The following is a 47,651-nucleotide window of genomic DNA, read 5'->3' as shown; positions in this document are numbered from 1 at the left end:
AGCCAAGAGCCAAGAGCCAAGAGCCAAGAGCCAAGAGCCAAGAGCCAAGAGCCAAGAGCCAAAAACGAAGACGCCGCACCCCTGGGTGCGGCGTCTTCGTTTCCGGCCATGGAATCAGGCTGTAGCAAGCGTCGACATTCAGGGTGAGCGGACTACTCGCCGCGTTCGAGCCGGTCGATGAGTTCGTCGAGTTCGGTTTCATCCATGTGCGGTTCGCCCGGGATGCGGTGGGAGCCATCCGCCCAGGCGCCCAGGTCGATCAGCTTGCAGCGCTTGGAACAGAACGGCCGATAGGCGTTTTCGGTCGTCCAGGCAACCGATTGCTGGCACTGGGGGCAGGGGACGGTCAGCCCCTTGCCGGCGCCCTTGTCGTTGCTTGGGTCGTTGGATCGAGTCATAGAGAGATATCGTGTCGGTGGCTAACGTGTCGGGGCGAGGGTGTCGAAGGAGCGTCATCCCGCTGAAGAGCGCAATTGGCGGTACTTGGCATCCAGCCCAGCGACCTGATCGAGCAGGTGTCGTCGAGTGCCTCCATTGTCGATGACGTCGTCGGCGGCTGCAAGGCGGCGCTCCCGGGAGCTCTGCGCCGACAGGATGGACTCCACCTGGCGCCTGTCGACGCCATCCCGCGCCAGGGTGCGCTCGATCTGGACTTCCCTGGGAACGTCCACCACCAGAATCCGGTCGACCAGTTCGTGCTGGCTGGATTCGATCAGCAGCGGCGACACCAGCAGGCAGTAGGGCGCGCCAGCGGCGCGCAGCCTCGCCAGGTGGGCCCGCAGTCGCTGGCGAATACGCGGATGCGTTTCCCCTTCCAGCCAGTGGCGCTCGGCTTCATCGTCGAAGATCCGGGCGCGCAGCGCGCGGCGGTCGAGCGTGCCATCCCGCTGGAGGATCGTTTTGCCGTAGCGCTCGACGATGGCCGCCAGCGCGGGTTCGCCTGGCATCACGACCTCTCTGGCGACATGGTCGGCGTCTATCCAGCCGATGCCGAGAGCGCCGAAGGCGTCGGCGACGGCGCTCTTGCCGGAGCCGATGCCGCCGGTGAGCCCCACCACCATGGTGTCGTGCGCGTTGGCCGTCAGGGTCATCCCCAGCCTCCCAGCAGCAGGTTGCGGTAGACCGCCAGCAACGGTTCGCCGACCAGCAGCGCGATCCACCCGGCGAGAGCGATATAGGGGCCGAAGGGCATCGCCTGGTTCCGCTCTTGTCGTCGCATGGCGATCAATGTCATGCCGGCGATCGCGCCGACCCCGGCCGACAGCAGCAGCAGCAGCGGCAGGCTTTGCCAGCCGAGCCAGGCACCGAGGGCCGCCATCAGCTTGAAGTCGCCATAGCCCATGCCCTCCTTGCCGGTGGTCAGCTTGAACAGCCAGTAGACCGACCACAGCGAGAGATAGCCGGCGATGGCTCCCAGCACGGCGCTCTCCAGCATCAGCGGTGCGAACAGCCATTGATAGAGCAGGCCGGCCCACAGCAGCGGCAGGGTCAACGCGTCCGGCAGCAGTTGGGTGCGCCAGTCGATGACCGCCCCCGCCAGCAGCGTCAGGCAGGCACCGATCAGCCACAGGCTCTGCCAACTGATGCCGTGCAGTGCGATGACCGCCACCGCCAGTATCGCCGAGGCCAGCTCCACCAGCGGATACTGCGCGCTGATCGATGTGCCGCACGCCGCGCAACGCCCCCGGCGCTTGAACCAGCCGACCAATGGCAGATTGTCGTGCCAGGCGATGAAATGCCCGCAACCGGGGCAGTGCGAGCGTGGCGTTGCCAGATTATAGCGGGGAGTGGCCTCCGCGGGTTGCTCCAGTGCCTCCAGCGCTTCCGCGCGCCAGCGGCGCATCAGCATGACCGGCAGACGCACGATGACCACGTTGAGGAAGCTACCCAGCGTCGCGCCGAGCACGAAAGCCAACGGCCAGGTAAGCAAAGGAGGAAGATCTAACAACGGATACTCCACGAACATCGAATAAATAGTCAGCGCTAAGGGTAACGTACCCATAGGTCGACCGCTTTCAACAACGGCTGGTCGAGCGCAGCCCGTTCGTAACTAAATTGCGGAGCCCATCTGGAAGATGGGCAGATACATCGACACGACCAGCCCGCCCACCAGCGTGCCCAGCACCACCAGGATGAAAGGTTCCAGCAGCGACGTCAGCGCGTCGACCTGGTTGTCGACCTCTTCCTCGTAGAACTCCGCCACCTTGTCGAGCATGGTGTCCAGCTCACCGGCTTCCTCGCCGATGCTCACCATCTGGACCGCCATGAGTGGGAAGACGTTGGTGCGACGCATGGCGAAGTTGAGCTGCTGCCCTGTCCCCACGTCCTCGCGAATACTGGCGATGGCTCGCTGATGAACGCGGTTGCCGGTGGCTCCGGCGGCGGTGTCCAGCGCTTCCACCAGCGGGATGCCGGCATTGAACGTGGTCGCCAGGGTGCGCGAGAAGCGGGCGATCGATCCCTTGTCGACGATATTGCCGAGCACCGGCAGCTTGAGTATCAGCTGGTGGGCGCGATAGGCGAAGGCGGGTGATCGTCTCATGGCCTGGCGCAGGCAGAAAACGAGCGCCGCTGCGGCGAGAATGGCCTGCCACCAGTAGGCCTGGGTCAATTCGGACAGCTGCACGGTGAACTGGGTAAAGGCCGGCAGCTCGGCGCCGAAACCATTGAAGAGACTCTGGAACTGGGGGACGACCTTGACCAGCAGCAGTGCGGTAACGCCGATGCCGACCAGGATGACCGCGGCCGGATAGTAGAGCGCCTTCTTGATCCGATTCTTGAGCGTCTCGACCTTCTCGCGATAACTGGCCACCCGCTCGAGCATCTTGTCCAGTGCGCCCGACTGCTCGCCGGCGGCGACCATGTTGACGAACATGCGGTCGAAGCGGGAAGGGTGCCTGGCCAGCGCCTCCGAGAAACTGGAGCCGGCGCTGATGTCGTTGGCCAGCGTCTCCACCAGGTTGCGCATCGCGGGATTCTTGAGCGTCTCGGCGACCACCTTGCAGCCCTGGAGCAGCGGTACGCCGGCCCGGATCATGGTCGCCAGCTGACGGGAAAAAAGCGTGATGTCGCGGGACGCGATACGCCCCAACCCGAACAGACCGGTCTTGCGGGTGATGCGCTTGACGATGATCTTCTGGCGCGTCAGTTCCTTGCGGACCTCGTCGATATCGGTGGCGATGAGCTCGCCGGCCACGGTCTCCCCGCGCAGGTTCTTGCCGCGCCACTGCCAGCGGTGCATCACCACCCGGCGGGGCGCCTTGGGGGCCTTCACCGGCCTGGTTCGCTTGAGGGTCGTCGCCATGATCGCGTCCTGTCTGGTAGGCCGGGCGTCAGTCGGTGCCTTTAGTCCGTAGTTACGCGGTTGATCTCTTCGAGGCTGGTCAGGCCCTGAAGCACCTTGTCGAGCCCGCTCTGGCGCAGTCCCGCATGGCCGGCGTCCCGCGCCGCGCGGGCCAGTTCGAGCGCGTGGCTGTCCGCCATGATCATCTGGCTCATCGCCTCGTTGACCGGGACCACCTCGTAGATCCCGATACGGCCCTTGTAGCCCAGCGTGCAGTGGTCGCACCCCACCGCGCGGTAGAGCGTGGCACCCGCCAGCCTGTCGGCGGAGACGCCCTCCTGGCGCAGCACCTCGGCGGGGATCTCCGCCGGTACCTTGCAGCGCGGGCATAGCAGCCGCGCCAGGCGCTGGGCGATGATCAGCGACACCGAGCTGGCGATATTGAAGCTGGCGACGCCCATGTTGCGCAGGCGGGTCAGCGTCTCGGCGGCCGAGTTGGTGTGCAGGGTCGAGAGCACCAGATGGCCGGTCTGGGCGGCCTTGATCGCGATCTCGGCGGTCTCCAGGTCGCGAATCTCGCCGACCATCACCACGTCCGGGTCCTGGCGCAGGAAGGCGCGCAGGGCGCTGGCGAAGTCGAGCCCGACCCGCGGCTGCACGTTGACCTGGTTGACGCCGGGCACCTTGAGCTCCACCGGGTCTTCCGCGGTCGAGATGTTGCGCTCCTCGGTATTGAGCAGGTTGATACCGGTGTAGAGCGTCACCGTCTTGCCGCTGCCGGTGGGGCCGGTGACCAGGATCATGCCCTGGGGCTCGGCCAGCGCGGCCTCGAACAGCCGACGCTGGGCGGGCGCGAAGCCCAGCGCGTCGATGCCGAAGCTGGCGGTCTCGGCATCCAGCAGACGCAGCACGACCTTCTCGCCGAAAACGGTGGGCAGCGTGTTGACGCGGAAGTCCATGGCGCGCTTGGCATCCAGGCGGATCTTCATTGCGCCATCCTGGGGCAGGCGGCGTTCGGAAATATCCAGGCGCGCCATCACCTTGAGCCGGGCGGCGAGACGGGTGCGCAGGTTGAGCGGCGGCCGGGCGATCTCGATCAGCATGCCGTCGACCCGAAAGCGGATCCGGTAGCTCGACTCGTAGGGCTCGAAGTGGATATCGGACGCGCCGCGATGGATGGCGTCGCGCAGGATCTTGTTGACGAAGCGCACCACCGGCTCGTCGTCGTCGCCGCCCTTGTCGAAGGCGGCGGCCTCGTTTTCCAGATCGGCTTCGCTGGTATCCAGCGTCAGTGACTCGCTGGCCTCCCCCAGCGCTTCCAGCATGCCGGAGGCCTCCTGGCGCTGGTAGCGCTTGGCCAGGGCGCGTTCCAGCTGATCGAACGGCACCAGCACGCCCTCGATCGCCAGCCCAGTGGTGAACTGCAGCTCGTCCAGGCTGGCCAGCGTGGCGGGAAAGGCGATCGCCACGGTCAGCCGGCGGTCGTCGCGGGCCAGCGGCAGCACCTGAGAGCGGCGCATGACCTTGTCCGCCACCGGTTCGATGACGGGTAGCTGATCCCAGTCGATCTGCTTCAGGTCCAGGAACGGCAAGCCGTACTCGTGGGCTGCCAGCACCCCGGCCTGGCGGGCGTCGATCCTGCCTTCTCTCACCAGGAATTCCAGCAGCGTCAACTGCCTCTCGGCGGCTTCGCGGAACGCCTGCTCGCAAGCCTCCGCGCTGATCAGTCCCTGCTCGATGAAGCGCTGGGCGAGTCCGCTTTGCGCGCGGGATGGCATGGCTTCCGACATCAGAAGGCGCCCCTTGGATGACGACGTGAGCAGCGAAATCGAACGGCCAGCGAGTGGTTGGTCGATCGACGACGACCGGCATCGTGAGAGCCCCTGTGGAGCGGGATTCACTACCGGGATGACCCAGCTATCGGCGTAGCGCCATTTTTCTTTAAGTATTCTTCGCCAGCTGCCGATAAACCGCCTGCAGTGTCACCAATAGTAACTTTGCGTATCTTCGTGTGTGGGGGCGGACAGCCGCGGGCGGTCATGAAGGGCCCAAGACTCGAAACCGCGAGCGCGGTACGCAAGGCAAGGGGGCGTCCGGTGGGCGGCGCGAGTGGCACCAGTCCCAACGGCTCAACATTGGCAAGGCAGGGAACCATGATGCAGAAGAACCCGAAAGCACCAACCCGCCGGCAGGGTGGCTTCACCCTGATCGAGCTCATGATCGTCGTCGCGATTATCGGCATCCTCGCCGCCATCGCGATCCCGCAGTATCAGAATTACATCGCGAGATCGCAATTTGCCGAAGCACATACGTTGCTTGGTGGGGCTAGAGTGGCTGTTCAATCACTAGTGGATCAAGGGCGTACCACGGGTGACACATCAGCGGAGGGTAATAATAACCCTTACGATGTCGATAACCTTGGGATTGGGGCGGAAGGGCAATACGGCGCTATAACTGCTGTAGTAGGTCCGGCCACAGCTGGTTCGGATGCCAAGATTACCTACACGTTTGGTTCCGCTCCGCCTGATGCCGATGGTAACACTGGTGATGTAGATGTCAGTGCTGACCTGAACGAAGGCACTGTTACTTACACCTATTCCGATAGTGGCGGTTCGTGGGGTTGGGAGTGCACGACAAATGTTCCACAGAAGTATGTTTCGAATTGCGAACAGGAATAGATCCTCTAGGCCGGCACCCGCCGGCCTTGCTTTTTATTCTCTTCTCTCTTCTCTCTTCTCTCTTCCAGCTTAAAGCTCACGGCTTAAAGCTCACGGCTTACAGCTTACAGCTCAATAAAGCGCCTTCTCCTCCCCCACGACCTCCCGCAACACCTCAAGAAACAGCCGGTCGGCCTCCGAATGCTCGCTCGGGTCTTCCGGGATATGCACGCTGGTGGTATCCGAGATCTCGTTGGCGATGGTCGCCCAGGCCTTGGGGTCGTTGCTGCCATCCGAGTGACGCTTGGCGATGGCCAGCGAATTCTCGAGAATGCCGGGCTCCTGCAGCAGCTTCTTGATGAAGGCGCGCAGCTCCTGGATGACGCGGTTTTTCTGCATTTCCGAGGCGGAACTCATGGATGACTCTCCTGTGGTGGGCGGCGAGGGCGTGTCCGGACTCGGCGTGCCGCCAAGCCTTCGCGCTCATGCGCTCTGATGGCGCCACCATAGCATATCTCGTCGCACCGCCAGAGCCCGCGGGGCGCGCTGAAAGAGAGGCGGATGCCACTCTGGGCGAGCGCTTTCCACTGGCGGCCTTTCACTCCACGGTGAGCGCTTGCGAAGCCGAGCCGTCGACGAGAAAAGCGGGTAAAGCCGTGTCTTGCGTCTCGCGATGGCCTATCATCGCCGCGATTTATTCGCCGCGGCGGGGTGAGGCCTCCCGCGGGCGGAGAGATCGGGCTCGAGTGGACGGAACCGGGAGGAAGTCTTGCAAGACGCCAAGCCGATTTTCAAGATTCTGGCGCTGCTGTTGATCGTTTTGGCGCTGTTCATGTTGCCGCCGGTGATCCTGTTGGGGCTCGAAAACGATCCCGACCTGTGGGCGTTTCTCAAGTCGATGGCGGTGGTCGCGGTGGTCTCGGGTTCGCTGCTGGCCTGGACGTGGCAGACGGCGGTCGAGTTAAAGACGCGCCACATGTTCATCCTCACCACCTCGAGCTGGGCAGTGATCAGCGCCTTCGCCAGCCTGCCGCTGGTGCTGGGAGCTCCGCAATTGTCGTTCACTGATGCGGTATTCGAGTCGGTTTCCGCCATCACCACCACCGGCTCCACCGTGCTCTCCGGCATCGATGACCTGTCCGACGGCCTCAAACTGTGGCGCGGGTTGATGCAGTGGCTGGGCGGGATCGGGATCATCGTGATGGCGATCGCGATTCTGCCGTTCCTGAAGGTCGGTGGCATGCGCCTGTTCCAGACCGAGTCCTCCGACTGGTCGGACAAGGTGCTGCCCCGGGCCGGCGGTATCGCCAAGGCGTCCACGATCATCTATCTCGGGCTCACGCTGGCGGCGATCCTGAGCTATCGCCTGGCGGGCATGGGCACGCTGGACGCCATCGTCCACGCCATGAGCTCGGTCTCCACCGGTGGCTTCGCCAACTACGACGCCTCGTTCGGCATCTATCACGATCGCCCGCTGATCCTGTGGCTGGGCTGTCTGTTCATGCTGGGCGGGGCGTTGCCGTTCGTGCTCTACATCAGGCTGCTGCGCGACAGTCGCGGCGCGCTGTGGCAGGACCAGCAGGTGCGGGGGCTCGTCGGTCTGCTGCTGGTGGTGATCGCGACGCTGACGCTCTATCGGATCCTGGCCTTCTCCGACGCGCCCTTCCAGGCACTGACGGATGTCGCTTTCAACGTGATCTCGGTGGTGACGACCACCGGCTACGCCAGCGCCGACTACACCCAGTGGGGGCCGCTGGCGGTCACCACGTTCTTCTTCATCACCTTCGTCGGCGGTTGCAGCGGGTCGACCAGCGGCGGCATGAAGATCTTCCGGTTCCAGATCGGGGGGCTGCTGCTGGCCAACCAGCTGCGCTACCTGGTGCATCCCAGTGGCGTGTTCGCCCAGCGCTACAACGGCCGGCCACTCAACGACGAGGTCGTGCGCGCGGTCATCGCCTTCTCGTTCTTCTTCTTTCTCACCGTGGCGGTGCTGGCGCTGGCACTGGCCGCGCTGGGCCTCGACATGGTGACCGCGATCACCGGGGCGGCCACCGCCCTGGCCAATGTCGGGCCGGGGCTGGGGAACACCATCGGACCCGCCGGCAACTTCGCCTCGCTGCCGGATGCGGCCAAGTGGCTGCTGTCCCTCGGCATGCTGATGGGGCGCCTCGAGATTCTCACGGTGCTGGTGCTGATGACGCCGTTCTTCTGGCGCAAGTAGCGGTGTGGCGGAGTGTCATCCGCTGCGCCGGCCGGTCGGGGCGAGGCGACGCTTGAGGCGTGGCAGCAGCCGGCGCTTCCAGGTGCGTTGCAGGCTTCTCATCCAGGCCGGCTTGCGCCGCAGCCGTGCTTCCCGCGGTGTCAGCGCCTCGCCGGTCAGGCGGGTCTTGAACTTGAGTCCGCCGGCGATATCGCTGCGCTGCAGGGGGCGCAGCAGGAACCGGAGCAGTCGACCGCCTGGCAGGTAGAGCGCCGCGGCAAAATCGATCAGCACCACGCGACCCCGGCTCATGATGATATTGGAGCCGCGCACGTCGTTGTGGACGATCGAGCTGCGGTGGAGTGAGGCGAGCGCAGCCATCAATTGGGCGAAGGCGATCGGGTTGGTGAGATCCGCCGCTTCGCTCAGCAGCTCGCCGGGCACGTACTCCAGCAGCAGCGCCAGCTTGCCGGCCTGACCGATCACCTTGGGCGCATGGGGCCAATGGCGAAGGCGTTCCAGAATCCGTGCCTCGTGGTGCAGCAGCAGGCGCGCCGGAATCGCCAGCCAGCTGCCGGCATAGCGGCTGTAGTCCTTGCGGATCACCGGTCGGCCCGCGTGAATGTCAAGATAGACATCGGCCTTGAGCAGCCCGGTGCCGTGCTGGAGGGTGGTGGGCGTGAACGGCGTTGGTGCCGAAAGCGGTAGCGCTTTTGGAGGCGGCATGGCCGAGCCGGCAGCGTCGGACGCCTTGGCGGGTGACACGGTAGCGGGGTCGAGAGGAGCGTTCATGGTCAGGAATGTGAATACGCTAATTAGCTGGCTAATTTTAAGCGTATTTTAAGGAAATTTTACCGCTCGCGCCAGTGGCTGGTCGGTACCGGCAACCGTGCCGCCGGCAAAAGACGGGTTCGAGTGGACCGGAGGCGGGCAAGCCGTCTCCGGTCCAGGAGTCGCCATTGGCGGATGGCGGCGGGGTGAGGAGGGGTGGTCCCGGTCGATGCCGGGACGATCTGACGTCGGCGCCGACGGCTCAGGCGTCGTGACGCTGGGGCTTGCCGGCCCGATTCAGGATCGGGTTGGCATATTGCAGCAGCCACCAGCGTTGCAGCGGTTCGGGGACGGCCGCCAGCTGGTTTCGGAACTGCTCGCGATCTTCGGGAGTCACGCCGCTCAGATCCACCAGTTCCGGGGCCAACCCGGTTTCGGCCAGTGCAAGCTGATGGCTGGGGAAGGTCGGATAGTTCTCCAGCACCTGCCGGTCGATTTCGTCGGCGACCTCGTCGGCGGTGCCGAACTCGGCCGACAATGGCGTGCCGAACACCAGCTTGACCCGGCCCTTGTTGCCGGTGATGCCGGAGACGATGGAGAAGATGTCCTCGAACTCCACCTTCCTGTAGGTGCCGTCGGTCTCCTTGGCATGCAACTCGCGGGCCTTGTTGACCGCGCAGGGGTCGTACTCGTAGCTGATCGAGACGGGAACGATCTTGAGCTCGCGCACCGCGCTGCCGATGTCGCTGTCGCCCTCTTCCAGACGGCGTGCCATGCAGAGCATCTTGACGATGGCGCTATCGGTTCGATCGACGCCATCCTTGGCCCGCCCTTCGCGCTGGGCCAGCCACACCGAGTGGTTGTCGTCGGTGATCGAGTGGCGGATATAGCCCGAGAGCGACTGATAGGCTGCCAGCATCGCCCGCTTGCCCTTGATAGAGCGCGGCACGATGAAGCTCTTGTTGAGCCGCATCAGGTCGGTGACGAAGGGTTTCTGCAGCAGATTGTCGCCGATGGCGATGCGAACGGTGTCGTGGCCCGCGAGATAGAGCGCGTAGTTGACGAAGGCCGGGTCGAGGGCGATATCCCGATGGTTGCCGATGAACAGGTAGGCCTGCCCCGTATCCAGTCGCTCCAGGCCCTCGACATCGAATCCGTGGGTCGTGCGGCTGATCATGTGCGCCATGTAGTCGGCGATGCGCAACTGGAAGTCGCGCACGGTGGTCACGCCGCGCATCTCGCGCTGCAGCCGGAAGCTGGCGAGCATCCGCGCCAGCGGCGGGGCGAAGCGGGCCAGCCGTGGCAGGCGGTAGCGAGTGATCGCGTCCAGTAGCTCGCTGTCATGAGCGAGACGGGCCAGCACGGCCTCGACCTCTTCGTCGTGGTAGGGGCGAATGTCGGCGAACCGGTCGAGGTCGATCGCCGCCTCGGCGCTGTGCGGGTTGGCGGTCACGCCACCACTGCCGGTTCCGGTGTTGTTGTCGGTATCGGGATGAAGCGTCATGGCGTCGGTGCTGCCGGATCGGCTTCGCCGCCCAGCCATTCGATCAGTTGGTCGACGAAAGTCGCCAGCGTTTGCGACATCAGCGCGAAGTCCGTTTCCAGAGAGACGATCGGGTCGTCGCCGTCGTCACTCTGACTGGCTTCGTCCAGCAGGGCGTCGTCGAACTTGAGAGATTTGAGCGCCAGGTCGTCGTGCAGCATGGCACGAAGCTGTCCTTCGCTGCCGAGGCTGAGCTGGCTGGCCTGACGGCCGTTCTCGAGCAGCGACTGGATCTCTTCGCTATCGAGGTCGACCTGGCGCGCGCGCAATACGCCTTCGTCCTCGGCCGCGCGCAGCTCCACCTGGTCACCAAGCATCAGGCTGGCGGGGCGGCTGGCGGGGTCGCTCAGCCACTGGGTCATGCCGCGAGACGGCGGCGTCTTCGTCGCCAATGGCGTCACCTTCAACGAGCCGAGCGTCTGGCGCAGCAGGTCCAGCACCTCCTCGGCGCGCTTGCGACTGGAGGCGTTGATGCCGATCAGGCGCTTGCGGGTATCCCACCACAACTCGACGCGCTGGGTGCGGGTGAAGGCCTGGGGCAGCAGCTCCTCCATGACCTGTTCCTTGAGCAACTGGCGCTCGCGTCGCGATAGCGGCTGGCCCTCGGCCTGCTCGCGCGCCTCGCTGCGCTCAGCGACCTCGTCGTTGACCACCGCCGCCGGCAGCAGGCGCTCCTGGCGCAGCATCGACAGCAGTCGATGCCCCTGGATCTCGTGGGCGCGCTGATCGCCGCGACGGCCCGCCGGTGCACTCCACCCAACCCGGCGCGCCTCGCGCGGGGAGACGGGGCGAAACGCGAATTCTGCCAGTGCGGTTTCCAGGTCCTCCAGGGAGAGAACCTCGACGTCATGGCAGCGATACAGATGACAGTGCTTGAACCACATGCGCCCGCTCCGTTTGAAAGGAGGCATATTATGTCGAAACGACCCAGGCGTTACCACCGAGGTTGGTCGTCGATGTTTGCGCGACTGTTTCAAACGGGCGTATGTTTTGAAGCTGCGAGCGACAGACGATCGGGAAGAGAGCTGGCGTCAGCGCCGTCTTGCCGTCGCGGCATCGACAACAGTCATCACGGAGGTTTGCATGGATTCACGTATCACGGTAACCGAGGTTCGCGTCCGGGGCTTTCATCTCGACGGCTACGGCCACGTCAACCATGCCCGCTATCTCGAGTTCCTCGAGGAGGGGCGCTGGGCCTACGTCGATGCCCATCCGGAGTTCGCCGACGGACTGGCTCGGGGCGTGGCGCTGGTCGCGGTCAATCTCAATATCGATTATCGCCGCGCAGCCGTCATGAACGATGACCTCAAGGTCGAAACCTGCCTGATCCGAGTCGGTGGGCGCAGCGGTGTGGTCGGGCATCGGATAACGCATATCGGCAGCGGTGAGCTGGTGGCGGCCGCCACGCTGACATTCGTGCTGCTCGACCAGCGCAGCGGCCAGGTGGTTCCGATGGAGGGGGAGTGGGCGGAGCGATTGGGACCGCTGGTGGTCGATGCGCCAGAAGGGAAGTAGAAAAGCCGTCCAAAGCACGTCAACGCCTGCCTTTAAAGCCCCTGAAATGGTATGATCCCGTGATTGTGCGGCCAAGCCACTTGGCCGCCTTGTCGGGGCTTTATTAACGCTGCCACGGCCGGACGCCGGTCGTGGCAGCGGTGCAAAGGATTTGACGACCCATGGGTGATATCGCCAGAGAAATTCTGCCAGTCAACATCGAGGATGAGCTCAAGCAGTCCTATCTGGACTATGCGATGAGCGTCATTATCGGGCGCGCGCTTCCCGACGTCCGCGATGGCTTGAAGCCGGTCCACCGTCGCGTGCTCTACGCGATGCACGAACTCGGCAACGACTGGAACAAGCCATACAAGAAGTCGGCGCGTGTCGTCGGCGACGTGATCGGTAAATATCACCCCCACGGCGACAGTGCGGTCTACGACACCATCGTGCGCATGGCGCAGCATTTCTCGATGCGCCATGTGCTGGTCGACGGCCAGGGCAACTTCGGTTCCATCGATGGCGACAATGCCGCGGCGATGCGTTACACCGAGGTGCGCATGGCGCGCCTCTCCCACGAGTTGCTGGCGGATCTCGAGAAGGACACCGTCGACTGGGTCGACAACTACGACGGCACCGAACGGATCCCCGAAGTGCTGCCGACCAAGGTGCCGAACCTGCTGATCAACGGCGCTTCCGGTATCGCGGTCGGCATGGCGACGAACATCCCGCCGCACAACATGGTCGAGGTGATCAACGGCTGCCTGGCGTTGATCGAGGATTACACCCTGACGGTCGATGACCTGATGGAGTACATCCCCGGGCCCGATTTCCCCACCGCCGGCATCATCAACGGCCGTGCCGGCATTCTCGAGGCGTATCGCACCGGTCGTGGCCGCATCTACGTGCGTGCCAAGCATACCGTCGAGTTCGACAAGAAGAGCGGCCGCGACCACATCGTCATTACCGAGCTGCCCTATCAGGTCAACAAGGCGCGGCTGATCGAGAAGATCGCCGAGCTGGTCAAGGAGAAGCGGGTCGAGGGCATCGCGGAGCTGCGCGACGAGTCCGACAAGGAAGGGTTGCGCGTGGTCATCGAGATCAAGCGCGGCGAATCGGGCGATGTCGTCGTCAACAACCTGTTCGCGCACACTCAGCTCGAGAACGTGTTCGGGATCAACATCGTCGCGCTGGACGACGGCCAGCCCAAGACGCTCAACCTCAAGCAGCTGCTCGAAGCCTTCGTCCGCCACCGGCGTGAAGTCGTCACTCGCCGCACGCTGTACGAACTTCGCAAGGCTCGCGAGCGCGGCCATCTGCTCGAAGGCCTGACCGTCGCGATCTCCAACATCGATGAAGTGATCGAGCTGATCAAGGCGTCGCCCAATGCCGCCGAGGCCAAGGACAAGCTGCTCGCTCGCGACTGGCAGCCAGGCCAGGTCACCGGCATGCTCGAGCGCGCCGGGGCGACCTCGTGCAAGCCGGAGGATCTCGAGGAGGGCTACGGGCTGTCCGACGACAGCGCCATGTACCGGCTGTCTCCGGCCCAGGCCCAGGCGATCCTCGAGCTGCGTCTGCACCGCCTGACCGGGCTCGAGACCGAGAAGCTGCTCGACGAATACCTGAGCATTCTCGAGAAGATCGCCGAGCTCAACCACATTCTGGCCTCGCCGGATCGCCTGCTCGAGGTCATCCGTGAAGAGCTGGAGGCGATCCGCGATCAGTACGGCAACGAGCGCAAGACGGAGATTCACACCAGTCGTCTCGATCTCTCCATGGAAGACCTGATCGCCGAGGAGGACATGGTGGTCACGCTCTCCCGTGGCGGCTATGCCAAGACCCAGCCGATCACCGACTACCAGGCGCAGAAGCGGGGCGGGCGCGGCAAGTCGGCGACCAGCATGAAGGACGAGGACGTCATCGAGCACCTGGTGGTGGCCTCGACCCACGACACCATGCTGCTGTTCTCCAACCGCGGTAAGGTGTACTGGCTCAAGACCTACGAAATGCCCAACGCCAGCCGCGGCTCGCGGGGCAAGCCGCTGGTCAACATGCTGCCGCTGGACGCCGGCGAGTCGATCAACGCCATTCTGCCGGTGCGGGACTACAACCCGGACAGCTACATCTTCTTCGCCACCGCCAGCGGCACGGTCAAGCGCACCTCGCTGGACCAGTTCTCCCGGCCGCGCAGCGTGGGGCTGATCGCCATCGACATCGATGAGGGCGATCGGCTGGTCGGCGCCGCGATCACTTCCGGTTCGGACCACGTCATGCTGCTGTCGTCCAACGGCAAGGCGATCCGCTTCGAGGAGGGCAATGTCCGCGCGATGGGCCGTACCGCACGCGGCGTTCGCGGCATGCGCCTGCTCGATGGCGCCGAGGTGATCAGTCTGATCATCCCCCAGAGCCAGACCATCGATGCCGACGCGGACGCCGAAGCCGACGATCAGGCCGATGCCGAGAATGACGGCAGCAATGGCAACGACGAGCAGATCTATATCCTGACCGCGTCGGAGAACGGCTACGGCAAGCGCACCCGGCTCGAGGAGTTCCCGATCCGCGGGCGCGGCGGCCAGGGCGTGATCGCGATGCAGACCACGGCGCGCAACGGCTCGCTGGTGGCGGCGATGCAGGTGCGCTCGAGCGACGAGATGATGCTGATCACCGATCGCGGCACGCTGGTCCGCACCCGGGTTGCCGAAGTCTCGATCAGCTCCCGCAACACCCAGGGCGTGACGCTGATCCGCACGGGTGACGACGAGCGCCTGGTCAAGACGGTGCGTGTCGACGAGCCCCAAGAGGACGAACTGGCCGAGGGTGAGCTGGCCGAAGACGTCGTCGACGAAAACGGCAAGGCCGAGAACGCCGATGCGAATGTCGACGGGAAGGTCGATGACGCTTCCGGCGACGAATCGAATGACGGCAAGTCGGAAGACGAGTGAGCGGGGTCCGCTCCGGGCGATCGTGCCCGGAGCGGTCGACAGTAGCGCTTTCGGCAGTGGTTGGTTGTCGGCGATGGCCGTTTTCGGCTGCCACTGTGGTCAGCAATGATTCAGATCCAGGAATTCAGGCAATGACACGTCTGCACAACTTCTGTGCTGGTCCGGCGGCGATGCCGTCCGCCGTTTTGGAGCGCGCTCGCGAGGAGATGCTCGACTACCGAGGACAGGGTCTTTCGGTGATGGAGATGAGCCACCGCAGCCCGACGTTCGAGGCGATCGCGGCCCAGGCCGAACGGGATCTGCGCGACCTGCTGGCGATCCCCGACAACTACCGCGTGCTGTTCATGCAGGGCGGCGCCACCCTGCAGTTCGCCTGCGTGCCGCTCAATCTGCTGGGGCAGGGCGGTACCCCCAACTATCTGGATACCGGGATCTGGTCCACCAAGGCGATCAAGGAGGCGAATCATCTCGCCGGCGCTCACGTGGCGGGCTCGACGCAGGGCAATGGTTACGTCCATGTGCCGCGCCCGGACGAGATCGCGCTCTCGACCGATGCAGCCTACCTGCACTACTGCCACAACGAGACCATCGGTGGCCTGGCATACGATTACGTGCCAGAGGTGGACGTGCCGCTGGTCTGCGATATGTCATCGTCGATCCTCTCCGCACCGCTTGACGTCAGCCGGTATGGGGTCATCTACGCCGGGGCCCAGAAAAACATCGGACCCGCCGGGATCACCGTCGTCATCGTTCGTGACGATCTGCTGGAACGCGCCTTGCCGCAGGCACCGTCGCTGCTGGGCTGGAAGGTGTATGCCGACAACGACTCGATGATCAATACGCCCCCGACCTATGCCTGGTATCTGGCTGGCCTGGTGTTCCAGTGGCTCAAGCAGGACGTTGGCGGCCTGGCCGAGATGGAGGCGATCAACCGGCGCAAGTGCGAAGCGCTCTACGCGACGATCGACGCCAGCGATTTCTACGCCAATCCCATCGATCCGGCCAACCGCTCGATCATGAACGTGCCATTCACCCTGGCCGACGAGGCGCTGAATTCGACGTTCCTGAAGGAGGCGGAGTCGGAAGGGCTGCTGAATCTCAAGGGGCATCGCAGCGTCGGCGGCATGCGGGCCAGCCTCTACAACGCCGTCAGCGAAGCCGACGTACAGGCGTTGATCACTTTCATGCGGGATTTCGAGCGCCGCCGCGGTTGATGAGCGGAGCTTCACCCAACGACATCACCCTACAGTCATCAGGAAACGGTCATGAGTGACTCCTCGAATTCGCCGCTGGACCTGGCTGCGCTTCGACAGCGCATCGACACCATCGACAGCGAACTGATGCGCCTGATCAGCGAGCGTGCCGAGTGCGCCGCCCAGGTGGCCCATGTCAAGACCGCGGACGACCCCGATGCCGTCTTCTATCGCCCGGAGCGCGAGGCGCAGGTGCTGCGCCGGGTGATGGAGGAAAACCCCGGCCCGCTTCACCGCGAGGAGATGGCCAGGCTCTTCCGCGAGATCATGTCCGCCTGCCTGGCGCTGGAAAAGCCGATCAAGGTGGCGTACCTGGGGCCGGAAGGCACATTCACCCAGCAGGCGGCGCTCAAGCATTTCGGCCACAGCGCCATCAGCTTGCCGATGGCGGCCATCGACGAAGTGTTCCGTGAGGTGGAGGCGGGCGCGGTCAACTACGGTGTGGTGCCGGTGGAGAATTCCACCGAGGGTGTCGTCAACAACACGCTGGACTCGTTCATGGATTCCGGCCTGCACATCAGTGGGGAGGTGGTGCTGCGTATCCACCACCATCTGCTGATGTCGAGCATCACGCGGCAGGACAAGATATCGCGGATCTACTCGCATCCACAGTCCTTCGCCCAGTGCCGCAAATGGCTGGATGCCCACTACCCTCATGCCGAGCGCGTCGCGGTCTCTTCCAACGCCGAGGCGGCGCGACTGGTCAAGACCGAATGGCACAGCGCGGCGATCGCCGGCGACATGGCGGCTCAGCTCTACGGGCTCGACCACGTCGCGGAGAAGATCGAGGACCGCCCCGACAACTCCACGCGATTCTTGATCATCGGCAACGAGTCGGTGCCGCCGTCGGGTACCGACAAGACCTCGGTGGTGGTCGCCATGCGCAACGAGCCCGGTGCGCTGCACGCGCTGCTCGAACCGTTCCATCGCCACCATGTCGACATGACCCGTCTCGAGACCCGCCCGTCGCGCACCGGTGCGTGGAACTACGTCTTCTTCATCGACTTCAAGGGGCATGTCGACCAGCCCGGGATCGCGAGTGTGCTTGAGGAGGTGCGTGGCCGCGCGCAGGACATGAAAGTGCTGGGTTCCTACCCGGTGGGCGTGCTTTAAGATGCGGGTGAGTGACACATCGCCGGTGGATCCCACGGTGCTGATCGTGGGGCTGGGAATGATCGGCGGCTCGCTGGCCGCCGCGCTCAAGTCCGGCGGCTATGGTGGGCGGATACTGGCCTGCGACCCCAACCTCGAGGAGATCGACACCGGCCTCGAGATGGGCGTGATCGACGACGGGGGCAGCGATCTCGCGGCGCTGGTCGCCCAGAGTGGCCTCGTCGTGGTAGCGGTGCCGGTCCTGGCCATGGGGCGGGTTTTCGAGCAACTGGCCCCGGTCCTCGGCGATCGCGTGCTGACCGATGTCGGGAGTACCAAGCGCCGCGTTTGCGAGGCGGCGAGGGAAGCCTTCGGTCGTCTGCCGGTCAATTTCGTTCCGGGCCATCCCATTGCCGGTTCCGAGAAAAGCGGCGTGGCCGCGGCCAACCCGGCGCTCTACCGTCATCACAAGGTCATCCTGACGCCGGAGGCTGACACCACGCTGGCAGCCATCGCCACGGTACGGGCGCTATGGCAACGCTGCGGGGCGGAAGTGCTCGAGATGCCGGTGGACCGGCACGATCAGGTGCTGGCGCGGACCAGCCATCTGCCGCACCTGCTGGCGTTCTCGCTGGTCGACACGCTGGCCCGCCAGGACGAGCGGCTGGAGATATTCCGCTACGCCGCCGGCGGGTTTCGGGATTTCACCCGGATCGCCGGTAGCGATCCGGTGATGTGGCGCGATATCTTCACCGCCAACCGCGATGCGCTGCTGGGTGCGCTGGATGATTTCGAGACCGGCCTGGCGCGATTGCGGGCGGCCGTCGAGCAGGGCGACAGCGACGCCATGCTGGGCACGTTCGATCGCGCCAGTCACGCCAGGTACTATTTTGAAACGCTGTTGAATCAGACGAGTTATCAGACCATGGAAGCACGACAGGTTCAGTACCGGGTGTCGCCCGGCGGTTCGGTCAACGGCCGGATTCGCGTTCCCGGCGACAAGTCCATCTCTCACCGCTCGATCATGCTCGGCGCACTGGCCAATGGCGTCACCGAGGTCAAGGGCTTCCTCGAGGGGGAGGATAGCCTGGCGACGCTACAGGCGTTCCGCGACATGGGTGTCGCCATCGAGGGGCCGCACCAGGGGCGGGTGACGATCCATGGCGTGGGCCTGCACGGGCTGAAAAAGCCGGCCGGTCCGATCTACGTGGGGAACTCCGGCACTGCCATGCGGCTCTTTGCCGGCCTGCTGGCGGGACAGGCCTTCGACACCGAGTTGACCGGAGACGCCTCGCTGACCAAGCGCCCCATGGCACGGGTTGCCGACCCGCTGCGGCTGATGGGGGCGAGGATCGACACCGCGGAAGGTGGGCGACCGCCGCTGCGGATCCACGGTGGCCAGTCGCTGAAAGGCATCCACTACGACATGCCGATGGCCAGCGCCCAGGTCAAGTCCTGCCTGTTGCTGGCGGGGCTCTACGCCGAGGGCGAGACCCGCGTGCGCGAGCCGGCCCCCACCCGGGACCATACCGAGCGCATGCTCAACGGCTTCGGCTACAAGGTCGATCGCGCTGGCGACCTGGCGACATTGCAGGGTGGCGGGGCGTTGACCAGTGCGCCGATCGACGTGCCGTCCGATATCTCCTCCGCCACTTTCTTCCTGGTGGCGGCAGCGATCACGCCGGGTTCCGATCTGGTGCTCGAGCACGTCGGCGTCAACCCGACCCGCATCGGCGTGATCAACATTCTCAAGCTGATGGGCGCCGATCTGCGCCTGGAAAATCCGCGCGAAGTCGGCGGCGAGCCGGTGGCCGATCTGCACATTCGTTATGCACCGCTCAAGGGTATCGACATTCCCGTCGATCAGGTGCCGCTGGCGATCGACGAGTTTCCGGCACTGTTCGTTGCCGCGGCCAACGCCGAGGGCACGACCCGTCTGCGCGGGGCCGAGGAGCTGCGGGTCAAGGAGTCCGACCGCATCCAGGCGATGGCCGATGGCCTCGAGATTCTGGGCGTCGAGACCACCGTCTACGATGACGGTATCGATGTGGTCGGTAGTGTCAGCGAGGGCCCGAATTATCAGGGCGGGCAGGTGGACAGTCTCGGTGACCACCGCATCGCCATGGCCTTCACCGTCGCCGCCTTGCGGGCCGGCGGACCGATAGCGATCGACGACTGCGCCAACGTGGCGACGTCGTTCCCCGGTTTCGTCGCGCTGGCCAACAAGGTGGGACTCGAGCTGACGGAGGTATCGGCATGACGACAGTGGCGCCGGTTCTGACCATCGACGGCCCGGGCGGGGCCGGGAAAGGGACGATCAGCCGCATGATCGCCGAGCACATGGGCTGGCACCTGCTGGACTCCGGTGCCCTCTATCGCCTGACGGCGCTGTCGGCGATGCGCAATGGCGTGGCGGTCGACGATGCCGAGGCGCTCTCCGTGCAGGCCCAGGAGCTCGACGTGGTGTTCGCCGTCGAGGATGGGGCAATGCAGATCCTGCTGGAAGGCGACGACGTGACCACGGCGATTCGCAGTGAAAGCGTCGGCAACGCGGCGTCCCAGGTAGCGGCGCTGCCGCCGGTTCGCGCCGCGCTGCTCCAGCGTCAGCGCGATTTCTGCAAGACGCCGGGGCTGGTCGCCGATGGACGTGACATGGGGACCGTGGTCTTCCCCGATGCACCGCTCAAGATCTATCTCACCGCCTCCGCCGAGGAGCGGGCGCGTCGACGCCTGCTGCAATTGCAGCAGGCGGGCGAAGATGCTAGACTCTCGACCCTTTTGGAAGAAATCCAAGCGCGCGACGCGCGCGATATGCAGCGCTCGGTGGCCCCGCTCAAGCCCGCTGAAGATGCGGTCGAGCTGGACACCACGCAGCTGGATATACCGGAAGTCGTGGAGCGTATCGAAACGCTGCTCGCCGAACGAAAGCTGGCCTGAGACCCACCGGTTTCAGGTCGGTTCTCCGGCAGAAGCCGACGACGCACTTCCGCTCCCGGGGCCCCTGGCAAGATGTCATGACGTGCAACGACCCGACTGAAAAGTCGCTGCAGGTCGAACCAGCGCCAACATCCCCAGGGATATGTCGATAAGGCCCGTGCTCGCTGGTGGTACGGAGGAAGACGGTACAACCGTCATCAACGTTGATCACGTAGGAATCACATGAGCGAAAGCTTTGCTGAGTTGTTTGAACAGTCTCTCCAGGACATCAACATGGAACCCGGTGCCATCGTCATGGCGACCGTGGTTGACATCGAAGGCGACTGGATCACCGTCAACGCCGGTCTGAAGTCCGAGGGGCAGATCCCCGCGGCGCAGTTCCGTGACGACAATGGCGAAATGACCATTGCTGTCGGTGACGAAGTCAAGGTGGCGCTGGAAGCCGTCGAAGACGGTTTCGGCGAGACCCGCCTGTCACGCGAGAAGGCCAAGCGCGCCGAAGCGTGGAAGGAACTGGAAGCGGCCTTCGAGAAGGACGAGATCGTCAAGGGCGTGATCAACGGCAAGGTCAAGGGCGGCTTTACCGTCGACGTCTCCTCCATTCGCGCCTTCCTGCCGGGCTCGCTGGTCGATGTGCGTCCGGTACGCGATACTGCGCACCTGGAGCACAAAGAGCTGGACTTCAAGGTCATCAAGCTCGACCCGAAACGCAACAACGTCGTCGTTTCCCGCCGTGCCGTTCTCGAAGCCGAGAACAGCGCCGAGCGCGAGGCGCTGCTGGCGACCCTGCAGGAAGGCCAGCAGATCAACGGTATCGTCAAGAACCTCACCGACTACGGCGCGTTCGTCGACCTCGGTGGCGTCGACGGCCTGCTGCACATCACCGACATGGCCTGGAAGCGAATCAAGCATCCGAGCGAGATCGTGGCTGTCGGCGACGAGATCAACGTCAAGGTCCTCAAGTTCGATCGCGAGCGCAACCGCGTATCTCTGGGCCTGAAGCAGCTGGGCGAAGATCCGTGGGTCAACATCGTCGACCGTTATCCGGAAGGCATGAAGGTCAACGCCCGCGTCACCAATCTGACCGACTACGGCTGCTTTGCCGAGCTGGAAGAGGGTGTCGAAGGCCTGGTTCACGTCTCTGAAATGGACTGGACCAACAAGAACATCCATCCGTCCAAGGTGGTTCAGGTCGGTGACGAAGTCGAAGTCATGATTCTCGACATCGACGAAGAGCGTCGTCGTATCTCCCTGGGTATCAAGCAGTGCACCACCAACCCGTGGGAAGACTTCAGCGGTCGCTACAACAAGGGCGACCGTGTTGCCGGCACCATCAAGTCGATCACCGATTTCGGTATCTTCATCGGCCTGGAAGGCGGCATCGACGGTCTGGTTCACCTCTCGGACATCTCCTGGAGCGAGACCGGCGAAGAAGCCGTTCGTCAGTTCAAGAAGGGCGATGAAGCGGAAGCGGTCATCCTGTCGATCGATCCGGAGCGTGAGCGCATCTCGCTGGGTATCAAGCAGCTCGAGTCCGATCCGGTCTCCGAGTTCCTGGCTGTCAACGACAAGGGTGCCGTGGTCACTGGCCGCATCATCGAAGTCGATGCCAAGGAAGCCCATGTCGAGCTGGCGACTGACGTCGTGGCCGTGCTCAAGGCGTCCGAGATCAGCGCCGATCGCGTCGAAGATGCGCGCAACGTGCTGAACGAAGGCGATAGCGTCGAAGCCAAGATCGTCAACGTGGATCGCAAGAGCCGCGTCATCAACCTCTCCATCAAAGCCAAGGATCAGGTCGATACGCGTCGCAGCATGGGTAAACTGCGCGATCAGGATGTCGAGCCCAACGGCCCGACCACCATCGGTGATCTGATCAAGCAGCAGATGGGCCAGGACTGATTCATCGAATCCGGTCCTGCCGAACAAAAACAGCGCCTACGGGCGCTGTTTTTTTTGGTGCCGCCGTTCAGCCGACCGTGCCAGCCGCTGGCAACGCTCGGAAGATTGATGGAAAACGCGTGGCCTCGGTGCCGAGATCAGCGGCCGAACCAGGTTCGGAAGCGTGGCGACGAAGTGGGTGGCTGATGGGTGACGGAAAGGTGCCGGACCGCTTGCCCCAGCGGAGCGCCGATGGCCTGGAGATGGTGTCGGCAGAGGCGCTGGTCGAGGGCGCCGGGGCACTGCGCCATCAACAGACCGCAGTGGTAGATCGCCTCCTCGAGCGGTGCGTGGACGGGCTTGAACGGTGAGGCACTGCGGCGGCAGCGTTGCAGTTCGCCCAGCAGCATCTGCAGGGTCTGTGCGTCCAGCCAGCAGCGGCTGCTGTCATCGCTCCGGGTCATGACCGAGCTCTCGATGGCCTGGAAGGAGACCTGAAGAAAGACGCAGGTGTAGTAGAGCTGGGAGCGTTCGGAAGTCATCGCCGTCATCGCTTTTTGATGAGATCGATTCCCATTCTCTATCTGGCCGGTCTGACTGTCAAAGGACTTTGCCTGCTGATCTAGCCGTCTCGGCTTGAACCTTCCAGTGCATTGAGTACACCACGCAGAATCGAAAGCTCCTTGCGACTGGGCTCGGCGCGGGTGAACAGTGCGCGGAGGTGAGCCTCGGTCCTGGCGTGGGGCTGCGTCAGGAATCCGGCGCTGTCCAAGGCGCGGTGCAGGTGGGTGTAGAAGTGGTCCAGTTGCTCCATCGTCGGATAAGGGCCATTGGCCTTGGGCATCTGCTGTGCTTCCCCCTGGATACGGGATTGGCGGAACGCCTCGTAGGCCACGATCTGCACGGCCTGGGAGAGGTTGAGCACGCCATAGTCCGGGTTGGCAGGGATGTTCAGCTGATGCGTGCAGTGGCCGATCTCCTCGTTGGTCAATCCATATCGCTCCCGCCCGAAAACGATGGCGACCGGCCCCTCCGGCAGGCGGCGCCACAGTTCGGCGGCCATCTGGTCCGGTTGATGGTAGCAGGGCAGTGGCAGGCTGCGCAGTCGGGCGCTGGCGCCGATGACCTGTACGCAGTCGCCAATCGCCGCCGACAGGGAGTCGACGACACGACAACCCTCGACGAGATCGGCAGCGCCAGCGGCAAGGCGGGTGGCCTCCTCATCGGGAAACTGGCGTGGGGCGACCAGGACCAGGTCGCTCAGGCCCATGGTCTTCATCGCGCGCGCGCTGGCACCGATATTGCCGGGGTGGAACGTCTGGACGAGAACGATGCGAATGCGATCCAGCATGCGCGAAAAACTCCTGCGGGCAAGAATTCGGGGTGTCGCCGAAGGCTTCCGGGCGAGCCGAAGGCCCAGCCGACTCGGCAACAAAAAAGCCCCGCCAGAAGGCGGGGCTTTCCATGATACCTGAAAGGATCAGGCGGTGGCGGGGCAGTGATTACATCATGCCGCCCATGCCACCCATGCCGCCCATGTCCGGAGCGCCGCCACCTGCCGGTGCGTCGTCCGGATCTTCGGCCACCATGGCTTCGGTGGTGATCATCAGGCCGGCGACGGAAGCCGCGGACTGCAGCGCGGTGCGTGTCACCTTGGCCGGATCGAGGACACCCATTTCGAACAGGTCGCCGTATTCGCCGGTCTGCGCGTTGTAGCCGAAGTTGCCTTCGCCTTCCTTGACGCGATTGACGATGACGGAAGCCTCTTCGCCTGCGTTGGTGACGATCTGACGCAGCGGGGATTCCATGGCGCGAAGCGCGATGGCGATACCGTGGGTCTGGTCTTCGTTGTCACCGGTCAGGCCCTGGATCAGGGTCAGGACGCGAACCATGGCGGTACCGCCACCAGGCACGACGCCTTCCTCGACCGCAGCGCGAGTGGAGTGCAGGGCGTCTTCGACGCGAGCCTTCTTCTCCTTCATCTCGAACTCGGTCGCCGCACCGACGCGGATCACGGCAACGCCGCCGGCCAGCTTGGCGACGCGTTCCTGCAGTTTCTCGCGATCGTAGTCGGAAGAGGTCTCTTCGATCTGCGCGCGGATCTGTGCGACACGCGATTCGATGTCGGACTCGACGCCGGCACCATCGATGATGGTGGTGTTCTCCTTGGACATGGTGATGCGCTTGGCGCTGCCCAGGTGGTCGAGGTTGGCCTGTTCGAGGCTGAGACCGACTTCTTCGGAGATCACGGTGCCGCCGGTCAGGATCGCGATGTCCTGCAGCATGGCCTTGCGACGATCGCCGAAGCCGGGCGCCTTGGCCGCAGCCACCTTGACGATGCCGCGCATGTTGTTGACGACCAGCGTCGCCAGCGCTTCGCCTTCGATGTCTTCGGCGATGATCGCCAGCGGCTTGCCGGCCTTGGCGACGGCTTCCAGTACCGGGAGCAGTTCGCGGATGTTCGAGACTTTCTTATCGACCAGCAGGAGGTAGGGGTCTTCGAGCTCGACCGCCATGGTGTCCTGGTTGGTGACGAAGTACGGGGAGAGATAGCCGCGATCGAACTGCATCCCCTCGACGACTTCCAGCTCGTCCTCGAAGCCGCGACCTTCGTCGACGGTGATGACGCCTTCCTTGCCGACTTTCTCCATCGCTTCGGCGATGATCTCACCGATGCGCGCATCTCCGTTGGCGGAGATGGTACCGACCTGAGCGATGGCCTTGGCGTCGGTGCAGGGTACGGAGAGCGCCTGGATATGCTTGACGGCCTCGACGACGGCCTTGTCGATGCCGCGCTTGAGATCCATCGGGTTCATGCCGGCGGCGACGCCTTTCAGCCCTTCGTTGACGATGGACTGGGCCAGTACGGTGGCGGTGGTGGTACCGTCACCCGCGGCATCGGAAGTCTTGGAGGCGACTTCCTTGACCATCTGGGCGCCCATGTTCTCGAACTTGTCCTTCAGTTCGATCTCCTTGGCCACGGAAACGCCGTCCTTGGTGACGGTCGGCGAGCCGAAGGATTTCTCCAGTACGACGTTGCGACCTTTCGGCCCGAGCGTCGCCTTTACCGCGTCGGCGAGAACGTTGACGCCACGTGCCATGCGCTTGCGAGCATCATCAGAGAACTTGACTTGTTTAGCTGCCATTGTTCGATCTTCCTAATGTAATGCGTGAAATCGTGATGAATCGTCTAGCTTCGGCCGATCAGCCTTCGACGACGGCCAGGATGTCGCTTTCGCTCATGATCAGGACTTCTTCACCGTCGACCTTCTGTTTCTCGACGCCGAAGCCTTCCTTGAAAATCACGGTGTCGCCAACCTTGACGTCCAGTGCGCGAACTTCGCCGCTCTCGAGGATACGGCCATTGCCCACTGCCAGGACTTCACCGCGTGTCGGCTTCTCCTGGGCACTGCCCGGAAGCACGATGCCGCCAGCAGTTTTCTGCTCTTCTTCTTTGCGACGTACGATGACGCGATCGTGCAAGGGACGGATTTTCATTGCTCACGTTCTCCTGATGGTTGCATGTTACAAATGCACGTTCCCACATGAGCCAGGCTCAAGGGGCGAAGGCTTGCGCCTTCCGGTTAATGGGCCTGACGGCCTAAAGCTGTCGCTGCTGCCTTGATTGGGTCTGGCCAGCCGGTTTCAAGGGGCGGCCTGAAAATTTTATCGCCGGGCGGCGGCAAGGTAGGGCGCTTCATTGGTCCTTGCCGAGATACTCTCCCTCGATGGGATTGGCACCATCGCCGGCTCGACCACCGCTGGCAGGGTTTTCCGAATCTCTTCGATGGACGTTCCAGTCGCCGGGGATTTCCGCCCCCTTCGAGCCGCTCCCACTGCGGCGGGCGGACCAGCGACGCCATAGCTGGCCGCTGCCGGGGATCAGGCATGCTAGGCCCACGATATCGGAAAGAAAACCGGGTGCTATCAACAGGATGCCCGCCAATACGAACGAGGCGCCCGCCATGATCTCGGCGGAGGGAATTTCACCGGCTGCCACGCGGACACGGGCCCGCTGAAGCGTGAGCAGGCTCTCGCGGCGAATCAGATGAACACCGAGGGCACCACTGGCGACGATCCACAACAGGCTGGTCAGCAGGCCTAGCCTGGCTCCCAGCGTGAAGAGTACGGCGAAGTCCGCTATCGCGAATAGGGCGATGAGGATGAGCAGGGGCATGATGTCTCCGTCGTTGGCACTGCCAATCAGGCAAGATGGAGACTAACGAGGGAATTGCAAGCTTGGACACCCCGGGGCCGACGAGAAGCCGGCCCCGGAGCCGGGATCACAGTGTTGCCTTCTCGGAGAGGTTGGCCACCGTGGCTTCGCCGATGCCATCGACGCGGGTCAGGTCCTCCAGGCTTTTGTAGTCGCCGTTGGCTTTCCGATCGTCGACGATCGCCTGAGCCTTGACCGCGCCGATGCCGGGCAGCGTCGTCAATGCCTCGACCGACGCCTCGTTGATATTGACGGGGGCATCCTGGGCAAGCGCGGGGAGGGCGATGAAACTGAACAGCGAGAACAGTGCGGCACGGAGCAGAGTCTTCATGGCGATCTCTCTTTTGATATCGGTGAGTGAAGGCCGGTGTCATTCCACACCGCCCGTCATTACCTTGTATCGACGCTGCTCCGCGATTTTTTATCGGAAAAAAGCGATCATTCTTGTCAGTCAATTTCTACTCAATCTGGCTAAAGTAGCTGGCGCGGATATGGCGGGAGCGACCTATCCCATTGCGGTGTCAGGTATACTCCCGCACGAATTCGACTGCTGGAGACGACCATGCCCGCCCCGGAATCGCCACTCATCATTGCGCTCGACTACGCTGAACTGGGTGCGGCGCTGCAACTGGCCGACGCGCTCGATCCCGTCCGTTGCCGCGTCAAGGTCGGCAAGGAGCTGTTCACCCGTGCAGGGCCGGCGGCCGTCGAGGCGCTGCATCGGCGGGGCTTCCAGGTCTTCCTGGACCTGAAGTTTCACGACATCCCCAATACGGTCGCCGGTGCGGTGGAAGCCGCCGCCGACCTGGGCGTGTGGATGGTCAACGTGCACGCTTCCGGCGGCCGCCGAATGATGGAAGCGAGCGCCGAGCGATTGGCGAAGCGCGGACTCGAGACGCATCTCATCGCGGTCACCGTGCTGACCAGCATGACCGACGACGAGCTCCAGGAAACCGGCGTCACCGACAGTGCCCTGGCTCAAGTCGAGCGGCTGGCCAGGCTGACCCAGGAGAGCGGGCTGGATGGGGTCGTCTGCTCGGCGCGCGAGAGCGCCCGGCTGCGCGAGCTTTGCGGGGCGGGGTTCCTCAAGGTGACGCCGGGGATTCGCCCCGCCAGCGCGGCGCAGGGAGATCAGCGACGGGTGATGACCCCCGATGCAGCGATGGCGGCCGGCAGCACGCACCTGGTCATCGGTCGAGCGGTGACCCAGGCCGCCGATCCCATGGCGGCACTGGCCGACATCGAGCATACCTTGGCAAACGGGTCGTGATCATTCGCCTTCCAGGCCCGTTACCGGCTTGCTGGTGCCCCAGCTGCGGCAGCGGGGACACTGCCAGTGGAGTTGTTCGGCGCCGAAGCCACAGCGCTGACAGCGGTGCCTCGGCCGGGTACTCAGCAACTGCCGGGTGTGCTGCTTGAGAAGCTCCAGCCGATCCCGCTCCGCGGGATCGCTATCGTCCAGATAGAGGTCCATCAGGTAGTCGACGCCACGCAGGCTGGGGTGGTCGCGCAACTGGTCGCTGACGAACGCGCAGGCGATCTCCGTGCCCTGGCGATGTCTCAGCGTGTCCGCTGCCATCATGACGACCGAGGTCTGTGGGTCGCGTTGCAGCTGTTTCTCCAGGAACTGCCACCAGCCGTCGTCGTCATCGAGCAGCCGATAGGCATTTCGCAGCGGCTCCAGCACGATGGCGGTGAAGCTCGGATCCTGTTCGGGAACCCGCTGCCAGCATCGGGCTGCATCGCGATAGTGGCCGATATCCCACTCGAGCTGGCCCAGCATCCAGTTGGCACGAACGCAGCGCTCATCGGTATGCAGTGCCTGCTTCAATGCCTTTCGGGCCAGTGACGGGCTGCTTTCGATGCGGTGCCTGCTGGCCAGCTCGCAATGCCAGTGTGCCGCCGCGCGCCGAATGTCGGCATCCTGGCGCACCAGTTGCGGTTGGGCGGCGTCGAGCGCCTGGGCCCACTCCTTCTCGCGTTCGAACAGGTCGACGAGTAGACGTCTGGCGGCGAGCTTCTGATCGTCGTCGACCTGGCTCTTCTGCAACGACAGCAGTAGCCGCTCGGCTCGATCGAGCAGCCCGAGGTTGAGGAAGTCGCGAGAGAGTTCCAGCTGCACCTGGCCACTTTGCGATGGCGTCAGCGCGGGCCTGGCCAGCAGGTTCTGGTGGATGCGAACGGCGCGATCGGCTTCACCGCGCGACCGATAGAGATTGCCCAGGGCGATATGCGTCTCGACCGTGTCGCTGTTGACCTCCAGCGCCTGGGTGAAGGTCTCGATCGCACGGTCCGGCTGCTCGTTGAGCAGATAATTGAGGCCAACGAAATAGTCTTTCGGCAGCGTGCCGCGTGACGTCCCGGTGCGTGGCCGGCTCCGGCCCCGGCCCGATTCCCAGCGCCCCAGCAACCAGCCGATGGCGATGGCTGCCACCAGCAGCGCCAGCAGCAGAACATCGCTCATTCAGGTGCTTTCCTTGAACTCCTGCGTCCGTAGACGATCGAGTTCTTTGCGCTGTTGCTGATTGTGACGCTGGGCACGGGTCAACAGGGTGCGCAGGCGAAGGTACATCCCCGTCATTGCCAGCATGCCGAGAATCACGCCACAAGCCAGGGCGACCAGGAGCCACAGCGACAACGAGGCGGGAGGGAGCTGCACCCAGATCAAGTCCAGCGGCAGTGGCTGCTGGTTGTTGACGGCAAACAGGATGCCGAGCAGCAGTACGACGATCAGGATGATGGCGAGAATGACGCCTTTGAGCCAGCGCATAGTGATTCCTGGTGACGCACCGCGACTGCCCGGGTCGTGATCGGTCATCGCGGTGGCATCCGTCGATTCGCACGACGGGTGCAATGACTTGGGAGGTCAGTAGCCCAGCGCGCGGCTGGCATTGACCTGTTCGCGTAGTTCCTTGCCCGGCTTGAAGTGCGGGACGTATTTTCCGTCGAGATCGACGGGATCGCCGGTCTTGGGATTGCGCCCGGTTCTAGGCTCGCGAAAATGCAGTGAAAAACTGCCGAATCCGCGAATCTCCACACGTCCGCCGTCCGCGAGTGCGTTGGTGATATCGTCGAGAATGACGCGCACTGCCGCTTCGACCTCCTTCGCCGATAGCTCGGGGCGACGGGTGGCGATCTGTTCGATCAATTCAGACTTTGTCATCGACATTCTCCGTGAGGCCTCTGCCAGGCGGTGAAGAACCGCGCAATGGGCGTCCGACGTCTGTTATTGTCGCTTCAGCATACTTCGCAACTTTCGAGAAAACAACGCATTAGCCGGGTGGGTCGGGTGAGTGAATAGTGACTGGCAACTCCCTCGGGTATAATGCGGCGCCATACAGTCATTCAGCCCACCGGATCGAGGGTAGTCCATGTCAGACAACGAAGATGTCACGCGTCGGCGGCTTTACTGGCATTCACGGCGCGGCATGTGGGAACTGGATCTGCTGCTGATGCCATTTCTCGAAGATCGCTATGACCAACTGACGCCTTCGGACCAGGTGCTTTACCGGGAGCTGCTGGCCAGCGAGGACCAGGATCTCTTCACCTGGCTGATGCGGCGCGAGTGGCCCCAGGACGCCGAGTTGCGCCGTCTCGTCAAAATGATCGTCGAACATGCAGAGACCACCGACAACAGTCGTCGTCAGGCGCTCTAGGCTGTCGCTGGCTTGCCAGGCGTTGCTGGCGCTGGCGTTGGCCGGCTACGCGGGGTGGTGGGTCGACGGTCGGGCTGCCGTCCCGATAGTGCTGGTGGCGCTGACCGTCACCGGCTGGCGGTACCGGTCGACGCCCAGGCAGTATCATCTGCGATGCGTGCAGAGCGGGGAGCGGTCAGTCTGGGAGAGCTCGGCCGATGCCCGGGCCTGGCAGCCCGAAACCTGCCGGCTGGTACGCCTCGGGCCGCTACTCTCGGCGATCGATCTCTCCGGCCGCCGCCTGTGGCTGTGGCCAGATAGCAGCGACGCCCATTCGCTGCGCCATTTGCGCGAGACGCTGTCCAGCCGGTTCGAGTGACCGTGATTCCGCGGCCCGAACGAGAAGACGGCCCCGTGAGGTATCACGGGGCCGTCCTGATCGAGCTATCGCCGGGTGACGAGGCGTCGTTCAGCGGCGCCCGACGAAGAATCCGATGGCGAATCCGGCCAGCGCGGCGACGCCGATGCTGCTCCAGGCATTGCGGTGAACGTAGTCATCGGTTTCGCGCCAGGCCTCTTCCGCGTGCTCAGCCAGTTCGTGGCTGACATCGTCCGCCCGATGCCGCGCGCGCTCCAGACCCTTGCGACCTCGACGCTTGGCATCTCGATAGTAGTTCCGGCTCTCTTCCCGATAGTTGCGGCTCATGGATCATCCTTAATCATTGGTCGATGATGATGGTGGGTCAGGGCAATAGATTCGTTCTGTTGGCTCGAGCCGTCAACGCCGGCTCAGCATCAGCGTCAGCAAGGCGCCGCCCAGCGCGGCGATACCGACGCTCTGCCAGGGTTTGCGCTGCACGAATTCGTCGCAGCTTTCGCAGGTGTCGCTGATCTGTTCGTCCAGGCGCTGGCGTGAGCGGTTCGCCCAGCTGTCCTGCGGAAGATAGGCGGTGGCGTGGGGAGGCGGCTCGTCGATGCTCTCCTCGAGAGGGTCGTCCTGCGACGTCAGTGCAGGTTCCTCCCGGATCGGATCATCCCCCAGCCGGGGCGCACGCTCGGCAGCCGCCGCCATATCCTCATCGATACGGTTGGTCTCGTCTTCCTTGTCGTCACGATGGAACAGGCTCATGGTCATCCCTCCGGTGCGGTGGACAGGCCCTAGAGAAGTGTAGTTGCAATTCCATGACTCGCTAGGGCCTTTCTCGCGTCGGCGCATCGAGATTCAGCTCTCGCTCCAGACGCTGGCCGACATCGCCGGGTGAGCCGGTATGCCGCGCAAGCATGTCATAGGCGACCGGAACGATGAACAGTGTCAACAGGGTGGCGACGGCGACGCCGCAGAAGATCACGGTACCGATGACGATGCGCGATTCGGCGCCGGGACCGAAGGCCAGGATCAGCGGTATGGCGCCAGCCATGGTGGTGACGGTCGTCATCAGTATCGGCCGCAGTCGGGTCACGGCCGCTTCGACCAGCGCATCCGAGAACGCCGCTCCCTCGTCGCGCAGCTGATTGGCGAATTCGACGATCAGGATGCCGTTCTTGGCCGCCAGACCCACCAGGACCACCAGCCCGACCTGGCTATAGATGTTGAGGGACTGGCCGCTGGCCCACAGGCCGAGCAGGGCGCCACTGATCGCCAGTGGCACCGTGAACATGATGACCAGCGGATGGATGAAGCTCTCGAACTGGGCCGCCAGAACCAGGAACACCACGACGATGCCCAGCGCGAGCAGGAAGGTGGTGGCGCCACTGGCCTCCTGATAATCCCGCGAAGGGCCCTTGTAGTCGATGACCGCCTCGCTGGGCAACTCCTCGTCGGCGATTCGCTGCAGGTAGGCCAGCGCGTCGCCCATGGCGGTACCGTTCTGAAGGTTGGCCTCCAGCGTGATGGCCCGCATCCGGTTGAACCGGTTGAGCTCGCTGGCGCCCGCGAACTCGGAGACGGACACCAGACTCGCCAGCGGAATCAGCTCGCCGCTGACCGCCGAGCGTACCTGCACGTTGTCCAGGGTGCTCGGGGCGCGCTGGCGTTCGCGCTCTCCCTCGAGAATGACGTCGTACTCCTCGCCGTTGTCGACGTAGGTCGTGACGTTGCGTCCGCCGAATAGCGTCTCGAGGGTGTTGCCGATGGTGCTGACGGTCACGCCCAGGGCGGCTGCGCGGTTGTAATCGATCCGGATGCGAAGCTGTGGCTGGGTCTCCTTGTAGTCGCTGTCCACCGCCTCGAGTCCGCCATTACCGTCCTTACGGATACGCTCGAGCAGGCGGTCGCGCCAGTCGACCAGTTGATCGTAGGTGCTGCCGCCGATCACGAACTGGACCGGCTTCTCGACTCTGCCGCCGAAGCCCTGGCGCATGACCGGCGTGGCGGTCACGCCGGGCAGGTCCCCGAGTCGCTGCCTGACATCGGCCATGATCTCCCACGCCGAACGCCGGTCGCCCCAGTCGTTGAGGGTGACGATGGCCATGCCGTCGTTGAAGTTCTCGACATTGCCGAAGCCGCGCGGACCACGGATCGAGACCTGGTTGATGTCGCCGGCGTCGACCAGGGACATCAGGCGGGTCTCTATCTCGTCATAGTAATCCTGCATGTAATGGAAGGTCGCGCCGGGTGGCCCTTCGATCAGCACGAAGAAGGCGCCGCGATCTTCCCGGGGCGTGTACTCGTTGGGCAACTGCTGGAACAGCCAGGCGGTGAGGGCCAGGACGAGGGCAAACAGCCCGACAACGAGCCAGCGGAAACGCAGCGCCCGGCACAGCCAGCGCCGGTAGGTCGTCTGCGAACGGTCCAGCAGCCATTGCACCCCTCGGCTGATGCGGCTTTCGTGCATCCGCGGGTTGAGCAGCTTCGAGCACAGCATCGGTGCCAGCGACAGTGCGACCAGGCAGGAAAGCCCGACGGCGGCAGCGAGCGTCAAGGCGAACTCCGAGAACAGGCGTCCGATATCCCCCCGCAGCAGGCTCAACGGAATGAATACCGTGATCAGCACCAGGGTGGTGGCTATCACCGCAAAGCCGATCTGGCGCGTACCGCGATAGGCCGCCACCAGGGGCGTCTCGCGATGGACCACCATGCGCCGATGGACGTTCTCGATGACCACGATGGCATCGTCGACGACCAGGCCGATCGCCAGGACCAGCGCCAGCAGCGTCAGCAGGTTCAGCGTGAAACCGAACAGGGCCAGAAAGATGAAGGTGCCGATCAGCGATATCGGCACCGTCACCGCCGGCACCAGGGTGGTGCGCACGTTGCCGAGAAAGAGGAAGATCACCACCACGACCAGCCCCATGGCGATGAACAAGGTGGAGACGACCTCGTGGAGGGCACCTGACACGAACACCGACGAATCGAAGTTGAGCGACAGCTGCATGGCGTCCGGCAGCGTCGGCTGCAGCCGGGCCATTTCCGCCTTGGCGCCATTGGCGACCTCCAGCACGCTGGCGGTGGACTGCTTGATCATGCCCAGGCCGACCATGGGCACTTCGTTGCCGCGGTAGAGCGAGCGCTCCTCGACGGAGCCGACCTCCACGCGGGCGACGTCCGCCAGCCGCACCAGATAGCCGTCGTCCCCCCGCGCGATCACCAGATTCTGGAAGTCGGTGGCGGTGGTGAAACTGCGCGGGATGCGCAGCGTGAACTGGCGGTCGCGGGATTCGAGGAAGCCGGCCGGCAGTTCGACGTTTTCATCCTCGAGCGCGTCGGCGATGTCGTCGACGGTCAACTGGCGTGCGGCCAGGGCATTGCGGTCGAGCCAGACCCGCATCGCGTACTCCTTGCCGCCGCTCAGGCGGACCCGGGCGACGCCGTTCTGGGTCGAGAAGCGGTCGACGAGATAGCGGTTGGCGTAGTCGGTGAGCTCCGGGATGGTATAGCCCTCGCCGGAGAGCGACAGCCAGATGATGACGTCGTCGCTGCTGTCGCTCTTCTCGATCTCGGGTGGTTCGGCCTGGTCGGGCAGGTTGTCGGCCACCGACGAGATGCGGTCGCGAATATCGTTGGCGGCCCCGTCGATGTCGCGGTCCAGCGAGAACTCGACGTCGATCTCCGATTCGCCGTCGGCGCTGCTGGATTCGATCGAGACGATACCCTCGATACCGGCGATGCGGTCCTCCAGCAGTTGGGTGATCCGGGTCTCGACCACGCTGGCGGAGGCGCCGGGATAGTTGGTCTCGATGCTGACGATCGGCGGATCGATCGCCGGATATTCCTGCAGCGGCAGGCGCTCCATGGCCAGCAGGCCGAAGGCGATCAGCAACAGCGAGACGACCGTCGCGAAAACCGGGCGGCGAATCGATAGATCGGAAATCCGCATCAGTCGTTCGCCCGGGATTCGATGGCGCGGCGCTGACGCTCCAGCACATCCTTGATGTCGCCCTCACCGACATTTTCCGCGATCAGCTCGACCGGGTCCCCCTCGCGTACCTTGAGCGTGCCGTGGGTCACGATTCGCTGCCCTTCATCGAGACCCTCGACGATCTCGACATCTCCCTGCCGGCGCTCGCCGGTGGTGACTTCCCGGCGCGTCACACGGGTCGGCTGGCCCGGCTCGATCAGCCAGACCGTCTGGCGTTCGCCGTCCGGGACCAGCGCGCTTTCCGGGATCGTCAACGCCTCTCGAGCGGGCTGGTTCAACCGCACTTCCATCAGCATGCCCGGAAGCAATTGGCCGTCGGGGTTGGGCAGGTTGGCGCGGACCACCAGGCTGCGTGAGATGGGGTCGATGCGCGTCCCGAGGGTGGCGACCTCGGCGCGGAAGACCTGGTCCGGGTAGCTCGGGGTCGTGGCGCTGAGCGTCAGGCCGGGGTGGAGCACCGACAGCAGCGTCGCCGGGACGGTGAAATCGAGTTTCATGGTGTCCAGCTTGTCGAGCGTGACCAGCTCGGTGCCGGGTGTGACCAGGGCGCCCACGCTGATCTCGCGCAACCCCACCGTGCCCGCGAAGGGCGCCTGCAAGCGATGGTCGGCGAGTCGTGCGCGGATGGCATCGATTTCGGCTTCGCTCTGCTTGACCAGTGCCGCGTTGTCCTCGAGCGTGGCGCGCACACCCAGGTTGCGATCCTGAAGCTGCTGTGCCCGGCCGAGTGCACTCCGGCGTTGGCCGAGCAGCGCCTGGGCGGCGCGGAGTTCGGCCTGTGCCTGGGCGTCGTCCAGCTGCACCAGCCACTGACTGGCCGCCACTTCGTCACCGTCCTCGAAGTTGAGCGCGCTGATGGTGCCGGTGAGCGTGGACGAGAGGGTGACGCTCTCGTCGGCTCTCAAGGTTCCCAGCGCCTCCACCGGATCCTGCCAGGTCGACGCCACTACCGTGGCACCGATCACGGCGACTGGCGGCGTCTCCTGGGCGCTTGCGGTGGTCGGGCCCGGCAACCACGTCGCTAGCACGCAGAGGAGCAGCGCCAGCAGGGGCGGTAAGCGGTTTTCGCGTCCGAGCGTAAAGCGCTCACGATCTGCCGATTTCGTTGTCATGATTAGCGGATTCTTGTCAGCGTTGCATTGGGCGGGCGAGTGCGCGCCACTCGTTAGTACCTGAACGACCGGCGAATGAAAAGGGCATCTCGAAAAACGCCTCTGTTAGAATGCCTGCCCATTCAGCGAGGCAAGTGCGGTGTGGAGATGAAAACCTACGATGTCGTCGTCATCGGCGCAGGCGCGGCGGGCTTGATGTGCGCGCTGACGGCGGGTTACCGCGGCCTTCGCGTACGGGTCGTCGATCATGCCGGCAAGGCGGGAAAGAAAATTCTGATGTCCGGCGGTGGGCGCTGCAATTTCACCAATCTCGCCACCACGCCGGCGCATTTCTTTTCGGGCAACCCGCACTTCTCGATCTCGGCGCTGAAACGCTACACGCCGCACCATTTCGTCGAGCTGGTCGAGCGGCACGGTATCGAGTACGTCGAGAAGGCGCCCGGCCAGTTGTTCTGTGCGCAGTCGGCAAAGGAGATCGTCTCCATGCTGCTGACCGAGTGCGAATGGGCGGGCGTGGAAGTCTCCCTCTCCACGACGGTGGGCAGCGTCGAGCGCCTGGGTGAGGGGATGCGGCTGGAGATAGATGGCCGCAAGACCGAGGCCGGGGCGGTGGTGGTCGCCACTGGGGGCCTGTCCGTCCCGACCCTCGGCGCCAGCGGTTTCGGCTACGATCTGGCGCGCCAGTTCGGGCTGGCCGTGACCGAGACCCGGGCGGCACTGGTGCCCTTCACGGTGACCTCGCGATGGAAAGAGTCGCTGGCCTCGCTCTCGGGCCTGTCCTGTCCCGTGGCGGTCAGCTGCGGCGACGGCACCTACCGTGAACCGTTGCTGTTCACCCATCGCGGTCTGTCCGGGCCGGCGATGCTCCAGGCCTCGAGCCACTGGCAGCCGGGCATGACGGTGGCGATCGACTGGCTGCCCCTGATCCCGGTCGCGGAGACCCTGGCCGACCTTCGCCGACGCGCACCGCGGCGGCGGCTAGGCAGCTGGCTGGGGGAGGCGCTACCCAAGCGTCTCTCCCAGGCGCTGATCGAGTGGCAGGCATGGCAGGACCGGCCGCTGGCCGAACTGTCCAACGCCGATATCGACGCCGTGGCGAGCGGGCTCAAAGCGTGGCAGTTCAAGCCGGCGGGGACGGAAGGGTGGCGTACCGCGGAGGTGACCATGGGCGGGGTCGACACCGCAGCGGTGTCGTCGAAGACGTTTGCCGTCAACGCAATCCCCCAGCTCTACTTCATCGGTGAAGTGCTGGACGTCACCGGGCAGCTGGGTGGCTTCAATTTCCAGTGGGCCTGGTCATCCGGCGTGGCGTGTGGTCAGGCGCTCTGACGCCGAACCAGAGGCGGCCACTGTCTCCAGTGGCCGCGACGCCAGGGTGGCAAAGGCGGCTTGCGCCCGCGGCTAGCGGTTTTTCCCGCGGGTCGCCCGGTAAAGCGCCCGACCGCGGTTGTACATCATGAATCCGGTCAGTGCCCGCCTGAACAGGCGGCCGGTGGAGCGTGGCTTGCGCGCGCTGCGCATCGCCAACAATCCCCCGGCCGCCATCAGCGGAACGCGCCAGCTCATCATCTTGTTCCAGGCATTGTCGATCGGTGCCGTGGCGTCACGCCATTCGCGCATGGCGGCGGTCATGTCCAGGCGTTGCTGGAGTATCTCGTCCTCGAGCTCGTCCAGTTGCCGTTGGCGGGAACGTTCAGTCATGGGAGTGCCCCAGTGCCTGGCGATCGCGATCCAGGTGATGCAGGGTCGCGGCCATCAACTTGCGCTGCTTGGCGACTCGCTTGGCGGAGAAGATCAAGACCCCCGCCAGGATGAAAAGCGCCGCCGAGCAGATCCCGATCGCCTGCAGGCGGTGCTCTTCCCAGTAGACCACCACGATCAGCAGGAGCAGCATTCCGATCGCGAACGACAGCACGATCAGGCCTGCACCCGCCAACAGCAGCAGCGTCAGCATTCGGTCTCGCTCCGCCTCCCACTCGACCACGGCGAGACGCAGTCGCGTCTGGCCGGTGGCGATGAGATTGGCGATCAGCCGTCGCCCGGCGGAAATCACGTTTTCAGCCGGCCCCGCCATCAGCGACGTCCCAGCAGCAGTCCCAGAACCACGCCCGCCGCGGCGCCGATGCCGATGCTGGTCCAGGGGTTTTCATGCACGTAGCGATCGGTGGCATCGACCTGCTCCTTGGCGCTGGAGTAGAGGGCTTCTCCACGAGCTTCCAGACGCTCCCGGGTGGCATGCAGGCGTTGCTGAGCGCGTTCGCGCATTTCGGAGATATTGCTGCGGGAGTCGTCCGCTGTCGCGTGGATCAGCTCCTCGACGGTGTGGGACAGGTTGCGCAGGTCTTCCTTGAGCTGCTCGGTAGAGGCTTCGCGTTCACGCTCGGGACCGTTGCCGCCGATGGATTGCATGGTCATGGTCGTCATCCTTTGACAGTCGAGTGGCATGGTTGGAACAGACAGGCTTCAGCATAGACAGGCTAGCTGTCGGCATCAACGCGTACCGGGGATCCCGGCCAAAAAGGTGTTGATGCTGAAGCCGAGGCCGAAACGCTGCACGTCGTGGTTGTAGTCGATCAGGCTCTCCCCGTAGCCCTTGTAGTACTGCAGATAGCCGCGCACCTTGCCGAACAGCGGGAAGGAGTAGTCGAGTTGGCCACCATAGTGCGCCTTGCCCGGGTTGCCACGAACCATCAACGAGACCTCCTGGTCTCCGAAGGCGCGCACCAGGGTCAGGTCGCCGTAGCCGATGTAGTTCTCCAGGTCCGGATTGTCGTCGTCCTTGTCGTTTTCCGGGATACGCCAGTGTGGGGCGACACTGAAGGCCCAGTCGCCGCGCTGGAATATCGATTCGCCGTAGATTCGGTTCCAGCTTCGGGACAACGGATCCGAGCGTCCGTTGGACTGGTGCGCGAAGCCGACGCGATTGATGGTGTTGGTCCATCCCAGCACCGTCCAGCGGTTATCGAAGCTGACGAAGCCCTCGGGCTCGTAGTTGGTCTCGCGAAAGGGGGCGGAAGCCTCGGAATTGTAGGCCTGCCACCAACTGCGCTGGGTGTAGGCGAAATAGAGGTCGCCGTTGTCGCCGAACATGTCGTCGAGCAGCTTCACCTTGAAGCTCAACTGGAATTTGATCTCCGACTTGTCGACATTGCCCTCCGAGGTGATCTCCCGGAAATCCGACTCGTCCGGGTTGCTGTTGTAAGTCCATGGCAGGATGTAGTTGCGTCGATAGGTGGTGATCGCCAGCGGATTCTCGGCAGTTTCCGCCTCGAGGTTACGGCGCACTTCCGCCTGGTCGTTCGCTTGCTGGACCGGGTCGCTGCTGGTGCTTGAATCCTGAGCCACTGCCAAGGACGTGGCCGCCATTCCCAGGAGAAGAATGCCGGTATGGCGCAGCGAACGAATGGGCGTCATAAGACTGTCCTGTCAAGATGATCCAATGGGGAGAAGCGCGATCGGACTGATGAGAATCAGGCTTCCTGTCGGGTAGTGACGATTTCTAGCATGTCGTCGACTTAATTCAAACTCGCTCCGCGCGCCAAGTAACGCCTCGAAACCCGCACGCGCTGACGGTAAACTCCGCTATCGGTAGGGGATCGCGCCGCGGTGAAGCGGCGGCGGCCGCAGGAACGGAGTTGACGAGGAGTCGACATGTCGGACGACCCGGTCGCGGGTGAGTATTCTGGGCAATCAGGCCGTGCTGCACGAGGACCGTCCAGGCTGACGGCGATCGTCTCGGCAAAGACCGCCCCGGCGTTTGCCGGCCTCTTGGGCGTCCTTTTGAAAGGGGCTGAGCGTAGCACGTTCCTTGCACTCGTATTGTGCATACTCATGACAAGTGTCGTTGCCTTTGCGCAACAGCAGGATCGTCTTCCGACGGAAGAGGAGCTCAAGACCGAGCAGCAGAAGCTCGAGAAGGTCGAGGCTCCCACCGACGCGCAGCAGGCGGATCTGGATGATCTGCGCGTGGCCCGGCAGACGCTGGAGTCGCTGAAGGCGCTGCGCAAGGACCTCCAGTCGCTGGAGACCTCGGCCCGACAGGCCCCTCAGCGCACCCGCGAGCTCGAGCGCCAGCTTGCCGAGCTGAGCGACCGAAAGGCGCCCGAAGCCGACGACCTCGACCGGCTTTCCGTGGATGCCCTGGGCCAGAAGACCACCGAGTCGCTGAACCAGCTCGAGGCGCTGCAAGGCCAGCTGGCGTCGATCAACGCGCGGCTGATCAGCGCGGAGACACTACCCGAGCGCGCGCAGTCGGCCATCGCCAGCGCGATGAAGGATGCCGAGCAGGCGAGAACCCAGCTTCAGACCTCCGACGACGAGGATTCCCAGGTTCTCGATCCCGCCGACGCACGCTATCGGCTGCAGCTGGCGTTGGCCGATCTGCAAGCCGAATACCATCGACAGGAGCTGGCCAACAACACGGTGCTGCGCGAACTCGACGTGCAGCGGCGGGATCTGCTTCGACGTCAGGTCGCCATCGAGGAAGCGCGGCTGGATGCACTGCAGGCCGCGCTCGATCGTCAGCGCCGCGCCGAGTCGGAGAAGGCGGTCGCGGACATCAGCGAGGAGGACGCCAAGGCGATCGCCGCGCACCCCGTGCTTCGCGAGATTCAAAAGACCAACCGCGAGTTCAGCGATCGACTCCTCGAGGTGACCGACCGGACCAACCAGTTGATCCGGCAAGCCATCGATACCCGTTCCCAGCTCGATCGCGTACGTCAGGTCAAGCGCACGCTCAACGAGCAGATCGAGGCGATTCGTGGCAGCCCGCTGTTGTCACGCATTCTCAACGAGCAGCGTCGCGCCTTGCCCGATGTCGATGAACTGGGCGGCTTGCAGGAAGAGATCGCCGGGACCCGGCTGAGTCAGTTCGATCTGGTCGATCAGCGGGATGCGTTGCGTCACCCCCGCGAACTGGCCGAGAAAAGTCTTGCCGACACCGGCATCGAGGTGACCCCGTCGCTGGTCGACTCGCTGGTGAAACTGTTCCAGTCACGCAGCGAAGTCCTCGAGCAGCTGGATCGGGAATACGGCAATCTGCTGACCGTGGCCATCGACCTCCAGCTCAACCAGGAGCAGCTGGCGGGGCTCACGACATCGATTCGCGGCGCCATCGAGGAGCAGCTGTTCTGGGTTGCCAGTGGCCGTGCGCTGACCCTCAGCTGGTGGCGCGATGTCCCCGACATCCTGATGGGCCAGATCCGCGACGGCGGGTGGCGGCCGGCGCTGGCGAGTTTCTGGCGGGTTCCGGATGCCCGGGCCCTGGCCGTCATCCCCGTCCTGCTGTTGGCGGGGGTGCTGTTGCTGCTGAGACGTCGCATCAAGGTGCGGCTGCTCAATCTGCATGAGCAGATAGGCCGTCTCAAGCGCGATACCCAGATGCACACGCCCCGGGCGATTCTCTACAACGCGCTGCTCGCCGCCCATGGTCCTCTGATGCTGGCGGTGGTTGGCGGCCTGCTGAGGCTCGGTAGCGATGATTTCGCCGAGCGCGTGGGGGAGTCTCTGTTGCAGCTCGCTCTGGCCTGGGGCGTGCTGGGCTGGGCGCGCAGGCTACTGGTGTCCGACGGCGTGGCGACGCGTCACTTCCACTGGTCGGCCGGATACGTGGCGCGCCTGCGTCGCCTACTGTTCTGGCTCGGGATCTCGCTGATTCCGGTCATACTGATCAGCGGGACCTCGCCTGGCAGCCAGGCCGAGCTGTCCAGCCGCCCCCTGTTCCTGCTGTCGCTGCTGGTCGGATTGCTGGCGATGAGCTGGATCCTGGTGCAGTTGATCCTGGCCCACGTACCCTATTTCGGCCTCAAGCTGTTCCGGCTGCTGTTGGGGTTGGCGCTGGCGATGGTACCGCTGGTGCTGGGCGGCCTGATCGTCATGGGCTATGAATATGCCGCCCTGCGTCTGATCGGCCGCTTCATCAATTCGCTCTATATTTTCGGACTGTGGATTCTGGTCGAGGCAACGGTGGTTCGCGGGCTGGCGGTGGCGCAGCGCCGGCTGGCCTACCGTCGTGCGGTGGCTCGGCGGCGGGCGCAGATACAGGAGGGTGCCGAGGGCGGGCTGGAGGTGGTCGAGGAGCCGCCACTGGACATGGAGCAGGTCAACCAGCAGTCGCTGCGGCTCTCGAAGCTGATTCTCTTCATCGGCTTCACCTTCGCCTTCTACCTGATCTGGTCCGACCTGCTCGAAGTCTTCTCCTATCTCGATCAGGTCAGCGTGTGGGAGATCGAACGCGGACAGGGCGAGTCGATGACGCTGGACCCGATCACCGTGGCGGATGTGATCATCGCGCTGATCGTGGTGGCGTTGACCATGATGCTGGCGCGCAACCTGCCCGGTCTGCTGGAAGTCATGGTGCTGTCCCGGCTGACGCTGAAGCAGGGGAGCGCCTATGCGATCTCGTCGCTGCTCTCCTACACCATCGTCGGGACCGGCGTGGTGATCTCGCTCGGCACGCTCGGCGTCTCCTGGGACAAGCTGCAGTGGCTGGTGGCGGCTCTCGGCGTGGGGCTCGGCTTCGGTCTGCAGGAGATCTTCGCCAACTTCATCTCGGGGCTGATCATTCTGTTCGAGCGCCCGATGCGGATCGGGGACACCATCACGCTTGGCCAGCTCCACGGCTCCGTCAGCCGGATTCGTATCCGGGCCACCACGGTGACCGATTTCGACCGGAAAGAGATCATCATTCCCAACAAGACCTTCGTGACCGACCAGTTGATCAACTGGTCACTGTCGGACAACGTGACCCGGGTCGTGCTGACCTATGGCGTGGCGCACGGATCGGATCTCGACGAGGTGCATCGCCTGATGCGCCAGGCGGCGGACGAGAACCGTCGTGTACTGCGGGACCCCGAGCCGCAGGTGTTCTGCATCAGCTACGGGCCGACCTCCTTCAACTTCGAGCTGCGGATCTTCGTCAACGACCTGCTGGATCGGCTCTACGCCAGCGACGAAATCAACCGCCGGCTGGATCTGCTGTTCAAGGAACACGGCATTCGCGTGGCGTTCAACCAGATGGACGTGTGGCTGCACGGCGAGAACGGCCAGTCCGCGCGGGTCCAGAGCGCGGACGGAGAGGGAGCGGCGCTGGGTGCCGCCGCTCCCGCGTCAGGAGCGCCTTCCGCCGGCGCGATCCGTTCCCGGCAGGCCCGCAGTGGCGATGACGGTCATCTGGATGACGGCGACGTTGGCGGTGCCGGTTCGGATGGTGGCAGCGACGGGGGTGACGGCGGCCGCTGACGGGCGGTCAGCGGCGCAGGGCGTGAAGCAGGAATTCGCGATTGCCGTCGCCGCCCACGATCGGGCTCTCCTGCCAATGATCGATCTGCAGGTCGTGTGTCCGGCAGGCCCGATGCAGGGCCTCGGCCACCGTCGTGTAGAGGGCGGCGTCGCGCACGATCCCCCTGGGGTCGACCTTGCCGGGGCCCACTTCGAACTGTGGCTTGACCAGGGAGTAGAGCTCCCCGCCGGCGTGCAGCACCCGGGCGATCTCCGGCAGGATCAGGGTCTGCGAGATGAACGACACATCCATCACCACGACGTCGATGCCACCCGGGGCGAGCCTCTCCAGGTCGGCGAAGGGGAGCCGGCGCGCATTGACGCCCTCCAGGCAGGTGACCCTGTCGTCGTTGCGTAGCGAAGCGTCCAGTTGGTCGTGCCCCACCTCGATCCCGATGATCCGCTCGGCGCCGTAGCGCAGCGCGCAGTCGCTGAATCCGCCGGTGGATTGGCCAATATCGAGCACGGTGAGGCCGTCGAGGCGGCGCGCCAGCGCTTCCAGCAGGGCCTCCAGTTTCAGGCCGGCCCTCGATACATAGCGCTCCTCCGGCGCCTCGGCGATCCTCAGGTCCACGGTGTCCGGCAGTTTCTCCCCCGGTTTCAGCGCCACCCGCCATGCGCTGCCGTCGTTGACGCTGACGTAGCCCTGGCGGATCAGGCGCTGGGCCCGGGTGCGGGAGCGGACGTGGGCGGTAACCAGTTGGTCGAGTCGTGTCATGAGCGGCTCACTCCGTTGCAGCGTCGGGCAGGGGGGATGGGTCGGCAAGGGGGCCGCCGGCGTGCGTCGGCCGGTTGTCGAAGGCCTGCTGCCACTGCTCCAGCAGCGTCTGGCGCTTGAGCCTGTCCAGTGTCGCCAGCAGGCCCGGACCGATCTGAACCGGGCGGATCGCTTCCCCCAACCGATCGCGCAGGTCGGCCGCGGTGCCGACGCCATCGACGGATGGGTGCACGGCACCCAGCGTCGTCTGGGTGGCGAGCAGGCGTTGAGCCGATGCGCTCAGGAGATAGTCGATGAAGCGCCGTGCGGTGTCGGGATGAGGCGCGTCACGCGACATCATGACCAGGCGCTGCAGCACCAGTGCGTAGTCCTGGGGCACGACCATCACCAGCTCGGGATGCTCGGCCACGTAGTCCTGCACATAGGAGCCGATCAGGTTGTAGCCGATCCAGTAGCGCCCGTCGCTGAGCCCCTCGAGCATGGCGGCGGTCGTGGTCTCCAGGGCACTGTTGCTGTTGCCCAGCGCCTCGACCAGATCCCAGTAGCGGGCGGAGATCCTGGCGTCCTCGATGGCGTAGGTGTAGCCCGCGCCACTTCGCCGCGGATCGTAGGTGACCACGCGATGGTCGAGTTGCCGGGAGTGCTGCCGCAGCAGGCTCAGGAGATCGGCGTGACTCTCGGGCGGGATCATGCGTCGTGCCAGGTCTCGCCGGTAGACCATGACGATGGGTTCGAAGGTGAAGCCGAACAGCTCCTGACGCCAGCGTGCCCAGCTCGGCCAGTCGGCGGCGGCGGGAGAGTCGATGGGGCTCGACAGCCCTTCGTTGGCGAGCTGGTACTGCCAGGGCATCGCGGGAGACATGATCACGTCGGCGCGTGGGGTGTCGCGCTCCTGAAGGACACGTGCGTGCAGCGCCAGTGTCTCCAGGTTGTGATAGTCGATCGCGATGTCGGGGTGGCGGCGATGGAAATCGGACAGCAGCGGCCGAACCTGCGGTGGGTCGAGCACGCCGTAGATGGTCAGGGCGCGAGAAGGCTCGGTATCCGCGGCGAAGTGCAAGGTCCTCGCCTGTGCTTGAGCCGTCAGCGCGAGCGCGAGTGCCAGCCATACGACGCCGAGGCGCCGCACGCAGCGCGGCACGCTCAGGTGGCGGTGGGGAAGATCAGGACGACGCATAAGCCAGGACGCTCGGGATGGTCGGGGTTGGCGGTCTGCAGGAGCAGGCGAATATCGTGGGCGCGTGCGATGCTGTCGACGATCGCCAGACCCAGGCCGGTGCCATCGCCTGCCTCCTGGCCACGGTGGAAAGGGCGCAGCACCAGCAGGCGCTGGGATTCGGGAATGCCGGGGCCATCATCCGTGACGACCAGCCGCGTCGGGGCGTCGGTGACCTGCACCGTGATCTGGCGGGCGCCGTAGAGCGCGGCGTTCTCGATCAGGTTGTTCAGCGCCTCTTCCAACTGCCAGTCGGTCGCCGACACCATCACGGCATGGTCGGGCACGTCGACCCCGAGATCGATGCCGTGACGGTGATGGCGCGCGAATGACTCCCTGACGCAGCGCTGCGCCAGCGCGGCGAGGTCGACCGATCGCTTGGCCGGCATCGCCTCGGGATTGTTGAGGCGGGTCATCGACAACAACTGGCCGGCCAGTCTCGCGGTCTTGGTGGCGGTGCCATGCATGGTGACGAGCGCTTCCCGCCATGCCGCCGGCTCCGACTGGCGAATGGCCAGCTCCGCGTGCGCCGAAAGCCCCGCCAGTGGCGTGCGCAACTGGTGAGAGGCATCTCCGATGAAGCGCTCCTGATTGGCACGGACGCGGCGCATTCGTGCCAATAGTTCGTTCAACGCCTGGCGCAGCTCCGCCAGTTCGCGGGGCAGCGCCAGTTCGAGCGGGGCGAGGGTGCGAGGATCGCGCTGGCGGATGGCGCGTCTCAGGCGGGTCAACGGCTCCAGTGCGAAGCGCGCCGAGAGCAGCACGACCACCATGGCCAGCGCGGCGATGATCACGATATTGACGAAGCTGGCCAGGAACAGCTGGTTGGCCAGTGCCTGTCGCCCCTCGCGGCTCTGGGCCACCCTGACCTCGAACCGGTCGCTGCGATCCCATCCCTCCAACCGAGAGCGCAACACGCCCAGGCGCAGCGGCATGTCGCGGGATATCACATCGCCGTAGCTCATCTGTCCGGCCTTGGCGGGCGGCAGCGAGGGAAGCGAGCGATTGCCGGTGACGAAGTGACCCTGGGCATCGTAGAGCGCGTAGAACACCCGCTCCTGGGCATCGGTGGCGAGCATCTCCAGTGCCGAAGGCGGCAGGTCCATCCATAATCGGCTCTGCTGCCAGCGGACCTGCTCGGCGATGGAGAGCGAGGCGGCGTCGAGCAGCCGGTCGAAGGCGCGGTCCGCGGCCTCGCGGGAGGCGAACCAGGCCTGCAACAGCATGATCGCCACCAGCATGGCCAAGGGACAGAACAGCCAGATCATCAGCCGCCGATAGAGGCTGAGATGCGACAGCCGCCAGCGCCGCAACGGGGTCACTCGGCCTCCAGCAGATAGCCGATGCCCCGAACCGTACGCAGGGTGACGTCGGAGTCGGCGAGTCGCCGGCGCAGGCGGTGGACGTAGACTTCGATGGCGTTGTCCCCGACCGGTTCCCCGGCGAACGCCTCCTCGAGCAGACGCGCCTTGTCCACCGGTTCCCCCGCATACCGGATCAGGCAGGCCAGCAGGCGATGTTCCCGCGGCGGCAGTGGCAGGGCGGCGTCTCCCAGCGTGAAGTGCTGGCGATGGCGGTCGAGTCGCAGCGAGCCCAGCGAGATCGATTCGCTCTGGTCGTTCTGGCGACGGCGCAACAGCGCGCGGACCCGTGCTTCCAGCTCGTCGAGCGCGAACGGCTTGGCCAGATAGTCGTCCGCGCCCAGGTCGAGCCCCCTGACGCGATCCTCGATGGCGGCTCTTGCGGTCAGGATCAGCACCGGCGTCTGTCGATCGCGCGAGCGCAGCGCCGCCAGCACGTCCAGGCCGCTGCGGGTCGGCAGGTTGAGGTCGAGGAGAATGAGATCGTAATCGTGATCGATCGACAACCGGGCAAGGGCTTCGCCGCCATCGCCTATCCGCTCGATACGCTGGTTGTCGACCGCCAGCGTTGCGGTGAGCGTGCTGGCGAGCAGAGGATCATCCTCTATCAGCATCAACTTCGGTGCCATGGAGAACTCCTGCAGGTGAAGAGGGGGAGGCACGTGACTCGGGTGAGGCGATTGTAAACGAATCGATTCGCTGGGCATTGAACTTTAGTTGGCTTTTGCTGCTAGGCCGTTGACCGTTACAAGGCTTCACCCTAATTTCCGCTGACGGGAACAATGTTCTACCTTACGAAACTGTAAGGTTGGCGTCAGCCACGAACAACTCCGCTCCATCAGCGAGGAGAAGTAATCATGTTTGCAGCCAGAACAATCAAATGGGTGGCCACTGCGGCCTTGGCCCTGACCGCCAGCAGCGCCATGGCATTCGAGCCTGCCGGCAAGGTCGAGTGTATCGCGCCTTCCGATCCGGGCGGCGGCTGGGACTTTACCTGCCGCAGCGTGGGCAACGTGCTCGAGGAGCTTGACCTGGTGCCGGCCAGCGTCCAGACCATCAACATGGCAGGGGCGGGTGGTGGCGTTGCCTTCGCCCACACCGTGAGCAAGCGCAAGGGCGACGACCAACTGCTGGTGGCCGCCTCCACCGCCACCACCACGCGTCTGGCCCAGAACCAGTTTCCGGGCATGGACGCCGACATGGTCAACTGGATCGGCGCGGTGGGCGCGGACTACGGCGTCATCGCGGTCTCCAAGGACTCCCCCTACCACGACCTCAACGAGCTGATGGAGGCGATGAAGAAGGATCCGCGTGCGGTCAAGTTCGCCGGCGGTAGCGCCAACGGCGGCTGGGACCATCTCAAGGTACTGATCGCGGCCAAGGCGGCCGGGGTCGAGAACCTGCCGCGTATTCCCTATCTCTCCTACAACAACGGCGGCGAGGCGATGACCCAGGTCATCGGCGGTCACGTCGATGCCTTCACCGGCGATGTCACCGAAACCCAGGGCTTCCTCAAGTCGGGTGACCTGCGCGTGCTGGCAGTGCTCTCCGACGAGCGCCTGCCGGGCGATCTTTCCGACATCCCCACCGCCAAGGAGCAGGGCATCGATGCTGTCGGGCCCAACTGGCGCGGTTTCTACATGCCGGCCGACATCGACGACGACGCCAAGCAGTACTGGGTCGATGCCGTCGACAAGCTCTACGCCA

The 47,651-nt window shown here is 64.5% G+C and carries 45 protein-coding genes; 15 read left to right on the top strand and 30 right to left on the bottom strand.

Annotation, left to right across the window (positions count from 1 at the left end; genetic code table 11):
* Positions 1-152: 152 nt before the first annotated feature.
* From yacG to pilB, 5 genes are all read right to left on the bottom strand, one after another.
* Positions 153-398: a DNA gyrase inhibitor YacG gene (gene yacG, locus Q0602_RS17610; RefSeq protein WP_298845962.1), complete on the bottom strand. Its 246-nt coding sequence runs from the start codon at positions 396-398 to the stop codon at positions 153-155.
* A gap of 54 nt (positions 399-452) precedes the next feature.
* Positions 453-1,061 (bottom strand): dephospho-CoA kinase, encoded by a 609-nt coding sequence (gene coaE / locus Q0602_RS17605; protein WP_298845967.1) that lies wholly within the window; start codon positions 1,059-1,061, stop codon positions 453-455.
* A 26-nt stretch (positions 1,062-1,087) separates the two neighbouring features.
* Complete coding sequence (locus Q0602_RS17600; RefSeq protein WP_298845959.1) at positions 1,088-1,948, bottom strand: A24 family peptidase; 861 nt, start codon at positions 1,946-1,948, stop codon at positions 1,088-1,090.
* A 102-nt stretch (positions 1,949-2,050) separates the two neighbouring features.
* Positions 2,051-3,304 carry a type II secretion system F family protein gene (locus Q0602_RS17595; protein ID WP_298845957.1) on the bottom strand — a complete coding sequence of 418 codons (1,254 nt, stop codon included), beginning with the start codon at positions 3,302-3,304 and terminating at the stop codon, positions 2,051-2,053.
* Between the two features lie 41 nt (positions 3,305-3,345).
* On the bottom strand, positions 3,346-5,073 hold the full coding sequence (gene pilB / locus Q0602_RS17590; protein ID WP_298845955.1) for a type IV-A pilus assembly ATPase PilB: 1,728 nt from the start codon (positions 5,071-5,073) through the stop codon (positions 3,346-3,348).
* 363 nt (positions 5,074-5,436) lie between these two features.
* Between pilB and Q0602_RS17585 the strand changes: the two genes are divergently transcribed.
* Positions 5,437-5,961: a pilin gene (locus Q0602_RS17585; RefSeq protein ID WP_298845953.1), complete on the top strand. Its 525-nt coding sequence runs from the start codon at positions 5,437-5,439 to the stop codon at positions 5,959-5,961.
* Between the two features lie 111 nt (positions 5,962-6,072).
* On the opposite strand, the gene Q0602_RS17580 is transcribed toward Q0602_RS17585, so the two are convergent.
* On the bottom strand, positions 6,073-6,357 hold the full coding sequence (locus Q0602_RS17580; RefSeq protein ID WP_110602865.1) for a hypothetical protein: 285 nt from the start codon (positions 6,355-6,357) through the stop codon (positions 6,073-6,075).
* Positions 6,358-6,709: 352 nt separating this feature from the next.
* On the opposite strand from Q0602_RS17580, the gene Q0602_RS17575 reads away from it, so the two are divergent.
* Positions 6,710-8,161, top strand: coding sequence for a TrkH family potassium uptake protein (locus Q0602_RS17575; protein ID WP_295039369.1), 1,452 nt, complete (start codon positions 6,710-6,712; stop codon positions 8,159-8,161).
* Positions 8,162-8,176: 15 nt separating this feature from the next.
* Here the strand turns inward: Q0602_RS17575 and Q0602_RS17570 are convergent, their stop codons facing one another.
* The 3 genes from Q0602_RS17570 to Q0602_RS17560 all read right to left on the bottom strand — a co-directional run bounded on the left by Q0602_RS17570 (position 8,177) and on the right by Q0602_RS17560 (position 11,338).
* A complete protein-coding gene (locus Q0602_RS17570) occupies positions 8,177-8,866 on the bottom strand; it encodes an RIO1 family regulatory kinase/ATPase (RefSeq protein ID WP_298845951.1) in 690 nt (229 codons plus the stop codon).
* 307 nt (positions 8,867-9,173) lie between these two features.
* Positions 9,174-10,415 carry a 1-acyl-sn-glycerol-3-phosphate acyltransferase gene (locus Q0602_RS17565; protein ID WP_295039366.1) on the bottom strand — a complete coding sequence of 414 codons (1,242 nt, stop codon included), beginning with the start codon at positions 10,413-10,415 and terminating at the stop codon, positions 9,174-9,176.
* Positions 10,412-11,338, bottom strand: coding sequence for a recombination-associated protein RdgC (locus tag Q0602_RS17560; RefSeq protein ID WP_295039365.1), 927 nt, complete (start codon positions 11,336-11,338; stop codon positions 10,412-10,414). Before Q0602_RS17560 ends, Q0602_RS17565 begins: the two co-directional genes overlap by 4 nt.
* Positions 11,339-11,537: 199 nt before the next feature.
* Here Q0602_RS17560 and Q0602_RS17555 point away from each other — a divergent pair, with 199 nt between their 5' ends.
* The 7 genes from Q0602_RS17555 to rpsA all read left to right on the top strand — a co-directional run bounded on the left by Q0602_RS17555 (position 11,538) and on the right by rpsA (position 22,071).
* Entirely contained in the window at positions 11,538-11,969 is a 432-nt protein-coding gene (locus Q0602_RS17555) for a thioesterase family protein (protein WP_298845950.1), read from the top strand.
* A gap of 161 nt (positions 11,970-12,130) precedes the next feature.
* Positions 12,131-14,890, top strand: coding sequence for a DNA gyrase subunit A (gene gyrA / locus Q0602_RS17550; RefSeq protein ID WP_295039361.1), 2,760 nt, complete (start codon positions 12,131-12,133; stop codon positions 14,888-14,890).
* Positions 14,891-15,021: 131 nt separating this feature from the next.
* Positions 15,022-16,104, top strand: a complete 1,083-nt coding sequence (gene serC / locus Q0602_RS17545) for a 3-phosphoserine/phosphohydroxythreonine transaminase (protein ID WP_298845948.1) — start codon at positions 15,022-15,024, stop codon at positions 16,102-16,104.
* Positions 16,105-16,155: 51 nt separating this feature from the next.
* On the top strand, positions 16,156-17,256 hold the full coding sequence (gene pheA / locus Q0602_RS17540) for a prephenate dehydratase (RefSeq protein WP_295039358.1): 1,101 nt from the start codon (positions 16,156-16,158) through the stop codon (positions 17,254-17,256).
* Between the two features lie 7 nt (positions 17,257-17,263).
* Positions 17,264-19,495, top strand: a complete 2,232-nt coding sequence (locus tag Q0602_RS17535; protein ID WP_298845946.1) for a bifunctional prephenate dehydrogenase/3-phosphoshikimate 1-carboxyvinyltransferase — start codon at positions 17,264-17,266, stop codon at positions 19,493-19,495.
* A complete protein-coding gene (cmk, locus tag Q0602_RS17530) occupies positions 19,492-20,172 on the top strand; it encodes a (d)CMP kinase (RefSeq protein WP_295041169.1) in 681 nt (226 codons plus the stop codon). Before Q0602_RS17535 ends, cmk begins: the two co-directional genes overlap by 4 nt.
* A gap of 222 nt (positions 20,173-20,394) precedes the next feature.
* The gene (gene rpsA / locus Q0602_RS17525) at positions 20,395-22,071 is read left to right on the top strand and encodes a 30S ribosomal protein S1 (protein WP_298845943.1); all 1,677 of its coding nucleotides are present in this window, start codon (positions 20,395-20,397) and stop codon (positions 22,069-22,071) included.
* A gap of 137 nt (positions 22,072-22,208) precedes the next feature.
* Here the strand turns inward: rpsA and Q0602_RS17520 are convergent, their stop codons facing one another.
* The 6 genes from Q0602_RS17520 to Q0602_RS17495 all read right to left on the bottom strand — a co-directional run bounded on the left by Q0602_RS17520 (position 22,209) and on the right by Q0602_RS17495 (position 26,597).
* The gene (locus tag Q0602_RS17520) at positions 22,209-22,592 is read right to left on the bottom strand and encodes a hypothetical protein (protein ID WP_298845941.1); all 384 of its coding nucleotides are present in this window, start codon (positions 22,590-22,592) and stop codon (positions 22,209-22,211) included.
* Positions 22,593-22,672: 80 nt separating this feature from the next.
* A complete protein-coding gene (locus Q0602_RS17515) occupies positions 22,673-23,401 on the bottom strand; it encodes an RNA methyltransferase (protein ID WP_298845939.1) in 729 nt (242 codons plus the stop codon).
* Positions 23,402-23,552: 151 nt separating this feature from the next.
* Positions 23,553-25,196, bottom strand: coding sequence for a chaperonin GroEL (gene groL / locus Q0602_RS17510; protein WP_298845937.1), 1,644 nt, complete (start codon positions 25,194-25,196; stop codon positions 23,553-23,555).
* 58 nt (positions 25,197-25,254) lie between these two features.
* Entirely contained in the window at positions 25,255-25,548 is a 294-nt protein-coding gene (locus tag Q0602_RS17505; RefSeq protein ID WP_071232843.1) for a co-chaperone GroES, read from the bottom strand.
* Positions 25,549-25,747: 199 nt separating this feature from the next.
* Entirely contained in the window at positions 25,748-26,227 is a 480-nt protein-coding gene (locus tag Q0602_RS17500) for an FxsA family protein (protein ID WP_295040133.1), read from the bottom strand.
* Positions 26,228-26,333: 106 nt separating this feature from the next.
* Positions 26,334-26,597: a ComEA family DNA-binding protein gene (locus Q0602_RS17495; RefSeq protein ID WP_298845931.1), complete on the bottom strand. Its 264-nt coding sequence runs from the start codon at positions 26,595-26,597 to the stop codon at positions 26,334-26,336.
* Positions 26,598-26,828: 231 nt separating this feature from the next.
* Between Q0602_RS17495 and pyrF the strand changes: the two genes are divergently transcribed.
* Positions 26,829-27,536, top strand: a complete 708-nt coding sequence (gene pyrF / locus Q0602_RS17490) for an orotidine-5'-phosphate decarboxylase (RefSeq protein ID WP_298845929.1) — start codon at positions 26,829-26,831, stop codon at positions 27,534-27,536.
* Here the strand turns inward: pyrF and lapB are convergent, their stop codons facing one another.
* From lapB to Q0602_RS17475, 3 genes are all read right to left on the bottom strand, one after another.
* Entirely contained in the window at positions 27,537-28,730 is a 1,194-nt protein-coding gene (gene lapB, locus Q0602_RS17485) for a lipopolysaccharide assembly protein LapB (RefSeq protein ID WP_295040128.1), read from the bottom strand. It abuts the gene before it with no gap.
* Positions 28,731-29,036 (bottom strand): lipopolysaccharide assembly LapA domain-containing protein, encoded by a 306-nt coding sequence (locus tag Q0602_RS17480; protein WP_110602835.1) that lies wholly within the window; start codon positions 29,034-29,036, stop codon positions 28,731-28,733.
* Positions 29,037-29,132: 96 nt separating this feature from the next.
* Entirely contained in the window at positions 29,133-29,456 is a 324-nt protein-coding gene (locus Q0602_RS17475) for an integration host factor subunit beta (RefSeq protein WP_275401748.1), read from the bottom strand.
* 181 nt (positions 29,457-29,637) lie between these two features.
* On the opposite strand from Q0602_RS17475, the gene Q0602_RS17470 reads away from it, so the two are divergent.
* Both Q0602_RS17470 and Q0602_RS17465 read left to right on the top strand, forming a co-directional pair.
* On the top strand, positions 29,638-29,922 hold the full coding sequence (locus tag Q0602_RS17470; protein WP_295040126.1) for a succinate dehydrogenase assembly factor 2: 285 nt from the start codon (positions 29,638-29,640) through the stop codon (positions 29,920-29,922).
* Entirely contained in the window at positions 29,882-30,280 is a 399-nt protein-coding gene (locus Q0602_RS17465; RefSeq protein WP_298845926.1) for a protein YgfX, read from the top strand. The genes Q0602_RS17470 and Q0602_RS17465 overlap by 41 nt, the downstream gene beginning before the upstream one ends.
* A 90-nt stretch (positions 30,281-30,370) precedes the next feature.
* Here Q0602_RS17465 and Q0602_RS17460 read toward each other — a convergent pair whose 3' ends face one another.
* From Q0602_RS17460 to Q0602_RS17445, 4 genes are all read right to left on the bottom strand, one after another.
* Positions 30,371-30,607 carry a hypothetical protein gene (locus Q0602_RS17460; RefSeq protein ID WP_295040122.1) on the bottom strand — a complete coding sequence of 79 codons (237 nt, stop codon included), beginning with the start codon at positions 30,605-30,607 and terminating at the stop codon, positions 30,371-30,373.
* A 72-nt stretch (positions 30,608-30,679) separates the two neighbouring features.
* Complete coding sequence (locus Q0602_RS17455) at positions 30,680-31,030, bottom strand: DUF883 C-terminal domain-containing protein (RefSeq protein WP_295040120.1); 351 nt, start codon at positions 31,028-31,030, stop codon at positions 30,680-30,682.
* 61 nt (positions 31,031-31,091) lie between these two features.
* Positions 31,092-34,217, bottom strand: coding sequence for an efflux RND transporter permease subunit (locus Q0602_RS17450; RefSeq protein ID WP_298845923.1), 3,126 nt, complete (start codon positions 34,215-34,217; stop codon positions 31,092-31,094).
* Entirely contained in the window at positions 34,217-35,371 is a 1,155-nt protein-coding gene (locus Q0602_RS17445; RefSeq protein WP_298845921.1) for an efflux RND transporter periplasmic adaptor subunit, read from the bottom strand. The genes Q0602_RS17450 and Q0602_RS17445 overlap by 1 nt, the downstream gene beginning before the upstream one ends.
* Before the next feature lie 147 nt (positions 35,372-35,518).
* Between Q0602_RS17445 and Q0602_RS17440 the strand changes: the two genes are divergently transcribed.
* Entirely contained in the window at positions 35,519-36,700 is a 1,182-nt protein-coding gene (locus Q0602_RS17440; RefSeq protein ID WP_298845919.1) for an NAD(P)/FAD-dependent oxidoreductase, read from the top strand.
* A gap of 72 nt (positions 36,701-36,772) precedes the next feature.
* On the opposite strand, the gene Q0602_RS17435 is transcribed toward Q0602_RS17440, so the two are convergent.
* The 4 genes from Q0602_RS17435 to Q0602_RS17420 form a co-directional block, all read right to left on the bottom strand.
* The gene (locus Q0602_RS17435; protein ID WP_295041277.1) at positions 36,773-37,072 is read right to left on the bottom strand and encodes a YqjK-like family protein; all 300 of its coding nucleotides are present in this window, start codon (positions 37,070-37,072) and stop codon (positions 36,773-36,775) included.
* Complete coding sequence (locus Q0602_RS17430) at positions 37,065-37,445, bottom strand: phage holin family protein (protein ID WP_295041279.1); 381 nt, start codon at positions 37,443-37,445, stop codon at positions 37,065-37,067. Before Q0602_RS17430 ends, Q0602_RS17435 begins: the two co-directional genes overlap by 8 nt.
* Positions 37,445-37,786: a YqjD family protein gene (locus tag Q0602_RS17425; RefSeq protein WP_149434045.1), complete on the bottom strand. Its 342-nt coding sequence runs from the start codon at positions 37,784-37,786 to the stop codon at positions 37,445-37,447. The genes Q0602_RS17430 and Q0602_RS17425 overlap by 1 nt, the downstream gene beginning before the upstream one ends.
* Positions 37,787-37,861: 75 nt before the next feature.
* The gene (locus Q0602_RS17420) at positions 37,862-38,785 is read right to left on the bottom strand and encodes a phospholipase A (RefSeq protein WP_298845916.1); all 924 of its coding nucleotides are present in this window, start codon (positions 38,783-38,785) and stop codon (positions 37,862-37,864) included.
* 354 nt (positions 38,786-39,139) lie between these two features.
* On the opposite strand from Q0602_RS17420, the gene mscK reads away from it, so the two are divergent.
* Positions 39,140-42,610 carry a mechanosensitive channel MscK gene (gene mscK, locus Q0602_RS17415; protein ID WP_298845964.1) on the top strand — a complete coding sequence of 1,157 codons (3,471 nt, stop codon included), beginning with the start codon at positions 39,140-39,142 and terminating at the stop codon, positions 42,608-42,610.
* A 7-nt stretch (positions 42,611-42,617) separates the two neighbouring features.
* On the opposite strand, the gene Q0602_RS17410 is transcribed toward mscK, so the two are convergent.
* The 4 genes from Q0602_RS17410 to Q0602_RS17395 are packed head-to-tail and all read right to left on the bottom strand — an operon-like array spanning position 42,618 to position 46,573.
* Positions 42,618-43,367: a TlyA family RNA methyltransferase gene (locus tag Q0602_RS17410; protein WP_298845912.1), complete on the bottom strand. Its 750-nt coding sequence runs from the start codon at positions 43,365-43,367 to the stop codon at positions 42,618-42,620.
* Positions 43,368-43,374: 7 nt separating this feature from the next.
* Positions 43,375-44,544: an ABC transporter substrate-binding protein gene (locus tag Q0602_RS17405; protein ID WP_298845911.1), complete on the bottom strand. Its 1,170-nt coding sequence runs from the start codon at positions 44,542-44,544 to the stop codon at positions 43,375-43,377.
* Complete coding sequence (locus tag Q0602_RS17400; protein WP_298845910.1) at positions 44,511-45,905, bottom strand: sensor histidine kinase; 1,395 nt, start codon at positions 45,903-45,905, stop codon at positions 44,511-44,513. Before Q0602_RS17400 ends, Q0602_RS17405 begins: the two co-directional genes overlap by 34 nt.
* Positions 45,902-46,573 carry a response regulator transcription factor gene (locus Q0602_RS17395; protein WP_295038662.1) on the bottom strand — a complete coding sequence of 224 codons (672 nt, stop codon included), beginning with the start codon at positions 46,571-46,573 and terminating at the stop codon, positions 45,902-45,904. The genes Q0602_RS17400 and Q0602_RS17395 overlap by 4 nt, the downstream gene beginning before the upstream one ends.
* Positions 46,574-46,801: 228 nt before the next feature.
* Here Q0602_RS17395 and Q0602_RS17390 point away from each other — a divergent pair.
* Positions 46,802-47,651, top strand: an 850-nt coding sequence (locus Q0602_RS17390) for a tripartite tricarboxylate transporter substrate binding protein (RefSeq protein ID WP_298845909.1), incomplete at its 3' end; no start/stop codon positions are given.

This window comes from uncultured Salinicola sp. (assembly GCF_937921195.1).
Lineage (GTDB): Bacteria > Pseudomonadota > Gammaproteobacteria > Pseudomonadales > Halomonadaceae > Salinicola.
Note: the sequence above shows the minus strand (reverse complement) of the source record. Positions and strands in the feature narration are given on the sequence as shown.

Coding starts and splice junctions, on each gene's coding strand:
- yacG (WP_298845962.1), bottom strand. CDS start 398: ATGACTCGATCCAACGACCCAAGCAACGACAAGGGCGCCGGCAAGGGG.
- coaE (WP_298845967.1), bottom strand. CDS start 1,061: ATGGTGGTGGGGCTCACCGGCGGCATCGGCTCCGGCAAGAGCGCCGTC.
- Q0602_RS17595 (WP_298845957.1), bottom strand. CDS start 3,304: ATGGCGACGACCCTCAAGCGAACCAGGCCGGTGAAGGCCCCCAAGGCG.
- pilB (WP_298845955.1), bottom strand. CDS start 5,073: ATGTCGGAAGCCATGCCATCCCGCGCGCAAAGCGGACTCGCCCAGCGC.
- Q0602_RS17585 (WP_298845953.1), top strand. CDS start 5,437: ATGATGCAGAAGAACCCGAAAGCACCAACCCGCCGGCAGGGTGGCTTC.
- Q0602_RS17580 (WP_110602865.1), bottom strand. CDS start 6,357: ATGAGTTCCGCCTCGGAAATGCAGAAAAACCGCGTCATCCAGGAGCTG.
- Q0602_RS17570 (WP_298845951.1), bottom strand. CDS start 8,866: ATGCCGCCTCCAAAAGCGCTACCGCTTTCGGCACCAACGCCGTTCACG.
- Q0602_RS17565 (WP_295039366.1), bottom strand. CDS start 10,415: ATGACGCTTCATCCCGATACCGACAACAACACCGGAACCGGCAGTGGT.
- Q0602_RS17560 (WP_295039365.1), bottom strand. CDS start 11,338: ATGTGGTTCAAGCACTGTCATCTGTATCGCTGCCATGACGTCGAGGTT.
- Q0602_RS17555 (WP_298845950.1), top strand. CDS start 11,538: ATGGATTCACGTATCACGGTAACCGAGGTTCGCGTCCGGGGCTTTCAT.
- gyrA (WP_295039361.1), top strand. CDS start 12,131: ATGGGTGATATCGCCAGAGAAATTCTGCCAGTCAACATCGAGGATGAG.
- serC (WP_298845948.1), top strand. CDS start 15,022: ATGACACGTCTGCACAACTTCTGTGCTGGTCCGGCGGCGATGCCGTCC.
- pheA (WP_295039358.1), top strand. CDS start 16,156: ATGAGTGACTCCTCGAATTCGCCGCTGGACCTGGCTGCGCTTCGACAG.
- cmk (WP_295041169.1), top strand. CDS start 19,492: ATGACGACAGTGGCGCCGGTTCTGACCATCGACGGCCCGGGCGGGGCC.
- rpsA (WP_298845943.1), top strand. CDS start 20,395: ATGAGCGAAAGCTTTGCTGAGTTGTTTGAACAGTCTCTCCAGGACATC.
- Q0602_RS17520 (WP_298845941.1), bottom strand. CDS start 22,592: ATGACTTCCGAACGCTCCCAGCTCTACTACACCTGCGTCTTTCTTCAG.
- Q0602_RS17515 (WP_298845939.1), bottom strand. CDS start 23,401: ATGCTGGATCGCATTCGCATCGTTCTCGTCCAGACGTTCCACCCCGGC.
- groL (WP_298845937.1), bottom strand. CDS start 25,196: ATGGCAGCTAAACAAGTCAAGTTCTCTGATGATGCTCGCAAGCGCATG.
- Q0602_RS17505 (WP_071232843.1), bottom strand. CDS start 25,548: ATGAAAATCCGTCCCTTGCACGATCGCGTCATCGTACGTCGCAAAGAA.
- Q0602_RS17500 (WP_295040133.1), bottom strand. CDS start 26,227: ATGCCCCTGCTCATCCTCATCGCCCTATTCGCGATAGCGGACTTCGCC.
- Q0602_RS17495 (WP_298845931.1), bottom strand. CDS start 26,597: ATGAAGACTCTGCTCCGTGCCGCACTGTTCTCGCTGTTCAGTTTCATC.
- pyrF (WP_298845929.1), top strand. CDS start 26,829: ATGCCCGCCCCGGAATCGCCACTCATCATTGCGCTCGACTACGCTGAA.
- lapB (WP_295040128.1), bottom strand. CDS start 28,730: ATGAGCGATGTTCTGCTGCTGGCGCTGCTGGTGGCAGCCATCGCCATC.
- Q0602_RS17480 (WP_110602835.1), bottom strand. CDS start 29,036: ATGCGCTGGCTCAAAGGCGTCATTCTCGCCATCATCCTGATCGTCGTA.
- Q0602_RS17470 (WP_295040126.1), top strand. CDS start 29,638: ATGTCAGACAACGAAGATGTCACGCGTCGGCGGCTTTACTGGCATTCA.
- Q0602_RS17465 (WP_298845926.1), top strand. CDS start 29,882: ATGCAGAGACCACCGACAACAGTCGTCGTCAGGCGCTCTAGGCTGTCG.
- Q0602_RS17460 (WP_295040122.1), bottom strand. CDS start 30,607: ATGAGCCGCAACTATCGGGAAGAGAGCCGGAACTACTATCGAGATGCC.
- Q0602_RS17455 (WP_295040120.1), bottom strand. CDS start 31,030: ATGAGCCTGTTCCATCGTGACGACAAGGAAGACGAGACCAACCGTATC.
- Q0602_RS17450 (WP_298845923.1), bottom strand. CDS start 34,217: ATGCGGATTTCCGATCTATCGATTCGCCGCCCGGTTTTCGCGACGGTC.
- Q0602_RS17445 (WP_298845921.1), bottom strand. CDS start 35,371: ATGACAACGAAATCGGCAGATCGTGAGCGCTTTACGCTCGGACGCGAA.
- Q0602_RS17440 (WP_298845919.1), top strand. CDS start 35,519: ATGAAAACCTACGATGTCGTCGTCATCGGCGCAGGCGCGGCGGGCTTG.
- Q0602_RS17435 (WP_295041277.1), bottom strand. CDS start 37,072: ATGACTGAACGTTCCCGCCAACGGCAACTGGACGAGCTCGAGGACGAG.
- Q0602_RS17430 (WP_295041279.1), bottom strand. CDS start 37,445: ATGGCGGGGCCGGCTGAAAACGTGATTTCCGCCGGGCGACGGCTGATC.
- Q0602_RS17425 (WP_149434045.1), bottom strand. CDS start 37,786: ATGACCATGCAATCCATCGGCGGCAACGGTCCCGAGCGTGAACGCGAA.
- Q0602_RS17420 (WP_298845916.1), bottom strand. CDS start 38,785: ATGACGCCCATTCGTTCGCTGCGCCATACCGGCATTCTTCTCCTGGGA.
- Q0602_RS17410 (WP_298845912.1), bottom strand. CDS start 43,367: ATGACACGACTCGACCAACTGGTTACCGCCCACGTCCGCTCCCGCACC.
- Q0602_RS17405 (WP_298845911.1), bottom strand. CDS start 44,544: ATGCGTCGTCCTGATCTTCCCCACCGCCACCTGAGCGTGCCGCGCTGC.
- Q0602_RS17395 (WP_295038662.1), bottom strand. CDS start 46,573: ATGGCACCGAAGTTGATGCTGATAGAGGATGATCCTCTGCTCGCCAGC.